At 57.3% G+C, this 57671-nt stretch carries 44 protein-coding genes (2 of these 44 running past the window's edge); 36 read left to right on the top strand and 8 right to left on the bottom strand.

The genetic code is table 11. The features are described 5' to 3' along the window. From GT003_RS16170 to GT003_RS16150, 5 genes are all read left to right on the top strand, one after another. Positions 1–477: the 3' portion of a TetR/AcrR family transcriptional regulator gene (locus tag GT003_RS16170; protein WP_161699571.1), read on the top strand. The gene continues 99 nt to the left of window position 1, outside the view; the window shows 477 of its 576 coding nt (coding positions 100–576); the start codon falls outside the window, past its left edge; it ends in the stop codon at positions 475–477. Between the two features lie 174 nt (positions 478–651). Then, on the top strand, positions 652–1536 hold the full coding sequence (locus GT003_RS16165) for an amino acid ABC transporter substrate-binding protein (RefSeq protein ID WP_420831454.1): 885 nt from the start codon (positions 652–654) through the stop codon (positions 1534–1536). A 19-nt stretch (positions 1537–1555) separates the two neighbouring features. Beyond that, positions 1556–2227 carry an amino acid ABC transporter permease gene (locus tag GT003_RS16160; RefSeq protein ID WP_161699569.1) on the top strand — a complete coding sequence of 224 codons (672 nt, stop codon included), beginning with the start codon at positions 1556–1558 and terminating at the stop codon, positions 2225–2227. A 56-nt stretch (positions 2228–2283) separates the two neighbouring features. Further along, positions 2284–3039: an amino acid ABC transporter ATP-binding protein gene (locus GT003_RS16155; RefSeq protein WP_161699567.1), complete on the top strand. Its 756-nt coding sequence runs from the start codon at positions 2284–2286 to the stop codon at positions 3037–3039. A gap of 140 nt (positions 3040–3179) precedes the next feature. Continuing rightward, positions 3180–4964: a sulfatase family protein gene (locus tag GT003_RS16150; RefSeq protein WP_161699565.1), complete on the top strand. Its 1785-nt coding sequence runs from the start codon at positions 3180–3182 to the stop codon at positions 4962–4964. Positions 4965–5514: 550 nt separating this feature from the next. Here GT003_RS16150 and GT003_RS16145 read toward each other — a convergent pair. Beyond that, on the bottom strand, positions 5515–6186 hold the full coding sequence (locus tag GT003_RS16145; RefSeq protein WP_161699563.1) for a TetR/AcrR family transcriptional regulator: 672 nt from the start codon (positions 6184–6186) through the stop codon (positions 5515–5517). A 174-nt stretch (positions 6187–6360) separates the two neighbouring features. Between GT003_RS16145 and GT003_RS16140 the strand changes: the two genes are divergently transcribed. Both GT003_RS16140 and GT003_RS16135 read left to right on the top strand, forming a co-directional pair. After that, entirely contained in the window at positions 6361–7329 is a 969-nt protein-coding gene (locus tag GT003_RS16140) for an oxidoreductase (RefSeq protein ID WP_161699561.1), read from the top strand. A gap of 115 nt (positions 7330–7444) precedes the next feature. Next, positions 7445–8473: a zinc-dependent alcohol dehydrogenase gene (locus GT003_RS16135; protein WP_161699559.1), complete on the top strand. Its 1029-nt coding sequence runs from the start codon at positions 7445–7447 to the stop codon at positions 8471–8473. 199 nt (positions 8474–8672) lie between these two features. On the opposite strand, the gene GT003_RS16130 is transcribed toward GT003_RS16135, so the two are convergent. Next, positions 8673–9011 (bottom strand): winged helix-turn-helix transcriptional regulator, encoded by a 339-nt coding sequence (locus GT003_RS16130; RefSeq protein ID WP_161699557.1) that lies wholly within the window; start codon positions 9009–9011, stop codon positions 8673–8675. Between the two features lie 178 nt (positions 9012–9189). Here GT003_RS16130 and GT003_RS16125 point away from each other — a divergent pair, with 178 nt between their 5' ends. From GT003_RS16125 to GT003_RS16090, 8 genes are all read left to right on the top strand, one after another. Then, positions 9190–10131 (top strand): aldo/keto reductase family protein, encoded by a 942-nt coding sequence (locus tag GT003_RS16125; RefSeq protein WP_161699555.1) that lies wholly within the window; start codon positions 9190–9192, stop codon positions 10129–10131. A 116-nt stretch (positions 10132–10247) separates the two neighbouring features. Next, positions 10248–11225, top strand: a complete 978-nt coding sequence (locus GT003_RS16120) for an aldo/keto reductase (RefSeq protein ID WP_161699553.1) — start codon at positions 10248–10250, stop codon at positions 11223–11225. Between the two features lie 300 nt (positions 11226–11525). Then, positions 11526–12341, top strand: a complete 816-nt coding sequence (locus GT003_RS16115) for a DeoR/GlpR family DNA-binding transcription regulator (RefSeq protein WP_161699551.1) — start codon at positions 11526–11528, stop codon at positions 12339–12341. 15 nt (positions 12342–12356) lie between these two features. Next, complete coding sequence (locus GT003_RS16110; protein ID WP_161699549.1) at positions 12357–14255, top strand: ABC transporter ATP-binding protein; 1899 nt, start codon at positions 12357–12359, stop codon at positions 14253–14255. Between the two features lie 86 nt (positions 14256–14341). Continuing rightward, positions 14342–14932 (top strand): TetR/AcrR family transcriptional regulator, encoded by a 591-nt coding sequence (locus GT003_RS16105; RefSeq protein WP_161699546.1) that lies wholly within the window; start codon positions 14342–14344, stop codon positions 14930–14932. A 209-nt stretch (positions 14933–15141) separates the two neighbouring features. Further along, positions 15142–15465 (top strand): DUF6220 domain-containing protein, encoded by a 324-nt coding sequence (locus tag GT003_RS16100; RefSeq protein WP_161699544.1) that lies wholly within the window; start codon positions 15142–15144, stop codon positions 15463–15465. Next, positions 15462–16163, top strand: coding sequence for an NAD(P)-dependent oxidoreductase (locus GT003_RS16095; RefSeq protein WP_161699542.1), 702 nt, complete (start codon positions 15462–15464; stop codon positions 16161–16163). Before GT003_RS16100 ends, GT003_RS16095 begins: the two co-directional genes overlap by 4 nt. A gap of 225 nt (positions 16164–16388) precedes the next feature. After that, positions 16389–17312, top strand: a complete 924-nt coding sequence (locus GT003_RS16090) for a M15 family metallopeptidase (protein ID WP_161699540.1) — start codon at positions 16389–16391, stop codon at positions 17310–17312. Between the two features lie 122 nt (positions 17313–17434). On the opposite strand, the gene GT003_RS16085 is transcribed toward GT003_RS16090, so the two are convergent. Then, positions 17435–17605, bottom strand: coding sequence for a hypothetical protein (locus tag GT003_RS16085; protein ID WP_161699538.1), 171 nt, complete (start codon positions 17603–17605; stop codon positions 17435–17437). 506 nt (positions 17606–18111) lie between these two features. On the opposite strand from GT003_RS16085, the gene GT003_RS16080 reads away from it, so the two are divergent. The 8 genes from GT003_RS16080 (at position 18112) to GT003_RS16045 (ending at position 30449) form a co-directional block, all read left to right on the top strand. Further along, entirely contained in the window at positions 18112–19341 is a 1230-nt protein-coding gene (locus tag GT003_RS16080; protein WP_161699762.1) for a serine hydrolase domain-containing protein, read from the top strand. Positions 19342–20018: 677 nt separating this feature from the next. After that, a complete protein-coding gene (locus GT003_RS16075; protein WP_161699536.1) occupies positions 20019–21701 on the top strand; it encodes a type 2 periplasmic-binding domain-containing protein in 1683 nt (560 codons plus the stop codon). A 56-nt stretch (positions 21702–21757) separates the two neighbouring features. Next, complete coding sequence (locus GT003_RS16070) at positions 21758–22681, top strand: ABC transporter permease (RefSeq protein ID WP_161699534.1); 924 nt, start codon at positions 21758–21760, stop codon at positions 22679–22681. 10 nt (positions 22682–22691) lie between these two features. Beyond that, a complete protein-coding gene (locus GT003_RS16065) occupies positions 22692–23573 on the top strand; it encodes a carbohydrate ABC transporter permease (protein WP_161699532.1) in 882 nt (293 codons plus the stop codon). 48 nt (positions 23574–23621) lie between these two features. Then, complete coding sequence (locus tag GT003_RS16060; protein ID WP_161699530.1) at positions 23622–24752, top strand: glycoside hydrolase family 88 protein; 1131 nt, start codon at positions 23622–23624, stop codon at positions 24750–24752. A 250-nt stretch (positions 24753–25002) separates the two neighbouring features. Continuing rightward, positions 25003–27336, top strand: a complete 2334-nt coding sequence (locus tag GT003_RS16055) for a helix-turn-helix domain-containing protein (protein WP_239565890.1) — start codon at positions 25003–25005, stop codon at positions 27334–27336. Between the two features lie 15 nt (positions 27337–27351). Then, on the top strand, positions 27352–29022 hold the full coding sequence (locus GT003_RS16050) for an extracellular solute-binding protein (RefSeq protein WP_239565889.1): 1671 nt from the start codon (positions 27352–27354) through the stop codon (positions 29020–29022). Between the two features lie 596 nt (positions 29023–29618). Further along, a complete protein-coding gene (locus tag GT003_RS16045) occupies positions 29619–30449 on the top strand; it encodes a stalk domain-containing protein (protein ID WP_161699525.1) in 831 nt (276 codons plus the stop codon). A 618-nt stretch (positions 30450–31067) separates the two neighbouring features. Here GT003_RS16045 and GT003_RS16040 read toward each other — a convergent pair. Continuing rightward, entirely contained in the window at positions 31068–31409 is a 342-nt protein-coding gene (locus GT003_RS16040; protein ID WP_161699523.1) for a winged helix-turn-helix transcriptional regulator, read from the bottom strand. Between the two features lie 143 nt (positions 31410–31552). On the opposite strand from GT003_RS16040, the gene GT003_RS16035 reads away from it, so the two are divergent. The 7 genes from GT003_RS16035 to GT003_RS16005 all read left to right on the top strand — a co-directional run bounded on the left by GT003_RS16035 (position 31553) and on the right by GT003_RS16005 (position 37729). Further along, entirely contained in the window at positions 31553–32443 is an 891-nt protein-coding gene (locus GT003_RS16035) for an alpha/beta fold hydrolase (protein WP_161699521.1), read from the top strand. Next, on the top strand, positions 32440–32949 hold the full coding sequence (locus GT003_RS16030) for a dihydrofolate reductase family protein (RefSeq protein ID WP_161699519.1): 510 nt from the start codon (positions 32440–32442) through the stop codon (positions 32947–32949). Before GT003_RS16035 ends, GT003_RS16030 begins: the two co-directional genes overlap by 4 nt. Positions 32950–33183: 234 nt before the next feature. After that, on the top strand, positions 33184–34080 hold the full coding sequence (locus tag GT003_RS16025) for an aldo/keto reductase (RefSeq protein ID WP_161699517.1): 897 nt from the start codon (positions 33184–33186) through the stop codon (positions 34078–34080). Between the two features lie 374 nt (positions 34081–34454). Further along, entirely contained in the window at positions 34455–35135 is a 681-nt protein-coding gene (locus GT003_RS16020; protein ID WP_161699515.1) for a response regulator, read from the top strand. Next, positions 35119–36429 (top strand): sensor histidine kinase, encoded by a 1311-nt coding sequence (locus tag GT003_RS16015; RefSeq protein ID WP_161699513.1) that lies wholly within the window; start codon positions 35119–35121, stop codon positions 36427–36429. Before GT003_RS16020 ends, GT003_RS16015 begins: the two co-directional genes overlap by 17 nt. A 150-nt stretch (positions 36430–36579) precedes the next feature. Then, positions 36580–37056, top strand: coding sequence for a hypothetical protein (locus tag GT003_RS16010; RefSeq protein ID WP_161699511.1), 477 nt, complete (start codon positions 36580–36582; stop codon positions 37054–37056). A 1-nt stretch (position 37057) separates the two neighbouring features. Beyond that, positions 37058–37729 (top strand): PspA/IM30 family protein, encoded by a 672-nt coding sequence (locus tag GT003_RS16005; RefSeq protein WP_161699509.1) that lies wholly within the window; start codon positions 37058–37060, stop codon positions 37727–37729. A gap of 193 nt (positions 37730–37922) precedes the next feature. Here the strand turns inward: GT003_RS16005 and GT003_RS16000 are convergent, their stop codons facing one another. The 4 genes from GT003_RS16000 to GT003_RS15985 form a co-directional block, all read right to left on the bottom strand. Next, positions 37923–38594 (bottom strand): sulfite oxidase-like oxidoreductase, encoded by a 672-nt coding sequence (locus GT003_RS16000; protein ID WP_161699507.1) that lies wholly within the window; start codon positions 38592–38594, stop codon positions 37923–37925. A gap of 106 nt (positions 38595–38700) precedes the next feature. Further along, positions 38701–39795 carry an endospore germination permease gene (locus tag GT003_RS15995; protein WP_161699505.1) on the bottom strand — a complete coding sequence of 365 codons (1095 nt, stop codon included), beginning with the start codon at positions 39793–39795 and terminating at the stop codon, positions 38701–38703. Between the two features lie 249 nt (positions 39796–40044). After that, positions 40045–41205: a Ger(x)C family spore germination protein gene (locus GT003_RS15990; RefSeq protein WP_161699503.1), complete on the bottom strand. Its 1161-nt coding sequence runs from the start codon at positions 41203–41205 to the stop codon at positions 40045–40047. Then, entirely contained in the window at positions 41192–42670 is a 1479-nt protein-coding gene (locus tag GT003_RS15985; protein ID WP_161699501.1) for a spore germination protein, read from the bottom strand. Before GT003_RS15985 ends, GT003_RS15990 begins: the two co-directional genes overlap by 14 nt. 315 nt (positions 42671–42985) lie before the next feature. Here GT003_RS15985 and GT003_RS15980 point away from each other — a divergent pair, with 315 nt between their 5' ends. The 6 genes from GT003_RS15980 to GT003_RS15955 form a co-directional block, all read left to right on the top strand. After that, a complete protein-coding gene (locus GT003_RS15980) occupies positions 42986–45712 on the top strand; it encodes a peptidoglycan-binding protein (RefSeq protein ID WP_161699499.1) in 2727 nt (908 codons plus the stop codon). Further along, positions 45712–47313, top strand: coding sequence for a peptidoglycan recognition protein family protein (locus tag GT003_RS33030; protein ID WP_161699497.1), 1602 nt, complete (start codon positions 45712–45714; stop codon positions 47311–47313). Before GT003_RS15980 ends, GT003_RS33030 begins: the two co-directional genes overlap by 1 nt. A gap of 430 nt (positions 47314–47743) precedes the next feature. Beyond that, positions 47744–48670: an RNA polymerase sigma factor SigJ gene (gene sigJ / locus GT003_RS15970; protein ID WP_161699495.1), complete on the top strand. Its 927-nt coding sequence runs from the start codon at positions 47744–47746 to the stop codon at positions 48668–48670. Positions 48671–48758: 88 nt separating this feature from the next. Further along, positions 48759–49397, top strand: coding sequence for an HD domain-containing protein (locus tag GT003_RS15965; protein ID WP_161699492.1), 639 nt, complete (start codon positions 48759–48761; stop codon positions 49395–49397). Between the two features lie 715 nt (positions 49398–50112). Beyond that, on the top strand, positions 50113–51315 hold the full coding sequence (locus tag GT003_RS15960) for a GAF domain-containing sensor histidine kinase (RefSeq protein WP_338045946.1): 1203 nt from the start codon (positions 50113–50115) through the stop codon (positions 51313–51315). Between the two features lie 221 nt (positions 51316–51536). After that, on the top strand, positions 51537–57671 hold the 5' portion of the coding sequence (locus GT003_RS15955; protein ID WP_161699490.1) for a glycoside hydrolase family 94 protein. The gene runs 2166 nt beyond the window's last position; 6135 of the gene's 8301 nt are visible here — the first part of the coding sequence; its start codon is at positions 51537–51539; the stop codon falls past the right edge of the window.

Here is a 57671-nt window from a genome sequence, read left to right as displayed (position 1 = left end):
ACCTCGATCAAAGACATTACGGATGCCGCGACCGTGAACCGGGCCACGTTTTACGCGCATTTCGCGGATAAATACGAATTGCTGGATGCCGTCCTCACCGACTATCTCGTCAAGAACGTCCGAGACAGCCTGCAATGTCACGCCCAATTGGACGAAGACTCGGTCGCCAAAGTGTTCCTCGCGATCGCCAAGTTTCAGAAAGACTTGAGCGTAACCTGCAAAAGAAGCTACGAGTCCATTCGTCCGATGGCCGAAAACAAGATCAAAGAAGAGCTGAAAACGGTGTTCTACCACCTGATCGTCAAGCAGGACCCGGAATCGGAAAGGGAACAAGCGCCGATCTGGTCGGTTCTTCTCAGCTGGCAAATTTACGGCGCTTGCTTGGACTGGCAATCGAACAGCTCGCTTACGGCGGAGGACTATATCGAGAAAGCGATGCCTTTCCTGTTCAAAGGGATGGGTGCTTTAAAGATCTAAGAGCTTCATAAACGCCGCCGAAGGCAGCATTGAATAAACGATTATCTTTAACCGGATGACCGTGTATTCGATGCTGCTTTTCGGCGTTATCGGCGGGGCCGGCCTGCCAGGACTGGCGGGATAAACCAAGGGAGTAGCAGGCATACTAGCCATGACCAAAAGGAGGGATTTGCCATGCACACTTGGCAGCGAGGCATCGGCGTCACGATGCTGTCCGCGGCGATTCTGCTCGCGGGTACGGCATGCGGCGCGAAGAATAACGACAATGAAGCGAATACCGGCAATAACGCCGGGAGCAATGCGGGCGCAGGCACGGGCAATACGAACGGCGGCGGCAATACGGGCTCCGCTTCCGGCGATGCGCTGGCGGCGATCAAGTCGGCCGGCGAAATCACGATCGGCACGGAAGGCGCCTATGCGCCGTTCAGCTTCCACGACAAGAGCGGCAAGCTCACGGGATTCGACGTGGACGTCGCGCAAGAGGTCGCCAAGCGGCTCGGAGTCAAAGCTGCGTTCATGGAGACCAAATGGGACGGCATGCTCGCCGGCCTGGACGCGAAGCGCTTCGACATGGTCGCCAACGAAGTCACGATCCGGGACGACCGGAAGGCAAAGTACGATTTCTCGGAGCCCTATATTCTCTCGAAGGCCGTGCTGATCGTGAAGGCGAACAATTCGACCATCAAGAGCCTGGCGGATCTGAAAGGCAAGAAGTCCGGTCAATCGCTCACCAGCGATCTCGGCGACATCGCCAAAGCGAACGGCGCGCAGCTCGTCGCGGTCGACGGGTTCAACCAAGCGATCGATCTGCTCACGTCGGGCCGGATCGACGCGACCATCAACGACAAGCTGTCCTATCTGGACTTGAAGAAGGCGCGTCCCGACGTGCCGATCAAAGTGGTGGCGGAGACGGACAACGTGTCGCAGAGCGGCATGTTATTCCGCAAGGGAAGCACGGAGCTCGTCGATGCTGTCAACAAGGCGCTCGCGGATATGAAGGCGGACGGCAGGTACTTGGAAATATCCAACACTTATTTCGGCGAGGATGTCTCGAAGTAAAGAAGGCGGGTAGCACACCATGGGCGAAACCACGAACCTGGATATATTCACCGATTCATTCCTGCCGCTGCTGAAAGCGGGCATTGCGTTTACCGTGCCGCTCACGCTGATATCGTTCGCGCTCGGGCTGGTGCTGGCGATGCTGACGGCCCTCGCGCGGCTGTCGGATCTGCGTCCGCTGGCATGGGCGGCGGGCTTCTATATCTGGATCATCCGCGGAACGCCTCTGCTGGTCCAGCTGTTCATTATTTTCTACGGGCTTCCGAGCCTCGGCATTCTGATCGACGCGTTCCCGGCCGCCGTCATCGGCTTCTCGCTCAGCGTCGGCGCTTACGGCTCGGAGATCATTCGCGCGTCGATCGTGTCGATTCCGAAAGGACAATGGGAAGCGGCTTATTCGCTCGGGGAGACGAGACTCCAGGCGCTGCGACGGATTATCCTGCCCCAGGCAGCGCGCGTCTCCGTGCCGCCGCTGTCCAATTCGTTCATCTCGCTGGTGAAGGACACGTCGCTGGCCGCGACGCTGACGGTCACGGAGCTCTTCCAGAAAGGGCAGCAGATCACGGCGGCCGTATACAAGCCATTGTTGATCTACAGCGAGGTCGCGCTGATCTATCTCATATTCTGCACGGTGCTGGCGCTGCTGCAGCGGCAGCTGGAACGGTATTTCGACCGTTATTCCACGGTATGACGAGGGATCATGGCTTTCATTGTAACCGTTCATGAAAGGGAGGAGGCTGCGTACGTATGATCGAAGTCCGCGAGTTAACCAAATCGTTCGGCGGCACGTCCGTGCTTCGCGGCATCGATCTGACGCTGGAGCAAGGCCAGGTCCTCGTCGTGATCGGGCCGTCGGGCTCGGGTAAATCGACGCTGCTGCGCTGCTTGAACGCGCTGGAGGTTCCGACCTCGGGCACGGTCACGATCGGGAGGGCGCGGGTAGAATTCCGGCCGAACGAGAAGCCGCGGAAGAAGGACGTGCTCGCGCTGCGCCGCCAGTCGGGGATGGTCTTTCAGGCCTATCATTTGTTTCCGCATTTCACGGCGCTTCAGAACGTGATGGAAGGACAAGTCACGGTGCGGCGCCGGCCGAAGAACGAAGCGCGGGCGAAGGCGCTGCAGCTGCTCGCGAAGGTCGGATTGGAAGACAGGGCGGACGCTTACCCGCATCAGCTCTCCGGCGGCCAGCAGCAGCGGGTCGGGATCGCAAGGGCGATGTCGATCGATCCGGAGCTGCTGCTGTTCGACGAGCCGACGTCGGCGCTCGATCCCGAGCTCGTGCGCGAGGTGCTGAAGGTCATCCGCGAGCTGGCGGAAGAGGGGCGGACGATGATGATCGTCACGCACGAGATGAAGTTCGCCCGCGAAGTGGCGGACCGAATCGTGCTGCTCGACGGCGGCGTCATCGTGGAGGAGGGGCCGCCGGATCAGCTATTCGGTCAGCCCCGGGAGGCGCGTACCCGGCAGTTCCTCTCGTTGTTAATGGAACGAAGCCTGGTCTAAGGCAGCGGGCGGCGTTGTGCCGTTCGTAATCCAGGCGGATACGGCGGTATCCGTCTTCAGGGCGGTCCTGCTAATGAGCATGGCATCTTCCTCGCCCGCATACAACTAGCCATAGAGCCGGTTAATGCGGGGGTGTGCCTATGATCAAGAAGCCGAATTTCCTTCTCGTGATCGTCGATGAGGAGCGGTATCCGCCTGTCTACGAGAACGCCGAACTTACGTCGTGGCGGGCTGCGAATCTTCCTGCCCATGAACGATTGCGCGCGAATGGCATTGAACTGCGCCGTCATTATATCGGCAGCGCAGCCTGCTGTCCGAGCCGGGCGACGCTGTTCACCGGCCAGTATCCCTCGCTTCACGGCGTCTCGCAAACGACCGGAATCGCGAAGCAGGCTTTCGATTCCGACATGTACTGGCTGCCGCCAAACACGGTGCCCACGATGGGGAATTATTTTCGCGAGGCAGGGTACCAGACCTACTACAAGGGCAAATGGCATATCTCGCATGAAGATCTTACGGTTCCGGGAACGCACGACAGCACGCCCAGCTATCATCCTTCGACCGGCATGCCGGATCCGCCGGCGGAACGGCGTTATTTGAACGCCAATCCGTTAGATGCATACGGATTCTCGTCCTGGATCGGGCCCGAGCCGCATGGCCGCAACCCGCGCGATTCCGGTTCCTCCGCCGCCAAGGGCTTGAGCGGGAGGGATGTCGCCTACGGCAGCGAGGCCGCGGAGTTGATCGAAGCGTTGGACCGGCAAAAGCAAGCCGCATCGGATGTGCCGCCATGGCTCGTCGTCGCTTCCTTCGTGAATCCGCACGATATTACCTTGTACGGCAATTTGACCGCCCATCTGCCGGGCCTATTTCATTTCCAGGTCGATCCGATGCCGGAAGTGCCTCCCCCGCCTACGTTCGATGAAACGCTTGATTCAAAGCCCAGCTGCCAGTCCAGCTATAGGGATACGTATGCCAAGGCCATACAGCCGATCGGAGACGGGCCGTTTTATCGCAAGCTGTACTTTCAATTGCAAAAAAATGCCGATCGGCAAATCCTGAAGGTATTGGAAACACTCGATCGCTCTTCGTTCGGCGACGATACGATCGTTATTTTCACGTCCGATCACGGCGATCTGCTTGGGGCACACGGCAATCTGCATCAGAAAATGTATTGTGCTTATGAAGAAGTGCTGCACGTGCCCGTCTTCATCAGCAACAAACGGCTCTTTCCACCCGGGCAGAGCGTGTCTGCGTTAACCTCCCACGTGGACCTTCTGCCGACGATGCTTGGATTGGCGGATGCGGACATTCCCGGGATTCAATGCCGGCTGCAAAGCCGCTTCAGCGAAGTGCGCCCATTGGTCGGACGCGATCTGAAGTCCTGCCTGCTCGGCCGAGAAGGGCTGGAGGGAAGCGAGGGAGACGACAGGTCCGGGGAGCCGGTATATTTCATGACCGATGACGATATGACCCGCGGCCAGCATCAGATCAATCCGGTAGGAAAGGCGTATGACGCGGTCGTGCAGCCGAATCATATCGAGACCGTGATCGCCGATCTCCCCGGGCATCATGGAAGCCGCTCTGCAGAGCAATGGAAATACGCCCGTTACTTCGATAACGATCAGTTCTGGAGCGAGCCGGGATTGCGGGACATCACGATCCGGTTATTCGGCGATAGCTGCGCGGTCCCTAACGAAGGCGGGGTTGTCGGCAGCGAAGTTAGATGCAAAACCGTTCCGGTTCCCGAACAATTCGAGTTATACAACCTGACCGAGGATCCGATGGAAACCCGTAATCTCGCTCATCCAGCATGGGCCACGCCGCAATCGGAGCAGGTGCGCCTGCAGATGGTTCGTTTATTAGAGGAGCAGCGAAGCCGGAAGCGGCTGAGACCGGGACGCACCGCGCCGTTACGCCGATAGCCGTCATCCGTGGCATGAACGTGATCACGAACGACATCAACGACATATAGATGGAAAGCAAAGAAGGGCCGCAATTTCTGCGGCCCTTCTTTGAGCTCTATTTGAGGTCTATTTGAGGTCTATTTGAGGTCTATTGAAACCGCTCCTTATAAAGCGTGCAGCAAGCGGCGGGAGCTGCCAACCGTTCTTCGTGAACGCAGGTTGAACGCCTAACGGTTGTCAGCGCTGCTAAGCTTCAAAACTTAGGGCTTTATAAACGCTAACGATTATAACGGTCGATATTTGAGCGGATTGGGGCTGATTTGCGCGGGAAATCTCGCAATAAGCCTCCTGGCAATCATTAGCGATTTGAAATGGGCATTATGAGCCGATTAAGCCTCCGTACAACCGTTAGCCGAAAAGTGATTCGCGTCACTATCGCGAGCGTGACGATACGTTCTTGCTTCGGCAATCAGCCGCCCGAACGCGTTCCGCGATTTTGAATTACCTCGCCTTTCCGGGAAGGGCTGCGATTTCTGCGGTCCTTCTCGTTGTTGATGCCGATCGTTCCTTATAGAATCGCGCGATTGAATTTCTCGGCCAGCTTCTCGATAATCGGTTGGATGTCGGCATCGTTCACAAGCGGCGCTTTATCGGCGCTGAACAGCTGCACCTTTTTGAACCGATAGTAGTCGAGCAGGACGTCTTGAATCGACATGTTGTGGTTGAGCAAGTATTTAACGCTCGTAATTTCGCGCAGCAAGAGCTCGTCCTGCAGCAAAATAAACGATTCGTTGATGTGGTTGAACATGCCCTTGTCTTTCCCGAGCCGATAGAAGCGGAGCGAATGTCGATCGCGCTTCTGAAGCGTGCTTTTGAGCAGGTTATACTGCTCGGGGTAGGCGGATTTCAAATCGTCCATAAACGCGGCGGTAATGTACTGGACGAGCGATACCGATTGTTCGAACAGCTTCTGGAACCAGACGGCGAAGAACGCTTCGTCTTCATCGTCGCCATGCGCTTCCAGCCTCTCTATGAAATCCACGATAATTCGAACGACGCCGGATATTACATCTTCCTTCGAGGAAAAATGCTTGTACATGGTCGCCCGGCTAACGTCCATATGTTTGGCGATATCGTCCATCCGTAATTGCTGAAAGCCGTCTTTGATGACGGACACGATCAATTTTTTTAACAGTTTCGTTTTGGCGTCTTGCTGCGAAGTTGTCGAGGAAACATCCATGTCAAACTCTCCTACGAATCGTATTTCTCCATTATACACGACAAGAAGAGCGGTATAAACAACATTTACAAAATAGACGTTTTAAACGTTTTTTGTATATTTTATATTCGGGGTGTGTTATTCTGAGATCGTCCATTAAATAGGAACAACATTAATTCTGGGAGGAACCTCATCATGACAGCTAACAATGAATACCGCATTACGCCGCAAACGCCGATCTCGTCGGGCTTCGGTGCGAATACGACCGCTCTGGAGGTCGTGAAGGGCAGCGATCTTCAAGGCAAGATCGCCATCGTGACAGGCGGGCATTCCGGTATCGGTCTCGAGACGACCCGCGCGCTCGCGGCGGCAGGCGCCGTTGTCGTGGTAGCGGCTCGTTCTCCCGAGCAAGCCGGTCCCGCGCTCGCCGGTATCGCCGGGACGGAAGTAGAGAAGCTCGATCTGAGCGATCCTGCGTCGATCGACGCCTTCGCGCGGCGTTTCCTTGCAACCGGCAGACCGCTTCACTTCTTGATCGCCAATGCGGGCATCATGGCTCCGCCGCTGGCTCGCGACGCTCGCGGCTATGAATCGCAGTTCGCAACCAATCATTTGGGTCATTTTCAATTGACCTTGCGGTTATGGCCGGCACTGAAGCAAGCCGAGAGCGCCAGGGTCGTATCCCTTTCCTCGGCAGGCGTTCGTTTCGGCGGCGTCGACTTCGAAGATCCTAACTTCGAGAAGCGCGATTATGACAAATGGAAAGCCTACGGACAATCCAAGACGGCCAACGCTTTGTTTGCGGTAGGGCTGGATAAGCGCGGTTATGCGGACGGAATTCGCGCGTTCTCCGTGCATCCGGGCCGAATCGATACGGAACTCGCCCGTTTCTTATCCGAGCAGGAGCGCGGTGTCGGCGGCGTATTCAAAACTACGGCGCAGGGTGCGGCGACAAGCGTATGGTGCGCGACCAGCCCGCAGCTGGATGGCAAAGGCGGCGTATATTGCTTGGACTGCGACATCGCCGAGATCGTTCAAGGCTTCAAGATGGGGGATATGAGCCAGCAGTATCATGGCGTACTGCCTTGGGCCGTCGATGCCGGCATGGCGGAACGCCTGTGGATCCTGAGCGAGAACATGACCGGCGTGAAGCTTGAAGCCTAAGCGGGCGCGCATGCCGCATATGGCGCGATAACGGACTGTCCGTTTCCGCGCGAAGGCTTATAATGGAGGGAGTTGTCGAATAGACAAGAATTCGGTTGGGCAGGAGGACACGAGGATGAATACGAAAGCGAACGCGTGGTACGCCAAGGCGCCGTTTCAGTTCGAGCTGCGCGAAGGCGAGCTGGGGGAGATCGGCGAGGACGAGGTTCTGATTCGCATCAAAGCCTGCGGGATTTGCGGAACGGACATGACGAGCGTAAAATCGGCCGCAGCCGATTGGGAAGCGATCGGGCACGAAGTCGCGGGCATCGTCGTTCGCAAAGGCGCGCGCGTCAGCCATGTTGCGGAAGGTGCCTCGGTAACGCTGGAGACGAGCACGTTTTGCAGGACATGCGAATGGTGCCGGGACGGCCGCTATGATCTATGCAACAAAGGGCCGAGCTTTTGGGGCCGGAATTTCTCCATGGGCTTCGCCGATTATATCGTCGCGCCGAAGGAGGTCGTCGTTCCGTTCGAGGGGCTGTCCTTCGCGGTCGCGTCGCTCGTGGAGCCGCTCGGCGTCGCAGTCGACTTGACGGAGACGGTGGACATTCGCATGGGCGACGACGTGCTGGTACTTGGTCTTGGCCCCATTGGCTTGATGGCGCTTCGTCTCGCGAAGCTACGCGGCGCTCGCAAAATCTACGCCGCGGCCCGTTCCCATTCCGTCAAGCGCATCGAGACGGCGCTCGCATTCGGGGCAGACGAAATCATCTATACGGATAAGACGCCGCTCGAGACGTACGATTTCGACCGCGGCGGCGTGGACCGGGTGCTCGTCTCGGCGCCGCCGTCGACGATTCCGTCGGCGTTCAAGGCGGCGAGGACGGGCGGCGTGATCGGGTTCATCGGCATCGAATACGGTGCCGGCGCCGACATCGCGTTCGACGCCAACGAGTTCCATTTCAAGAAGCTGCAGCTGCGGGCGTCGCACGCCACGCCGGCGCTGTTCTTCCCGAAGTGCATCGAGCTGCTGAAATCGGGAGCGGTCGACGGCGATGCGCTGATCTCGCATACGTTCGCGCTGGACGCATTCCCGGACGCGATGAAGGCCTTGCGCGACGATCGCGGATCCGCGGTCAAGATGGTCATGGTGAACGACTAGAGAATCGATCGGTCGAGTTCAAGAGGCCGGCAGTACCATCCGAACCGGCGTTTAGAATGACCTGAATTGTCTAATGGCTGCAAGGATACAAGTCAATGTAAGGTTAGAGGCAGGATTGAAACAGAAAACCAGCCACCATGAATAGGGATGGCTGGTTTTTGTTTTGCAGACTCGATCATGCTCATGTCATTAATCTGGCTTAGGTCCACCGCGCCGCCCACAGCTTCATCTCTTTGAGTACCTTATGCAAGTCCATGCCTTTCGGCGTAAGCGTGTATTCGACCGTCACCGGCACGGTAGGAAACACATGGCGTTCCAGCGCGCCTTGATTCTCCAGATGGCGCAGCGTGCTTGTCAGCGCGCGCGGACTGACGTTCGGAATGAGGCGCTGCAATTCACCGAATCGCTTGGTGCCGCCGAAGAGCTCGCGGATGATTAAAAAGGCCCATTTTCCGCCTAGCACATCCAACGTCTTCTCGATGTTGCATTCGATCTGGTCCGGTACCTTAGGGATGTAACTGTTCGTTTTGCCTGTCATTTTCGCGCTTCGCTCCCCGCTGTTTACGATTGAACCTTACTTTACAAAAGTATAGCAAGTATATCTTCTATAATATAGTGAATAAAATTTCACTTCTTTAAAACCGATATAAACTATTTTATGATGAAGGGGTCTTCTCGTAAAGAGGATACGAAATCAGCTTAGGAGGGATTTCTTCATGAAATACAGAAAATTAGGCGGGACAGGCCTTAAAGTGAGCGAAATAAGCCTGGGCAGCTGGCTAACATACGGCGGCTACGTCGAACGTGAAAATGCCGTCAATTCCATCAAAGCAGCATACGAGCTCGGCATCAACTTCTTCGACACGGCGAACGTTTACGAACGGGGCGCGGCCGAGGAGCTGGTCGGGGAAGCGCTAAGAGCCTATCCGCGCGAATCGTACGTACTGGCGACCAAGGTTTTCGGGCAGATGGGTGACGGACCGAACGATCGCGGGCTGTCCCGCAAGCATATCTTCGAACAGGCCAATGCCAGCCTCAAACGGCTCGGTCATGATTACGTGGATATCTATTACTGTCACCGCTACGACCAAGAAACGCCGCTCGAAGAGACGCTCCGCGCGTTGGACGATTTGGTCCGGCAGGGTAAGGTGCTGTACGTCGGCGTCAGCGAATGGCAGGCCTCGCAAATGGCGGAAGCGCTTGGCGTCGCGGACCGCTTCCTGCTGGACCGCATCGTCGTGAACCAGCCCATCTACAACATGTTCGAGCGTTATATCGAGAAGGAAGTCATTCCGCTGGGCGAACGTTCCGGCATCGGACAAGTCGTATTTTCGCCGCTTGCGCAAGGGTTGTTGACCGGTAAATACACGTCAACCGCCGACATTCCGGCCGATAGCCGCGCCGCCAAGCTGGACTGGATGCACAAAGCCATCACCGAAGAGAAGATCGGGAAGGTCCGCAAGCTGGAAGGCATCGCGCAGGAGCTGAACGTTTCGGTCGGAAATCTGGCTCTTGCATGGATTCTTCGGCAACCCAATGTCGCAAGCGCGCTTATCGGGGCAAGCCGTCCGGAGCAAGTGACAGAGAACGCCAAAGCATCGGGAATCGAGCTCAACGAAGACATCATTAACCGGATCGAAGAGATATTGGCGAATTAATCCGGCTTTGAGGATCGGGCTCAGGCTTACGAACGGAACGGAAAATGGCCGAATGCGCCGAACAGATCTTTTGGAAACGGGCGGATTCTATTAATCGCGATCGGGAGGAATAAGACATGGACTATGCCTATCTAGGAAAATCCGGACTGAAGGTCAGCCGATTATGTTTGGGCACGATGAATTTCGGACCCGAAACAGACGAGAAGGAATCGTTCAGGATCATGGACGCCGCGTTGGATGCCGGAGTGACTTTTTTCGATACCGCCAACGTTTACGGCGGTCAGGGAAACAAAGGAAGAACCGAGGAAATCATCGGACGCTGGTTCGCGCAGGGCGGCGGCCGTAGGGAAAAGGTGGTTTTGGCGACCAAGGTATACGGCGAAATGGAAAATCCGTTGGACGGTCCCAACCAATCGCGGGGATTGTCCGCTTACAAAATTCGCCGCCACCTGGAAGAATCGCTGCGCCGCTTGAACACCGATCATATCGAACTCTATCAAATGCACCATGTGGATCGCAACGTAAGCTGGGACGAGCTTTGGGAAGCTTTCCAAGTGCATGTGAATCAGGGGAAAATCGGTTATGTGGGATCCAGCAATTTTGCCGGAAGAGACTTGGTGAAAGCCCAATACGAAGCGAAAGCGAGACATAAGCTGGGACTCGTTTCCGAACAGCATAAATACAGCTTACTATGCAGATTGCCCGAGTTGGAAGTGCTTCCTGCCGCCGAAGAACACGGGATCGGAGTCATCGCATGGAGCCCGCTGGACGGGGGCTTGCTCGGAGGAAACGCACTGAAGGCTGCGAGCGGCAGAAGCGCGCGATCCCAAGAACGGGCGGAGGCCAATCGGGACAAGCTTGAACGATTCGGCAAACTTTGCCTGGAGATCGGCGAAAGCGAAGCGAACGTCGCGCTGGCTTGGACGCTGAAGCATCCGGCCATGACGGCGCCGATTATCGGACCGAGAACGTTGGCGCAATTCCAAACTACGCTACGTGCGGTCGATATCAAGCTTGCCGAAGAAACGATGAGACGGTTGGATGAAATTTTTCCGGGTCCGGGCGGGGATGCGCCGCAAGCTTATGCGTGGTAATTGTTTTCCTCGTGGATAAAGCATGCCGACCGAACGATGGAAAAACAGGCGGAAAGGTCGGTTGAGCGACGATATTTAAATCCGCGGTGGAGAAGAATCTCGCGAATGTCAGTCACCGCAACCAGAAGCCGATAACATGAAGAAGGCCGCCGATCGGCGGCCTTCTTCATGTTTATTTTCTAATTTGAAGAATGACATAACGTGAATAAAAATGAATATAACGGCATGTTATTCTATTGTAAAACCGTACATACAGGCATATAATCGCTATATAAACGTGAATTTAAGGAGCGATCATGCATGAACCAGCAGCAGGATACGTCGGGCTTATTCGCCGAAGAGCGCAGGGAACGCATACTTGCGCTGCTGGAGCAGGAGAAGCGCGTGCTGGCCAAGGACCTGGCAGATAAATACCAGATCTCGATCGATACCATCCGCAGGGACTTGTCGATCATGGAGAAGCAGGGCTTGCTGAAGAAAACGCATGGCGGGGCGATATCCTCAAGGAAGGTCAGGCAGGCGCCGCGTCCGCCCGAGATCCGGTATGGGGAAGGGTCCCCGCAGGGCAATGCGATTACGAAGCTTGCCGCTGCCTATTTGCGCGAGAATGACACGGTGTTTATCGGCAGCGGCGCGATCTCGTACTTGCTGGTGAAGTACCTGCCCGACCGCATGCCGCTAACGATCGTGACGAACAGCATTCGCGTAGCCGATATGCTGCGGGAGCGGGAATGGATCGAGACGTACTTGATCGGAGGCCGGGTCAAGTCATCCGGCAATATAACGGACGTCATCGCGAACGAGTTTATCCGGCAGTTCAAGTTCGATATCAGCTTCGTGACCGGCAGCGGCATATCGGAAGAGGGCATCTTCGTCTCGACGCCTGAAGTAGCGGCTTTCGGACGCGCGGTGGCCGCGGCTTCCCGCAGGCGGATCGGGATTACGACGCACCGCTCCCTGGGCAACGACGGGTTTGCGAAGGCCGGCCTGATCGAGGACCTGGATGTGCTGGTGACGGATTGGGATGCCGATCCGGAAGCCATTGAACGGATTCAGGCGCTGGGCGTCAAGGTCGTCGTGGCGCAGGACGAAGAAGAGCATCATGACCATGAATAGAACGGAGCTGACGGCATGCAGGAGTTTCGGGGGCTAGGTTTGGGAGCGGGCAGCGGCGGGGCGCCGGGAGGCGGAGGCAACCGCTGGCGGATGCGGGAGCTTGCCCAGAACGAGCATTTCGACTGGGCGATCTTCCGGCGCGCGCTGCGAGCGTTCGTGCCGTATTGGCCGTATACCATTATCGTCACCGTCGTCATTCTGGCCGCTTCGTTCGGCGGCGTCATTCCGGCTTGGCTGACGCAGCGGATTATCGACGAGGGCATTCAGAAGCATCGGATGTCGATCATCGTTGAATACACGCTGACGCTCATTCTGATCTCGATCGGAACGGGACTTCTAGGCGTTCTGCAGACGTGGCTGAGCAATCTGATCGCACAGAACGTCATGGCCGATTACCGCATTGCGCTGTTCCGTCATCTGCAGCGCCAGACGGTCGGGTTCTTCGCTTCCCGGCAGGCGGGAGATCTCGTGTCGCGGGTGACCAATGACGTCACCGCGATCCAAAGCGTCGTGACGACGACGCTCGTCGGCTTCGTCAGCAATCTGCTGAATATCGCGGCGACGCTCTTCTTGATGTTCAGCATGGATTGGCGGCTGGCCGTTCTGGCGGTTATCGTCGTGCCGGGCTTTGTCATTCCAACGCAGCGCGTCGGCAAATCCAGGCAGAAGCTGCAGGGCCATATTCAGAACTATTTGTCCAAAATGACCGTGCAGCTCAGCGAGTCGCTGGGGGTAAGCGGCGCGCTGCTCATCCGTATATTCAATCGGCAGGGTGCCGAGGAGAAGGAATTCGCCGAGTCGAATCATACGCTGCGCGACCTGCAGGTGAAGCAAGCGCTTATCGGCCGGTGGCTGTTCATGTGGCTGAACATGTTCTCGTCCATCGGACCGGCGCTGCTCTGGATGTACGGCGGCTGGCTGGTGCTGCAGAACGAGATCGGGCTTGGCGTCATCGTGGCCTTCACGGCCCTGCTCTCCCGGCTCTACGGTCCGCTCAGCCAATTGGCTCAGCTTCATGTCAGCATTCTGTCCTCCGTCGCGCTGTTTCGGCGGATCTTCAGCATTATGGACGAAGTACCGGAAGTGCAGGACGGCAAGGAGAGCATTCCGGACAACAGCGTAGAAGGCCGTCTACGGCTGGAGAAGGTCTCGTTCTCCTACCGATCGGGCAGCGAGAAACCATCGGAGCCTCAGGCTATCCGCTGGGCGCTGCAGGATATCGAGCTTACCATCGAGCCGGGCGAGACGGTCGCGCTCGTCGGCCCGAGCGGCGCCGGCAAGACGACGCTGCTGAATCTGATTCCGCGGTTCTCCGATCCGGCGAGCGGTCATCTGTACGTCGATGGCATGGACACGCGATCGTTGACGCTGCATGCGCTGCGCGCGCAGATGGGGCTTGTCCCGCAGGACCCGTTCTTCTTCCACGATACGGTCGCGAGCAATCTGCGGCTGGCGAAGGAATCGGCAACGGCGGAAGAGATGGAGGCTGCGTGCCGCGCGGCGCAAATTCACGACACGATCAACTCGCTGCCGGAAGGCTACGATACGATCGTCGGCGAGCGCGGGTATCGGTTGTCGGGAGGCGAACGCCAGCGGCTCGCCATTGCGCGCGTGCTGCTGCAAGGGCCGAAGATCGTGCTGCTGGACGAAGCGACCAGCGCCTTGGACACCGTCATCGAACGCAAAATCCAAGACGCGCTTGCGGTGCTGCTCGAAGGCCGTACCGCGCTCGTCATCGCGCACCGGCTCTCTACCATACTGAAGGCCGACAAAATCGTCGTCATGGCCAATGGCCGCATCGCCGCGATCGGCACCCATGCGGAGCTGGTCCAGCGCGATCCGCTGTACAAAGAATTGTACGAGACCCAATTCCATATCGAAGGCGAGATGCAGCAGGTGGAGGAGAAGCCCTAGACGCGATCGGATTTGACTTTGGCTGAGTACCCACTCATAATCTGATGTAGTATTAGCGAAGATCATGACTAAAAGAGGTAGATATTATGGAGCTCCGCAATAAAATCATGGATGCGGCAGAGCAAGTCATTCTTACTAGCGGCTTGTCCAAAACGACCACCAAGGAAATCGCGCGAATCGCCGGATGTTCCGAAGGTTCGCTTTATAATCATTTTAAAAGCAAGGAAGACCTGTTTTTGCAAGTCATGAAAAAGCATCTGGAAGGTTTCCTTGCAGTCCTGTTCAAGCTGAACGGAAACCGAGGCAAACGGACCGTAAAGGAGAACCTGCATGAAGTGGCGCGTGCAGCGCTTGATTATTTCCTATTGTCTATTTTCCTGACCTCGTCATTGTTTACGGAACCGAGTTTTCTCGCTCGCCATCGGGAAGGGTTTCAGGAGAGAAATGAAGGCCCTCACCGCGCCAACGAAATCGTATCCGGGTATATTCGCGCCGAACAGAAACTCGGAAGGGTGAATGACGATGCGAATCCGCGCAGTGCCGCGGATTTACTGCTCGGGGCGTGTTTTCAGCATGCCTTTCATGTGCAATTTATTGGTGAGGATGAGGCGGAGGAGGCAAGAAATCTATTCGTGGATCAATTATTATCAACCATGATGAAGGGGTTAGCGTCATAAAAGCAATGCAGCGTCGTGAATCCAGGATTACTTCTTGACAACGGAGGAGTAGTTCCGATACGATGAGTGAGCGCACACTCACTATCTCGTAATGAGTGTGCGCTCACTCAAAAGGAAAGGGTGTATATACCTTGTCGACTCGAAATCAAATGGAGGCGCGCGTTTTATCTCTTCTTAAGTTGACGGCACGAATTTTCGCTTTGGCGATCATGGCGCAAGTATTTATCGCCGGCATGGCGATTTTCGTGGATGCAGCCGACTGGGCTGCCCATACGAATTTCGCGCGCGTATTTATCGTTTTCCCGGTCATCGTTATTGTGTTCTCGTTCATCGCGCGGCTGCCGTTCTCTTACCGATTGAAGGGTTTTCAGCAATTGGCGATGGTCGTTTTAATGTTCGTCACGGCCGGCCTGTCGTCCCGGATCGGATTCCTCTCCGCGCTTCACCCGGTGATCGCGGTAGCTATGTTTTGGAGTGCCATCACGCTTGCCAAACAAGCTGCGACGAGCCGCTCGGAAGGAGAAACCAGATGAAAATCGCCATATTCGGAGCCAACGGGCCGACGGGAAGACTGTTGACGCGCCAAGCGCTTGCGGAAGGGCATTCGGTAACCGCAATTACCCGCCATCCGGACCAATTCCCGCTCGAACATGAGGATCTCCGCGTGATGAGCGGCGATGTGTATCATCGCGAGTCCGTCGAGAACGCGGTTGCCGGGCAAGAGGCCGTCCTATCTACGCTTGGCGTTCCATTCAGCCGCAAGCCCATTACTGTCTATTCGCAGGGCATCGGCCATATCTTGCATGCCATGAACCGCTTTGGCGTTCGCCGCCTGCTATGCGTGAGCTCCAGCGCGACTGAACCGCATGTCGATCCCGAGGGAGGTTTCTTCTTCGAGAGAATCGTGCAGCCGATGATTACCAATACGATCGGAAAGACGTTGTACGAGGATATGAGACGGATGGAGGAGATAGTCAGAAATTCAGATTTGGATTGGACCATTATACGACCTTCCGGTTTATTCGAAACGCCGGAAGTGACGCCTTACCAAACGGCTGAAAACCATATTCGAGGCAGGTTTACGTCCAGGGCGGATTTGGCGAATTGCATGCTCCGGCAGCTAACCAGCGACAGGTATCTGCGCAAGACGGCAGCGGTAGCAACGGTTGAGGTTCAGCCAAGCATGCTGAAGCTGATCATGCGGGAAGCCTTTCAAAGCAAGCATAAGTAATCGAGTTGAAGCAGCAGGTACGGGAGAAGTTTTACCAGAGCCGAGGCAAGGCAAGTAAACATTCATGGCCGCATCACTTGCGGCTATTTTTTGCGTTATTTTCATTCCCGTTTATAATAAGAACTTGGCCCTGTCGTTTTTATGAATCTTTAAGAATTTCAGCCGCTTTATCTTAACTTGGTTTCTTTAACCTAGAGAAAGAGAGCATAAGGAGGAAACGAAGAAATGAGAAAGTGGTTTTTATTGCTTGCGGCGCTGCTGTTGATGGCCGTGTTTTACTATCGGTTCACGGCGCCGCCGGATTTCGAGCCGCCGACGGAACAAGCCGATAGCGGGAACGAGCCGAATACGCCGGTTAAGGAAACCGGCCCGCCGCCGAAAATCGAGCTTGCGATCCCCGTCGATGCGGGGCAGGTGCACGAGGGAGACTTGCTGCTCGTGAACGAGCAAATCGCCGTGCCGCCCAACGATGCGGACGCCGAAGCGGTGAACTTATATCAGCATAAGGAGCTGCTGGACGGTTTCGGCTTGCTGGACAACTCGATCAGGCTGTCGCCCGATTTGACCCATAAGTTCGCAGCGATGATCAAGGACGCCGCCAAGGTCGGCGTCAATCACTTTCTGATCAACAGCGGTTATCGGAACGACAAGGAGCAGCAGGTCCTGTACGATCAATTGGGACCCGAGATCGCGGCGCTTCCGGGACACAGCGAGCACAGCCTGGGACTGGCGCTCGACATCGGTTCGACGAAGGCGCAGATGAAAGACGCCCCGGAAGGGGTATGGCTGCGGGAGAACGCCTGGAAGTACGGGTTTATCGTCCGGTATCCGGAGGATAAAACGGACATTACGGACGTTATCGACGAGCCATGGCATTTCCGTTACGTCGGGCTTCCGCACAGCGCGATCATGCAAGAGAATCATTGGGCATTCGAGGAATACTTGCATGAACTGAAAGTGCGCCAATCGATCACGGCGGTCGTCGGGAACCAAACGTACGTCGTCTATTATTTTCCGGTAACATCGAATACGACGCTGCACGTGCCCACGATCGGCAGTTACGAACTATCGGGCAACAACACGGACGGCGTTATCGTGACCGTACGGAAATCGTCGAGTATGGCTGACGCGGAACTCGTGCCCAATTAAAACAACGCGCATCGATGGGGATCGATACGCGCTGGTTGGCCACGCTTATTCATCTGTCTGCTTGACAAGGGGATGACCGGTTTCCGGCTGTTGCGCCCGGAAGTCCGCTTCGCGCCGACAGGTTACTTAAACAGCTTCTGAAGGAAGGCAACGGGAAAAGAAGGCGGCGTTTGCTCCGAGACGCCATAGAGGTCACTCCAATCCAAGATGACCAAGAACGGCAAAAAACCGATCGCCACGACGGCAAAAACCAGGCCGACTAAAAATAACCGCAACGCTTTTCCGGCATGCATGGAACTCATCTCCTCAAGCTGATTTTTAGAGGCTTTAATTCCTATTGTATGCCGGGAGGGGGGAAATCACGCTATATGGCGTAGAGGGCTTTATCTGGCTGACCGGCAGGACATACGGGCGCAGCTGGAACCAGGTGGACTATTTCTCATGTTCAGGACCTTTGCGCGCAGGCCGTGAAGGGTTCATGCGGTCCGCGATAATTAGTGGAGCAAGCGTTTTGTTTTCATTTGCATCGATCGTAAAGACCCGCAGCCGTTGCTGCGGGTCTTTATTCTTGAGCAGATAGGTGGCATTAGAGTGTCTAGCGATGATCGACAAAACTTGACAACCGATTATTAAGCCTTTATTCGCATTGCCGTATCCGGCATATCCTGCTAGCATCTTGATGGAATGGCAGGGATGGAGCGAACGGTGAAAGTGGTAATGCGAACGGTGAAGTCTCGCCCCCAAGACGGAGATCGCGCCGATAAAACAGCAAAGCGAGGGAAATCGCATGCAAAAGAACATGGAACACGAGAACGCCGGCTTCACCGATACGGGGCTGCGCAGATTGCGCGGCGTACTGGAACGACACGTGGAGTCCGGGAAGATTCCCGGGCTCGTTGCTTTGCTTAGCCGGAACGGCGAGACGCATGTCGAAGCGATCGGCACGATGCGCCATGACGGCGGAGCGGCGGTACGTCGGGACACGATCTTCCGAATGGCCTCAACGTCCAAGCCGGTAACGATCGCGGCGGCGATGATCCTGCTCGATGAATGCAGGCTGCGGCTGGATGACCTGGTCGAGACATGGCTGCCGGAACTCGCCGACCGACAAGTACTGAAGCGGCTCGACGGACCCCTCGACGATACCGTTCCGGCGCGGAGACCCATTACCGTGCGGGATCTGTTGACCTCGACGTTCGGGCTCGGCATGGATATGACGTCGCTCGGCACGCCGATCATGGGCAAGATCTTCGAACAGGGGCTCACGCCCGACCTGCCGGAGCCGATGCCCGAGCCGGACGAGTGGATGCGCCGCCTGGGCACGCTTCCGCTGATGTACCAGCCCGGAGAGCGCTGGCAGTACCATATCAGCAACGATCTGCTCGGCGTGCTGGTCGCCAGGGTCACGGGCCAATCGTTCGAGGCGTTCCTGCGCGAACGCATCTTCGGTCCGCTCGGCATGAAGGACACCGGCTTCCATGTGACTGCCGACAAGGTCGACCGGCTGCCGCCGCTCTATGCTCCCAACCCGCAGACCGGAGAATTCACCGTGTGGGACGAGGCGGAAGGCGGACGCTACAGCAAGCCTCCGGCATTTCAGGGCGGCGGCGGCGGGCTGGTTTCGACCGTCGATGACTATCATGCCTACTTTCGGATGCTGTTGAATCAAGGGATGCACGGAAGCGAACGGATCTTGTCCCGGCCCGCCGTCGAGCTGATGACCACGAATCGGCTCACGCCTGAGCAGCAAGCAGCGAGGCACGCGATGGCCGTCAACAACGTCCACGTGTCGTACGGCCAAGGGCAGCACGGCGGATGGGGCATGGGGATGGCGGTGCGCACCTACCGCGGCGACTATGCGCCGATCGGCCAGTTCGGCTGGGACGGAGGCAGCGGCACCTCGACCTATGCCGACCCGGACAACCAGCTTACCGGAATCCTGCTCACCCAGGTCGGGATGTCCACCCCGGATTCGGCTCGGCTGATCCACGATTTCTGGACGACAGTCTATCAAGCGATCGAAGATTGACGAAGAACCCGTCGATTCGTTCGCGCTTGGCTTCTTCTTCGCATGCGTATAAACAGAGGCCGAGTGTCGGATTCGCCGGCAGGTACGCCGGGATGCGGGCGGTTGTACGAATGGCTGCTCGTTCAACATAGCCATTTCATTGCGCTAACGGTTGTACGAAAGCCTAATCGGCTCAAAATGCCCATTTCATTTCGCGAACGGTTGTACGAAAGCCTAATCGGCTCAAAATGCCCATTTCATTGCGCTAGTGATTGCCAGGAGGCTTATTGCGGAACTTTACCGTGCAAATTGGCTTTTTTACGCCAACTAACGTCTGTGATAAGCGTTAGCGTTTTTGCAGCCGCATTTTTCGAGGAATAGCACCGCTGACAAGCGTTAGACGTCCGGCCGCGTTCACGTTGAACGAAACCGGCTGCTGTCGGAGCCTAATGAATTCCGAAGGATCCGTTTATACATTGCATTTCTTACGTTCAGAGGAGGGACCGCCGGTCCCTCCTTTTTCGCGTTCCGGCGCGAAATCGTCGATTGCATTGGCGAAATCGTCAGCGGCCGCGCATGAAATCGGCATCGCATTGGCGATTTTGCGCATATCCGGTTGATGGCGTGCCCGGTAGTCTGGAGTGGAGAGAGCGCCGGCTGGCCTCTCGCTACGATACGAATCAACGGAGGGTGAAAACATGAAAAGATGGATGGCTTCCGGCTTGAGCGTCGTCCTGCTCGGCTCGCTGCTCGCGGCTTGCTCGTCGAACAACGGCAACAACGAAAGCGCGGGTAACACGGGTAACGCGAACGGCAGCGCGGGAGGCACGGGGAACGGAACGACGGAAGAAGGAACCGCCGGATCGCCGGCAGGGTCAGGCGAAGCGTCGGCTTATCCGATCAAGACCGATAAGACGTTGACGTACTGGGGCGAGATCACGGGCAATCTGATCGGCGTCAAATCGTCGCTCGATGAAGTCCCGTTCTTCCAGGATTGGCAAAAGAATACCGGCGTGAAGCTTGCATTCACTTCGCCGCCCGCGGGCCAGACGAAGGAAGCGCTCAACGTGCTGCTCGCCTCCGGCGATCTGCCGGACATGCTCGAGTACAACTTCCTGGGCTTCCCTGGCGGACCGGAGAAAGCGATCGGAGACGGCTATATTCTGAAGCTGAACGATCTGATCGACAAGAACGCGCCGAACCTGAAGAAATTTTTGCAGGACCATCCCGATATCGACAAAATGGTCAAGACCGACAGCGGCAGCTACTACGCGTTCCCTTTCATTCGCGGCGATGAGTACCTCCGCGTCTTCCAGGGACCGATCATCCGCAAGGACTGGCTCGACGAGCTCGGACTGCCGGTACCCGAGACGATCGACGACTGGACGAACACGCTGCGTGCATTTAAGGAGAAGAAAGGAGCTGCTGCGCCGCTCTCGTTCGTCAGCAAGCCGCGGTTCTTCAACGAGTCGGGCAATGGCGCGTTCATCGGCGCGTTCGGCGTGAATCGCGGCTTCTACCAGGAAGAAGGCCAGATCAAGTTCGGTCCGGCAGAGCCGGGGTTCAAGGAGTACCTGCGGCTGTTCCACGATTGGTACGCGGAGGGACTGATCGACAAGAACGCCGCGACGGCGGACTCCAAGGCGCTCGACAGCAATATCGCTTCCGGCGCGACCGGCGCTACGGTTGGCAACGCGGGCGGCGGCATCGGGAAGTGGCAGCCGCTCGTCCAAGCGAACGATTCGAAGGCCGTGCTGGTCGCCGCGCCGTATCCGGTGCTGAAGAAAGGCGATACGCCGAAGTTCGGCCAGCGCCAGCAGGCGTACTCCTCCGAAGGTACGGTCGCCGTCACTACGTCGGCCAAGGATCCGGAGCTGGCGGTCCGCATGCTGGATTACGGCTACAGCGAGGAAGGCCATATGTTCTTTAACTTCGGCACGAAAGGCGTCAGCTACGACATGGTGAACGACTATCCGACTTACACCGACCTGCTGTTGAAAAATCCGGATAAGCTCGCGCCGGCGCAGGCGATCTCGATGTACGCCCGCGGCAGCTACAACGGCCCGTTCGTCCAGGACAAACGGTACGCCGAGCAGTTTTTCGCGCTTCAGACGCAGCGCGATGCCATCGGCATCTGGGCGAAAACCGACGCGGCCAAGTACAATTTGCCGCCGCTTACCCCAACGCCGGAGGAGAGCTCGGAGTACGCGACGATCATGACCGATATCGACACGCTCGTGGACGAGATGACGCTCAAGATCATTCTCGGCACCGAGCCGGTCGACAAGTATGACGACTACCTCAAGAAGATGAAGTCGCTGAACCTCGACCGGGCGATCGAGATCCAGACGGCCGCCTTGGAACGCTACAACAGCAGGTAAGAGAATGGGGAGGGAAAGGCATTCTCTCCCCCGAATCGAGGTGAACGCATCGCGTTATGGCACAACCGTCAACGGTCAAGAATCGTTTCGTTCGTGATTTCATGCTGAACAAATATTTGTACCTGATGATGCTGCCGGTCCTCGCGTATTACGTCGTGTTTCATTATGCGCCGATGTACGGCGCGCTTATCGCGTTCAAGGACTATTCCCCGATGAAAGGCATTCTGGGAAGCGACTGGGTGGGGCTGAAGCATTTCGAGGATTTCTTCCGCAGCTACTACTTCGTGCGCATCTTGAAAAACACGCTGCTCATCAGCCTGTATTCGCTGCTGTTCGAGTTCCCGGCGCCCATTATTCTGGCGCTGCTCATCAACGAGGTGCGCCACCGGATGTTCAAGCGCGTCGTGCAGACGATCACGTACATGCCGTACTTTATTTCGCTGGTCGTCATCTGCGGCATCATCACCGATTTCTCCAACGCCGATGGCCTGATAAACCGCTTGTTCACCTGGCTCGGCTACGACGGGCAGGCGATGCTCCAGAAGCCGGGGCTGTTCCGCCCGATCTACATCTCGTCGGAGATCTGGCAGCGGATCGGCTGGGAGTCGATCATCTACATCGCGGCGCTGATGAGCATCGACCAGGAGCAGTACGAAGCGGCACGGATGGACGGCGCCGGACGGTTCAAGCAGATCGTCTACATCACGCTGCCGGGCATTATGCCGACCATCGCGATCATGTTGATATTAAGAATGGGGAATCTGCTCAATGTCGGCTTCGAGAAAATCATTTTGCTGTATAACCCGGTCACTTACGAGACGGCCGATGTCATCTCGTCCTTCGTGTACCGGAAAGGCCTGCTCGAGTTCGGCTGGAGCTACAGCTCGGCGGTCGGTCTGTTCAATTCGGCAATCAATCTCATTCTGCTCGTGTCGGCTAACGCTATTAGCCGAAGAGTGAGCAAGAGCAGCCTATGGTGAGGTGGGAAGGATGAAAACGGAAACGGGCTTCTTCGACCGGGCGTTCGATGTCGCGATATACGCCATTTTGCTGCTGCTCGTCGTCGCTACGCTGTACCCGCTGTTGTACGTGCTGTTCGCTTCGTTCAGCGAAGCCGGCCGGTTGATCGTGTACAAAGGCATTCTGTGGAAGCCGCTCGGCTTCAGCCTCGACGCGTATAAGAGCGTTCTCGCGAATCCGGGCATCGCGAACGGTTACCGCAACACGCTCTTCATCGTCATCGCCGGCGTCATCGTGAATCTGTTCATGACGGCGCTGGGAGCTTACGTGCTGTCCCGCAAGAACGTCCTGTGGAACAACGTGTTCATGTTCCTGATCGTGTTCACGATGTTTTTCGGCGGCGGCTTGATCCCGCTGTACCTGATCGTGAAAGGCGTCGGCCTGCTCGACTCGCTCTGGTCGACGATCGTGCCGTTCGCGGTCAGCACCTTCAATCTCATCATCATGCGCACGGCGTTCATGGGCATTCCGGACAGCCTCGAGGAGTCGGCGAAGATCGACGGCGCGAATCATTTCACGATTCTGTTCCGGATCATCATCCCGCTGTCGATGCCGGTTATCGCCGTCATGATCCTGTATTACGCGGTCGACAAGTGGAATGGCTGGTTCTACGCCTCGGTGTTCATCAAGAGCAGGGATCTGTTCCCGCTGCAGCTCATCCTGCGGGAGATTCTGATCTCCAACTCGACCGACAGCATGTCGACGGGCACCTCGGCGGGCGACCGGTTCCAGATCGGCGAGACGATCAAGTACGCCACGATCATGGTCGCGACGGTTCCGATTCTGTGCGTCTACCCGTTCGTGCAGCGGTTCTTCGTGAAAGGCGTCATGGTCGGTTCGCTGAAAGGTTGATCCGCGCGGAGCAAGCTTGCGCGGCATATGCAAAGGAGGCATCGGAAAATGATCCAAACGACAGAATGGAACGAAACCGCGCGCAGCGCGGCTTGGGCGCGAATCGCAGCCAAGGTCGACGGCATACTGGCGGTCATGGGCGATCGTTCGCCGCATGTCGCAGGCGAGAACGGACGATACGACGATCCGCCGCTCGATTGGTGGACGTCCGGTTTCTGGCCGGGCATGCTCTGGCTTGCCTACGACATGAGCGGAGAGGCCAAATACCGCGAAGCCGCCTGGAGCTGGGACGAGCGCCTGGAGCGATTGATGCTGAAGGAGAATCGCTTCGACCACGACGTGGGCTTCCAGTTCCTGCCCACGGCCGTATATAAATTCGCGCTGACCGGCGACGAAGACGCGCGGCGGCGGGGACTGTTCGCCGCGAATTTCCTGGCCGGCCGGTTCAATCCGCGGGGCGGGTTCATCCGCGCCTGGAACGGAGACCGGATCGGCTGGGCGATCGCGGACACGGCCATGAACGTATCGCTGCTGTTCTGGGCGGCCGGGGAGAGCGGCGATCCGCGCTTCGCGCATATCGCGAAGCTGCACGCGGACACGGTGCTGCGGGAGTTTGTCCGGGCGGACGGATCGGCGCATCACATCGTCTGCTTCGATCCGGAGACGGGCGAGCGCACGGAAGCCCTCGGCGGCCAAGGCGCGGCGCCGGATTCCTCCTGGAGCCGGGGCAACGCCTGGGTACTCTACGGTCTGGCCAATACGTTCCGGCACACCGGCGATCCGGCGTACCTGCGAGCGTCGCAGCAGGTGGCGCATTATTTCGTCGCCCACCTGCCGGAGGATGACATCCCGTATTGGGATTTCCGGGCGGAGGGGGAACTCGGCGGCGAACCGCGAGACACGTCCGCCGGCGCGATCGCGGCGTCGGGGCTGATCGAGCTCGCGGACGCGCTTCCCGAGCGGGAAGGCAGGGGGTACCGCCGTGCGGCCGAGCGCATCCTCTCGTCCTTGGACGCGCGATACGCGACATGGGACCTGCCGGATCACGAAGGTATCCTGACGCAAGGAACGGGCCACAAGCCGGCGGGTCAGAACGTGAACGTCTCGTTGATTTACGGCGATTACTTCTTCATGGAGGCGGTCGCGAAGCTGAACGGCTGGAAGCGTCGTATCTTCTGACCGCGGTTCGACGCAGCCGGCAGGTTAGGCCCGCTCAATATCCTCTGCATGGCAGCCCGAAGGGACGTCCGTCGTCCTTTCGGGTTATTCGCGTGCCTGGCCGGAAGCGCCGCTGCGCATCGTTGTCGTTATTGTAAATCGGTTTTAAGATTTTCCCCATTCCTTTCCATCGGCGCGAGTCGGTATAATGGAGGTCTGAACGCGTCCTTCCAGACGACCAATTCAAGCTTGCGGGGAAGGGAGCTTGCCGATGATTCGCGCTTTATGGCAGAAACGCAAAAGCATCGTGTTTACCTGGCTGATCTCTTACAGCGCGGTCCTGTTCGTCCCGATCGCGATCAGCCTGGTCATTTATTCGCAGGCCAGCCATGCGCTGAAAGGCGAGATCCACCGCGCCAACGACGCGCTGCTGAAGCAGATGCGGTATACGATCGACAACCAGGTCGATCTGATGAAGCGGCTGGACATGGAGATCACGTGGAACGACAAGCTGCAGAACTTGATGTATTCGAACAAGCCGGCGAAAGAGGCGCCCTTCAACGCCTACCAGCTGGTGAAGGAATTCCGTCTCTATAAGACCTCCTACGCCTCGATCGACGAATTCTACGTCGTCTGGGATCAGGGAAAAGCCGTCCTGCGGCCGGGCAACATCCGTGACTTGCAGACCGCATTCCGCACGCTCCACGATACGGGGGGCTTGTCCTACGAAGCTTGGTCGGCGGCGGTGCACGGCAAGGAAGCCAACCGGTTCGCGGTGCTGCCGCATCTTGGCGCCGGCACGTCGGATACGTCGATTGCCTATATTACGCGGCTGCCGAACGATCTGAGCGGCCGGCCGACGGGATCGATCGTCGTCATGGCGGACGCCTCGAGATTTCGGCAGGCGATCGAGGGCATCTCGAATTTCAGCGAAGGGCTGCTGCTGATCCTGAACAAGGACAACGAGATCCTGCTGTCGAGCAGGCAGGACACGCCGGAGCTGAAGCCGTTCCTCGACGGCGGACATGTCCGTCTGGGCGATGCGCGGATCGGCGATTCGGAGCTGTTCTACATGCCCTCCGCCGTCTCGGACTTGAAATACGCGATCATCGTCCCGAGTGCCGTCTATTGGAAAAAGGCCGAATACGTTCGCAGCTTCGCGTCGATCAGCATCCTGCTCAGCCTGGTCGGAGCCGGCATGCTGACTTGGTTCTTCACGCGCCGGCATTACACGCCGATTCACGAACTTATGCAATCGCTTACAGACCGAAACGCGCCGCCGGAGAAGGAGGACGGCAACGAGCTCCGATTCATTCAACGCGCGATTCTGAACGCGAGAAGCGAGAAGGAACGGATCGCGATGCAGCTGCAGAAGCACCAGCATACGCTCCGTTCCAATATGATCCATCGGCTGTTGAAGGGCAGGCTCGAGACGCATGTCCCGTACGAGGAGGCGTTCCGCTCCTTCCATATGTCGCTGCCGTCGAACGAATTCGCCGTACTCCTGTTCGTGCTGGAGAACGAAGAGAGCTTGCACGCCAAGCTGCCGGGCATCGATCTGAACGAGCAGGCGAAGCTGGTGCCGTTCATCATTGGCAATGTCGTCGAAGAGCTGGCGCTGCAGCACCAGCATGCGGGCTATGTCGCGGAGGTGGACGATATGCAGGCCTGCCTCGTTTGCCTGAAGCCGGATGCCTCGGACGCCCGCGGCGAGATGCAGGCCATTGCGTCGGATGCGCAAACCTTCCTGCGCCGGTACGACATGGAGCTGACGATCTCCGTCAGCGGGATTCATTCGTCCTGGGCGGGAATCGCGGCGGCCTACCAAGAGGCCGTCGACGCGATGGAATACAAGATGGTGCTCGGAAAGCAGGGCATCATCAACTACGAGGACATCCGCGTCAGCCCGGCGGATTCGGCAGGCAGCGGCTATTATTATCCGCTGCAGGTCGAGCAGCAGCTGATCAATTTCATCAAGACCGGCAATTTCGAGCAGGCTTCGGCCTACATGCGCGAGATAACGGACCGAAATTTCGGAGGAAGGGTCATGCCGCTCAACCTGGCGCGCTGCCTGCTCTTCAACCTCGTCGGCACGATGGTCAAGGCCATCAACGAGCTCGGCGAAGGAGGCTCGTGGGAGAACGAGCCGAGCTGGATGGACGCCGTCATCGACTGCGGCACGATCCAGGAGATGCAGGAAGCGCTGCAGGCGCTGCTTCGGGACGTTTGCGCGTTCGCCGCGGAGAAACGGGCAAGCAACGCTTCGCTGGAACGGGAAGGATCGCTCCGCGAGCTGTCCGCCGAAGTCGCCCGGTACATCGAGGCGCATTATGCGGACGCGAACCTGAACGTCAACGCGATCGGCGAACGCTTCGACCTGAAGGGCAGCTACCTGTCGCGGCTGTTCAAGAATCAGACGGGCGAAGGGCTGCTCGATTGCATCCATAAGACGCGCATTGGACAGGCCAAGGCGATGATCCGCGCGAAGCGCGATTCAATCAACGAGATTTCCCGTCTCGTCGGGTACAACGACCCTGCGACCTTCATTCGGGTGTTCAAGAAATACGAAGGCATCACGCCGGGCAAGTACAAGGAAATCTACTAAGCGGGGGGCCATGCGATGAGACGGAGAAGCATGCGGCTGATGGCTGCAGCAGCGGCGACGGTCGCGATCCTGGCGCTTGTCGGTTGCAGGGAAAGCGCCAGTGTTCGGACTGCAGGCAAGAATCCCGATGCGCCAAAGCAGTCGATCGGTTCTCCGAGCGATGCCGGCGGCAGCAGGGACGGACGCGACGGCAGCGGTACCGGCAGCGGCGATGGAGCGGCGATGACCTATTGGGCGGAGCTGAACGGGAACGCGGCAAGCGCCAGGCAGCGATTCCAAGACGTGCCCTTCTTCCAGGAATGGCAGCGCGAGACGGGCGTGAAGCTGACCTTCATCCAGCCCCCGTCGAACCAGGCGAAGGAAGCGATCAACGTCATGCTGGCATCGGGCAAGCTGCCGGACATGATCGAATACGAATGGGCGAACTTCCCGGGCGGGCCGGAGAAGGCGATCAAGGACGGGTATATCTTGAGGCTTAACGACGTGATCGACCGCTATGCGCCTAATTTGAAAGCCTATTTGCGCGAGCATCCCGACATCGACAAGCAAATCCGGACGGCGGGCGGCAGTTATTATATGTTCCCGTTCGTGCAGAACGACGATCGGCTGCGTACCTATCAGGGGCCGATCCTGCGGAAGGATTGGCTGGACGAGCTCGGCATGGACGTCCCGGAGACGATCGACGATTGGCATTTGGTGCTCAAGGCGTTCAAGCAGCGAAAAGGCATCGAAGCGCCGCTTACGTTCCTTGGCGTGCCTTATCCGCTATTCGGGATCGAAGGCGGCGGCTTCATCGGCGCATTCGGAATCAAGAAGGGCTTCTATCTGGAGGACGGCAAGGTGAAGTACGGAGCGCAGGAACCCGGGTACAAATCGTTCTTGGCCTTGTTCCGCGATTGGTATGCCGAGGGACTGATCGATCCGAACTTCGCGGCGGTCGACTCGGAGACGCAGGACGTCAGCATGCTGACGGGGCGGAGCGGCGCGAGCATCTGGAACGCGGGGGCGGGCATCGGCACCTGGCTCCCCGTGCTGCAGCAGCACGATCCGTCGGCGGAGCTGGTTGCGGCTCCGTATCCCGTGCTGCATCGGGGCGATCGGCCGGCATTCGGGCAGCTCGCTCCGGCGGTGGGGTCAAGCGGCGGAGTGGCGATATCGAGCGCGAGCCCGAACGTCGAGCAGGCGGCTCGCCTGCTTGATTTCGGGTACGGCCCGAAAGGCCATATGCTGTTCAACTTCGGGATCGAAGGCGTGAGCTACGAGATGAAGGACGGCTATCCGCATTATACGGACCTGATCCTGAACAATCCGGAGAAGCTGGCGCCGTCGCAGGCGCTTGCGATGTATACGCGAGCCAGCTATTTCGGGCCGTTCGTCCAGGATGTCCGGTACATGGAGCAGTATTACGAGATGCCCGAGCAGAAGGAGGCGATTCGGCTCTGGGGGGATACGGACGCTACGGAACATACGCTGCCGGCCACGCCTAAGACGGAGAAAGAGAACGCCGAGCTCTCGGCGATCATGCAGGACGCGGAGACGCTGACGGACGAGATGTCGCTGAAATTCATTCTCGGCATCGAGCCGATGGAGGGCTTCGACGCTTATGTCGAAGAGCTTAAGCTGCTCGGCATCGATCGAGCCGTCGAGATCCAGCAGACGGCGTACGACCGGTTCCGGCAGCCGTAGGGCGTGCGTGCGGGGAGTCTATTGGACGAAAAGGTGACGGTAGATCAACGGTGACCAAACGGCAGCATGGCTGTCGTTTTTGGGCGCCGATGCAGCACAATCGTGCTATCGTCTGATCGCGTAATCGTAACCGATTAATACTCGATGCCTAATTATCCGCAGCTATTAGCTCCCAGCATCCATGGAAATGATTTAATCAAATCCAATCTTATTGATCATACGTTGAAATCTTCGGGTTCAATCTCGAACGAGGCCGCGATTCGTAAGCGCTCGGGCTTTCCGTTATCGGCCCATACCAGGATCGTTTCCGCTGCCGATGACTGTTGATGGGCAGTGCTGGATTTAACGCTGAATGCCTTCGTGAGCACAATGCCTTCATTGAATGCAATGTTACCCGTGAGCTTATCTTGAAAATAGGCGCGATTCGCAAACAGGACCGCAACACAACAGTGGCCAAGGCTGCCTAAATGTGTTTCTTGGACGATTGCAGATTAATCCCCTCCAATCTAGCTCCCATGGAACTTGGCGCAACAAATGCATCTGAATCTGAGTATAAGTCATCGTGGGAAAAAATGGATTCTTTTTGGAGGGACGATATGCGCAGCGTACTAAAGAGCGGAGCGATAAGAAAGTTAATTTTTCTATTCATGGCGGTCGCAATTGGTATGAGTGCTCTCCTCGTTCATGCCAGGGTAGCCTCAGCCTGTGATTTTACCGGCGAAATGATCAAACCACGGCCGGAATCGCTCGCGTTTACAGGAAAAGCACTTGAGGTTCGAGACGATGGGCAGCATGGGAACGATGTTTATTTTGAAGTGTATACCCTTGAACAAGGCAACGTAAAAGCGCTAGTACATGTATGGACGCCAAATGCAGCTTATTCTTGCGGCGGTTATGGCTTCAAAGCGGGGGAACTCTATGAAGTGATAACAATAGATTCAAAGCTATACGATTCATCCAACGAGGCGTGGATCAATACGGTCAGGCCATTATCGCCTGAGGAAGTGAGCGAAAAGGAAAAACTGGAGGGGCAGTCTCTCTTGGAAGATTTCCAGAAACGATCAGACGCAGCCGTCTCGATTAACGCAGAGGACTTGATCGTAAGCAGACCCTATGATTACTTCTATACGAACAAAGATAATCGGGTTATGGTTCCTTTGACGGAAGCGAATATGAGCAGATTTGGAATCGAGCCTGCTCTGCCAGATCAGAATGACGACAAGGTAACCTTAACGTATAAGGGACGAGCGTATACCTATCGGGTCGGATTCAACACCGTGCAGATCGGCGAGGAAATAGCCTTGATGGATACCGTATTGGAACGTGTTGACGGAATTCTGTTTATTCCCGCACGTCAGGTTGCTGATATTATCGAGGCATCATTAACATGGGACAACAAGCGCAAGAAATTAAATATTGCGTTCTGAAGAAGCTTAAGAGGTCAAAGAAAAAAGGTAAGCGTAACTCGAAAATCTCTAAACGGCAGCCAGCAATGGCTGCCGTTTTGGATTGTAGAGGAACCTGCGTTTTTGAAACGGCAGGTTTCTCAATTTAGTTTCAGGTCCAATTAAGGGCGATGTATACGACGGTGGGGGGCATATCAGCAAGCAACTGAAGCTGCGGATCGTTCAACGTGAGTTGGGCTGACTTCTAACTTCTAACTTCTAACTTCTAACTTCTAACTCCTATCTTCTAACGATTGTCAGCGGTGCTAATCCCTCAAAAACACGGTTAAATAATCCCTAACGGTTATGACAGACGTTATTTGGCGAATATGAGCTGAATCGTGCGGAAATTCGCCCAATAGCTCTCCTGGTAAGCGTTAACGATATAAAAGGGGGATTTCGAGCCGAATAGGCTTCCGTACAAGCGTTAGCTCTAGTGCTCTAAAGCGCTTAGGATTAGGGTCATTTTCGCAAGTAGGACTATCATGGCTTGCATCGACGATCTGTAAGCAACCCAATAGAGTTATGCGATTTTTGATTTTCTCGACATTCTGAAACGGCAGCCAGCAATGGCTGCCGTTTTTGCATATGCATTCAAAATTAAACCATCTCTTTCGCCCCAGGCTCGGCATGGAAGTTGTTTTCTTGCACCCATGTCCACATGGCCGCAAATATAGGCTGTAAATTCCAGCCGCGCTCGGTCGGCTCGTACTCGACATGCAGAGGAACGCCGGAATACTGTGTGCGGGTAATGATTCCCTTCTCCTCGAGTACCCGCAGTCGATCCGTTAACGTTTTCGGGCTGATCGGGTGCAGCCTTCGACGCAGCTCCCCGAATCGCTTGGTTCCGACAAATAACTCCAAAAGGAGCGGAAGCGTCCACTTTCCATCCAAGATTTCCAGCAATGGATCGATGGCTTCGATACAAGAGCGGTCCAACATGGCGATTCCTCCATGGTTCATTTTATGAAACTACTGCACTTTAATGTAACTACTTTTCAAATGTACCATGATCCAATACCATTGACCATAGAGGGAAGCAAATAAAGGAAGATCGCTAACGATCGAAGGGAGGCAAGACGAAAATGAAACGACCTTTTGAAGTGGATCCGGCGGAGTACCCGTTCCAGGACCGCTGGCTGCCGTACCGCGATGGGAATATTCATTATGTGGACGAAGGCAGCGGACCGACGGTTCTTCTCCTGCACGGAAATCCGACGTGGTCCTATCTGTACAGAAATGTCATCAAGGAGCTGAGCGGGGAATGCCGGCTGGTTGCACCGGATTATCCGGGCTTCGGAATGTCCAAAGCGCCGTCCGGCTACGGCTATACGCCGCAGGAGCATTCGGAAGTCATCTCGGACTTCATCCGTCGTCTGAAGCTGAAAGATTTTATACTCGTGGTTCAAGACTGGGGCGGGCCGATCGGTCTTGATTACGCCGTGCGAAACCGGGAGCAGCTGCGCGGGATCGTCTTGATGAACACCTGGGCGTGGCCAGCGGCGCAGCTTCCGATGAAATTGTTCTCGCTTGTCATGGGAGGTCGGCCTCTCGGGTATTGGCTGCAGACTCGCCGCAACTTCTTCGCCAAGGTCATCGTTCCGCAGGGCATCCATCATGCCGAGAAGGTGACGGACAGCCTCAGGAAAGCCTACACCGATCCTTTCCCGACGCCGGCATCCAGAAAGCCGACCTGGGTATTCCCCCGGCACATCCGCAAGGCAGGGTCTTGGCTGGCGGCGATTGAATCGCGGCTCCCCTCGCTCGCCGATCTGCCCGCCCAGATAATATGGGGGTCAAAAGACAGCGCCGGATTCCCGCTTGAGGCCATGAACAAATGGCAGTACTATCTGCCTAGGAACGAAACCGAAATCCTCGACGATGCTTCTCACTACGTGCAGGAGGATCGGCCGGATCGGGTAGCGGCAGCGATTCGAAATCTATGGACTAGAACGTCAGGAGGAACGAACCGATGAAAACGATAGTATGGGCAACCTTGAGCGCCAACGGGAACTATGCGCAGTCGAGTCCCGAGAACCCGCCGAAGAAGGAAGCGCTGGACGACTTTGCGAAGCATGCCATGGCGGCCGGGAATTTTATTGTCGGACGGCGTACGTTCGAGAGCATGGCGGCCGGAGGAGGAGGAGGTCCATTTGCCGATTTGGATATCGTCGTAGTTTCCAGAAATCTGGAATCCCTTCCGGGGGCAACGATTGCGGGATCGCCGGAGGAGGCCCTGAATTATCTGCGGCATAAAGGTCATCGCACCGCAATCGTAGCGGCAGGAGCGGATTTACACAATGCATTTTTAAGTCAGGGGCTCGCCGACGAACTGATCTTCAATATTGCGCCCGTGCTGGAGGGCAAAGGGCTCCATCTTACAATCGACCCGAATCATTATTCGTTCAAAGATATCGAGCTTCTGAATGCCAATCCGCTTGGCGGCGGCGTCGTCCAGCTTCATTACGCGGTTAACTTCTAGTGTAAGAATGACGAATACGCTCCAATCCGGAGGCTTCGATTCGCATGGCGCTCCCAAGTGTAATAACAAGAGAAGTGTATCCGCAAACAATGGATGCCGATGGGCGGCGAATTGAGATTCCTGCACGCAGATTTGCCTGCTTACAAAATTTTCGTTTTTCAAGGATTAGCGGACGGCCTATACTGCAAGAAGGCAAAACAATCCAATCAAGACGAAAGCGAGGCGGCAAACAAGATGGAGAAGAGGCAGTACGGGAGAACCGACATGAACGTGAGCATTCTCGGGTTCGGCGGCGCGGAGATGGGCTTCGAGGGCATGAGCGCCGAAGCAGCGGACAGACTGCTCGGCAGCGCGCTTGACGCGGGCCTGAACGTCATCGACACGGCGGAATGTTACGGCACGAGCGAGGAACTGATCGGCAAGACGATCGGGCGGCGGCGCGGGGATTATTATTTGTTCACCAAATGCGGCCACGCATCCGGCTTCGATCAACCCGACTGGGATCCGGCCATGCTGGAGGCCAGCATCGACCGAAGCTTGAAACGATTGCAGACGGACTACGTCGATATCGTGCATCTGCACAGCTGCTCCGAAGAACTGCTTCGCCGGGGCGACGTCATCGACGTGCTGAAACGGGCGAAAAAGAAAGGCAAGACGCGCTACATCGGCTACAGCGGTGACCATAAAGCCGCGCTCTACGCCGTGCAATGCGGCGCCTTCGACTCGCTGGAGACATCGGTCAACATTGCCGACCAGGAGGCGATCACGCTGACGATCGCGGAAGCGCAGCGGCGGGGCATCGGCGTCGTGGCAAAACGGCCGATCGCGAACGCGGCATGGAAGACGGGCAAAAAGCCGGAATCCGGGTACCATCATGCGTACTGGGATCGGCTGCAGGCGCTCGGTTACGACTTCCTGCAGGGCGACTTGAACGAATCGATCGGCACGGCGCTCCGCTTCACGCTCTCCGTGCCTGGCGTGAATGCCGCCATCGTCGGCACGACGAAGACGGACCGCTGGACGGAAAATGCCCGTCTGTTGGCGGAGGGCATGCTGCAGGCGGAACGTTACGAGGCGATTCGCGCGCAGTGGAAGGCGAAGGCGCAAGCGGATTGGATCGGCCAAGGCTGAACATGCCGGAGATATCCGCTGATTAAGCAAGCAACTGAAAAGCAAGCAGCTGAATAAGCGAGCAGTCGAATAAGGAGATTGGCCGATGCGCCAGTCTCCTTATTCGTGTGGATGTCGGCAAGCGACCCGCCGCGAATCGCCGAGCGGCCGGTCCGCTGGCTTTTTTCATATGCGAATGCAGGTACACCTATTCGAATGTTCAGGGACTGCCCGCTCATCATCGTCTTGGGATTGAATGTTATGGTTATGGCGAAGCGCATAATCTCCATGCATCTACATGAGCGTAATTAGCAACGGGATATTTTTTACCGTACTTTTACCGTTTGTTTGATATACTAAGCTATTATTTCCATACGGCGGCGGTGAGCGTAAACGTGAATATTTTGTTGGCGGAAGACGATAAGAAGCTCGGCAAGCTCGTTAAATACATGCTGGAGAAGAAAGGCGGCTATCACGTCGATTGGGTGGAGAACGGCGAGGATGCACTCGATTATGCGCGCGGATCGGCTTACGACGTGCTTCTTCTGGACTGGATGATGCCGCTCATGAACGGCGTCGACGTCTGCAAGCGGCTGCGCGGCGACAATTACGGACAAGCCATCGTCCTCTTGACGGCGAAGGATTCGCTGCAGGATAAAATCTTCGGCCTTGATGCAGGAGCCGACGACTATCTGACGAAGCCTTTCGAGATCGATGAGCTGCTCGCTCGGTTGCGGGTGCTGGCACGGCGGAACTTTGCCCCGAGGAAATCGGATAGCGTGACGTTCGGGCCGTTTACGTTCAATCGCACCTCGCGCCAGCTATCGCGGAACGGATCGGAGATTCAGCTTAGTCCAAGGGAGTACCAGCTGCTCGATTTTTTCCTGCAGAACATCGGCAACGTACTGACGAGAGAGTCGATTCTCGATCGCATCTGGGGGCTTGGCAGCGATGTCTCCTACAAGAATGTCGACGTGACGGTGAAGATGCTCCGCGACAAGCTGGACGATCCCGGGGCAGAGCCGGCCATACACAGCATCAGGGGGGTAGGCTACCGGTTTGAAATGGACGCTTAAAAACGGGAAGAAGCGCGACCTCTTCCAATACACGCAGAGAAAGCTCACGGTCACGTATACGTGGCTCATCATTCTGTTTCTGGCATTATTCTCGATCATCGTAACCGTCTTCTTCGTCTTCATGGTCTATCGGGAGCAGAGCGATTCGCTTCGTTCGACCATGAGCGCGACCGAGGACGGCCGAGTCGTCGTTCCGGATTTGGAGAACAGCCGCAGCGATGATCTCTATTTCTTCTATGTGCTAGATAATCGGGGCGAAGTGCTTGCGCAGAGCGATGCAATCCCCCAGCTTAGCGGCAGCAATAGAGCGGAGATCGAGAAGTGGCGGCCGGACGGGGATTCGTTTCGCTTGCGCCGCCAGCCCGAACAAGAGCAGCGGATCGGGGATCTTAGGATCAGAACGGACGACCGTCTGCTCTTCATAGGCGCGCATCCGATCATGACGACGAGCGGTCCGGCTATGATCTATGCGGCCAAGGATGTCACCTTCTATCGGGATATCCTTCGCAACCTGCTCTTCGTGTTCCTCTTCATCCTTACTTTATTCAGTCTGGCAGCGGTCAAGCTCAGCTCCTCGATGTCCAAGAAAGCGATGATCCCGATTCAGCGAACGTTCAAGCATCAGCAGCAATTTCTGGCGGATGCCTCGCACGAACTGAGGACGCCGCTCAGCATCATGAACGCGTCCCTCGACGTGATCGAGCTGGAGAACGAAGATACCATCACGCCGTATTCGAAGGAAGTCGTTACGGACATGAAGGAAGAGATCGGCCGGATGACCCGCATGGTGCAGCATCTCCTGCTGCTTGCCAGGTCCGACGCAGGCTCGGCCGAGTTCGAGATGGGCAGTTTCGACATCGTGCCGAAGCTGCGCCAGTGGGTGCTTGCCTTCGAAGGCGTCGCGCAGAAGAAGTCGATCGCACTGCGGATGATGCTCCCGGGTTCGCTCATCGTGAAGGGCGATCAGGAGCGGCTGAAGCAGCTGGTCTATATCCTGCTTGATAATGCGATCAAGTACACGCCGGAGGAAGGCAAGGTCGACGTCGGTCTTGACCCTAACCCGAAGCAGTGGCGAATCATCGTCCGGGACAGCGGCATCGGCATTGCCGAGGCGGATCAGCCACGTATCTTCGATCGGTTCTACCGGGTCGAGAAGCATCGCAATCGGGAAGAAGGCAGCGCAGGACTGGGACTTGCGATCGCGAAGCAGATCGTGATCGCCCACCGGGGTTCGGTCGTTCTCGAGAGTGCGCCGGGGAAGGGAAGTACGTTTTCGGTGGAATTTCGCGTCTAACGCACTACTTGAAAGATGGAGCTTGATTAGGAGCAGGAGCAGGAGCAGGGAATTTTTTGTCCTTTACCGTACTTTTACTATTGCGCTCTATAGTAAGCCTTGCAGGGACAAGAACATGATTTCCGAAAGGATGATAAGAAGGTGAGACGCATGAGACCTTGGGTAAAAAGAACGCTGCTCGTATCCGTCATCATCGTAGCTGTCGGAGCCGGCATCAGCATGGTGGCCGGGGAGCACGGGCGGGAGGTATCGAAAGTCGTCAGGGTGAGTCAGGAATTCCACGGCAGGCCCGCTGACGGCATGAAGGTCGAGATCAGAGGCGGAAAGGATGCCGCCGTGCCGATGCCGCCGGGCGAAGATGCAATCGAACAGCTTCCGCCGGATGGGCCGAGACTGCGGGAGGGCGGCATGCACATCGATATGGGGCATGAGCGTCATCATTTCGGACATGGTCTGGCGCTGGGCTTAATGATTCTGATCGCCGGCATGGTGTTGTTCTGGGCGAGCAGGCGAGGCAAACGTTCGAGAATCGCGGACGGACCGAACGTGCTTGCGAACATTCCTACGGCTTCGGACTTCCTGGACCAGTGGGAAATGCAGCAAAATCAAACGAAGGAGTCGAAATAACATGGGAATCTTCAAACGCGTCAAGGATGTTTTCCTAGCCGAAACGAACGAGCTGATCGATAAATGCGAGAAGCCGCTCCATATGGTGAATCAATATATGCGGGAATTCGGCGTAGAGCTGGAGAAAGGGCAGCGCGCCCTGGCGCGCCAGCTGTTCATCGAGAAGCGGCAGGCGGCATTGATCGGCGATGCCGAGACGGCCGTCGAGAAGCGGGACCGCCAAGCGAGGCTTGCGGTAGCCCAGGGCGAGGATCAGATCGCGAAGCTGGCGCTGCAGGAGAAGCTGCTGCAGGAGAAGAAGCTGACCGTCTATCGCGAGCAGTATGTCACGATCCAAGAACAAACGAAGGTGCTCGAGGACCGCATTGCCCAGCTGCTGGTGCAATCGGAGGAGTACAATCACCGCCGGCTGCTGCTCGAATCCCGGATTAATGTGGCCAGCTCCCTGAAGGAGCTGAATCAGAGCGTGGTCTCCTTTCAGACGGACGGCATGGTCAGAGGTTTCGCCAGGGCGGAAGAGAGAGTCATGATGATCGAGGCGGAGCTTGCGGCCATGAATCATTTCAACGCGCCGGCGAGACGATCCGCGCCGCAGTATCTCGATCCGACGCTGACGCCGGAGATCGAAGCGTCGCTTGCGGAATTGAAACAGCAGCCGGCAGCAGAACAATAGGTTACCACGCGCGCAGGCATCCGCAGTCGGCATGAGCTCGCGCGAACATAGAGAAGCGATGACATGGAAGAAAGCCGGCAGTATCTGCCGGCTTTCTCGCAACCTCGCAGAGAGGCTCGTGAACGTTCACGAGCCTCTCTGCGATCCTGTTTAATAGCGTAATTGCGGGAGATGGCGAATACGCGTTCCTCGATCAATCAAACTCGAAATTCTTCCACTCGTCCTCCGGCATATGCTGTCCTTGTTCGGAGAAACGCTGTTCTTGGAACGGTTCGGCCACGTTGTGGAAGCCGTTGCGCTCCCAGAAGCCGGGCCGGTCCTTCGTCATGAATTCGAAGCCGCGGACCCATTTGGCGCTCTTCCAGAAATACAAATGCGGCACGACGAGCCGAAGAGGGCCGCCGTGTTTCTGCGTCAGCGGCTGACCGTCGTAGGTATGCGCGAGCAGCGCTTGATCGCCGAGGAGATCCGACAGCGGCAGGTTGGTCTCGTAATCCGGGTCGGCATGGATCATCACGTAGCGGGCATCCGGCTTGATGTTGAGCCGTTCGAGCAGATCCTGAAACAGCACGCCTTTCCAGGTTGTATCCGCCTTGGACCATCGCGTGACGCAGTGGATGTCGCAGCGAATCTCGGTTTGCGGCATGGCCATGAGATCGTCGAAGCTCAGCGTGAGCTCGCCCTCGACTTCGCCGAAAAGACGCAGATTCCACGCCGCCATGTCATAGCGCGGTACGTCTCCCTCGTGCAGGATCGGAAACCGATCCGTCCAGATTTGGCCCGGCGGAAGCCTGTGCGCAAGTTCCGGCGGCGACTCGCCGGTAAGCGGCTTCATCTTCTGCAGCCGCTCCGCTTTGTTATGCATATCCGTTTGCTCCTTTGCGCGTACATTCATCTTGCGTATGACAACATCCTAGAGCACTTGGAACTTCGCGTCAAGACGTTCATCGAGCAACGGAGGCACACTGAGGTTACGTCGTTGTTTTCGTTCCAAGCTTCCTGAACCAGATGATGCAAATCAAGCAGAGCGGGATCAGGATGGAAGGCACGATAATGGCGAAGGGCAGAATCGTCAAATCGTAGGCGACCAGCTTCGCGGGGTTGATGAAGCTGGTAGCCGCGACGGCGAAGAATATCGCGCCGACCGGCAGGTAGAACGAGCTCAGATTCTTCACGGTAAACAGTCTGCCTACGATCTTGACGAACGCGTACTGCACGATGATGATCTCGAACAGCGTTAGGATGGTCCAAATTCCGATAATGATAATTTCGATGCGTTCGATATACTCGCCGAACTTCACCAGCTGAATCGCGGAGAAGAACGGAAACGAGGATGTTTTGAACATGTTTTCGCCCAAGCAGCCGAACGCGAGATAAGTCGATATCAGCAAGTAGGCGCACGAGAAGACGGTGGCGATGTTGCAGCTCTTGCTCAATTTTTTCTGGTTCGTCGTCTCGGAGAATAAGAAGCAGAACACGGCCGTCTTGCCGAACGGAAACCCGAACGATACGAGCGCGCTGTAGGCGATCAACGGAACGGGATGCTGAAATTGCGGCAGAAACGGATTGCGCTCGACATCTTGAAAGATGAACGCGCAAATGACGAGCATGGCAACGGTAAAGAACGGAAGGATCATGAGCGTTGCCCGCGATATCGTGCTCAAACCGAGATAAGCGGCGTAAGTCGTCACCAATATCACGAGCAGCATGATCAGATTCGGCGACGTGTTCGGAAGGATGGCGGTCGTGTAGAAGAGCGAGATGGATCGCAGCGATAAGATGCCAAGTCCGGTCATGCCGATTAAGTAGAAACAAAGAACGGACTTGCCCAGCCACTTCCCGAGCAAGGTTACGATGATATCGCTCAGATTCTTCGTAGGAAACTGGTGTTGGATGTAGACCAGCAGCTTCAAAAGCACGATCGTCGCGAGCATGGCGGTAATGTCGGCGATCCATACATCGTGCAGGATAAGCTTGGCTTCCAATAAATACAGCGTCGAGAAGCCCGACATGAACGCAAAGCAAAGGCAGCCTAACTGGAACGGCGTGATTTTGTCGTTGTTCACGACGGGTGCACCTCCTGCACGATATTCAATTTTCGCAGCACGAATTCGGAGAGCGGTCGATAGAGCCAAGTATTGAAAGCCTCTGTCGTGGGAATCCGTTCGCCTATGACAGGCAAGAGGTAGCAGGCAGCCACCGCCGACAGCAAGCCGAATACGACGGCTTCTCGTCGATGGCGCTGCTTCCACAACCCAACGAAATGCCATATGCCATAGAGCAGCACGGCAGCCAATACGAGCGTTCTGGTCAGATCAGGGTCCTCCTATCACTTCGCTCATGCCGATCGTCGGAATCGCAACATCGACGCGTACGCGAATCGGCATCGTCGGATAGACGTCGGTTACCCATGTTTTCGATATCCGCTTCCACTCGTAGGGATGATGCTGCCTCAAATAGTCGGAGAAGCCGATAATGTCCGACTTCAATTCCCGTTGAAACCGGTTTAAGCTTACTTTCAAACGCTGCTCCATATATCGGCTTGCGGCTTCTTCGACGCCATGGAGCGTGGCCGGATCAGCCAAGTTTAATTTCTTGTCGATACTGGTAATGCTGCCCGACATCTCGATACGAATCGCGATGCCGGGTTTCCCCTCCGCGCGGACGAGGCTCATCGAACGCTTGCCCACCCGCATTCGCAGCGCGACGCGGCGGTCGTTGAATGGCACGTACTCCGCGAATTCGAGCGCTTTCCAATACTTCTTGTTGACCAAGATGTGAATGGAGAGCGTATCGTCGCCCGAGAGCCATTCCTTGAGCCTGCCTTGCTGAATGACGGAACCCCCGCTTAGAAAAAGCACCTCCCGATTACCGCCCATCGGCTTTGCCTTGCTTAGCTTTCCGGTGACGATCCCGCGATAGGGATTCGTATATTCGTTGACGATATCTTTAACGGCAAGCGTCAGGCTTTTGCCCCATAATTGCTCGTTCTTGACTTTGCCGAGCATTTCATTCGAAAGCAGGTCCCCGGTTTCGGCCCTGGTCCTCATTAACTCGCTCGCATTCCCTTGGGCGACGATCAAGAAGCTGGACAGTCGAATATCGCGCGATCGGGTCAGGAAGTCCACGACCTCGTAGAACGAACGGCGCGCGGCGCTCTCGCCGATGAGAAAGAATTTATCGTGCTGCCAGATCAAGACCTTGCCGGCGCGGCTCCGCAGGTTGCGGGCTGCCTCGAAAACGGAGGGGCCGGAAGCGCTCGCGATCCATTCCGGTTTTCTTGCCGTATTGCCCGCGGTGTTCGTGGATGCTTCGAGACAGTTGACGGTGAAAACATACAGCTGCTTCTGCTCGTCGTAATCGATCGCCGTCAGCATCACGAGCGCGATATCGCTGATCTCGCGAATATCAGAGGAACAGCCGGCCAGCATCGCGGACAATAGGAGCAGCAGCACGCCGCGCTTAATCGTCCTCATGCTTAGGCCCTCCAACCGCGGCGGGAGATGCCTGCGTCCGCGACAGCTTCCTGTGTTTGATCGGAAGCAGGATATAATGGCTCACGAAGTCTCGCCACCGCATCGGTTCAAGCGTCGGCAAGTACGACTTGCCGAAGGATTTCAGGGAACAGAGATGCAGAACGAGGGCGAAGAGGCAAAGCGAAATGCCAAGCACCCCGGTCCAAGCCGCGATGAACATGAGGGGGAACCGCAGCATGCGCATCGTAATGGCCGTATTGAAGGACGGAATGGTAAACGAAGCGATGCCGGTCAACGCAACGACGATGACCATCGGCCTGGATACGATGCCGGATTGAACGGCGGCCTCTCCGATGATCAGCGCCCCCACGATGCTGACGGATTGTCCGACCGTCTGCGGCAGCCGCACGCTCGCTTCCCGCAGGATCTCGAACGCGATCTCCATGACGAGCGCCTCGAGAAACGTGGGGAGCGGAATGCCGGCTTTCGCGGTTAGGAAGGTCAGCATGAGCGGAGTCGGAATCATCTCCAGATGGAAGGTCGACAGCGCGATGTAGATCGACGGGAGAAACAATGAAATAAACAGCGTGATCAGACGCAGGCCGCGAAGGAAATTGGCAAAGTAAAACTTCTCGTAGAGATCTTCGCTCGGATGCAGGAAATCGGTAAAGGCGGCGGGCACGAGCAGGACGTTCGGACTGCCGTCCGTCACGATCGCGACCTTTCCTCGGTTCAAAGCCGTCGTAACCCGGTCGGGCCGTTCCGTATTCTGGATTTGAGGGAAAGGAGAATAAGGGCTGTCTTGAATCCATTCTTCGATCTGGGCGCTGTCCGCCACGACATTCAGTCGTACCGCCGTTAATCTGCGCTCGACCTCTTGCAGCACGCCGGTATCCACTTGATTGTCCAAGTAAAGCACCGTCACGTCCGTCTGGCTTTCCTGGCCGATGCGATACGATTTGGATTTCAATCGGTCCGTCTTCAACCGGCGGTAGATCAACCCCAGATTCGTGTCGGCGTCCTCGATGAAACCCGCCCGCGGACCCCGCACGTTCACTTCCGTCATCGGCGCTCCGACCGCGCGTTTTCCATATCCCGGCAGGCGCATGCCCAGCGCTTCGGAACGACCTTCCACGCAGAGGACGAGCCCGGCGTCTGCGATGGTTCGCACCGCCACGTCCAGTTGTCCGAACGACTGCTCGAAGCCCTGCGCGCGCGCTGCTTCTTCCAGCGAATGCGCCGAGCCTCCGGCCGCGTGGAGATGCAGGCTGATTTGCGGAAGAATATGCTGTTGAAGCCGTTCCATGTCGATGAGGACGTTTAAATAGATCATCGCGGCGATAGGGATTCCCGAGCTTGATTCGATCGTATGGAAGACGATCTGTTCGTTGTTCGCAAACAATCGGCGAAGCGATTCCACGTTGCGTGCCACCGAAGGCTCGAGCGGTGTGCTGATTTTATCCATGCCTGCTTGCAAGCCTCCATCCGTCATCGTAGACGCCCATTCCTGCTCCTACGGGTATTCCTCTATTTGAGCAAGATTATACCAAGTGGACAAGCACGGCGCCCGGGTTCCCGACACCGCTCGACAACTCTAGTTCTTCCCGCATCGGCGAAACTTGAGCCCGTCTGCCCATGTAGCGGCGGCGCGGCCAACATACAATAGTAATTGGAAGATATTAGCATATTCTCCGAGGGAGGAGGCTTACGGTAGTATCGACGAAGATCGGCAGCTTCCGAATGCATTCTACATATCCCTAATGAAAAGGTGATCCCCTCCATGCTCAAAAAGTCCACCAATCTCATCGATTTCAAAAACATCCTGCCGTTCGACAGCGAGCTCTTCGGCGTGTATCAGCCGCTGCTCGGCTGGAAGTCGGAGCGCACTCTGAGGCGGTTCCGCAGGGGGCACGAGCTCGACCGGCGCAGGCTGATCTCGCTGCTGCAAAACCGTTACCGCGGCATCTATAAGCTGACCGGTGTCGAGGGACATGTTCGCGAGATCGAATATATCCATCCCGGGGAGCAGCCAGGGGCGGTCAAGGGCTTCGGCAGCTTCCTGCTTCAGGCCATCGCGGCGGAGCTGCCGCCGCTCGAGAAATACAAACCGGACATGTGGCCGGCATTCATCGACCGCGAGAAGCTCGACAAGCTGCTCAACACCGTCGTCCGCGAGGCGTGCATGAGCTGGTACGCCCAGCTGCTGCAGCAGGTCGCGAACGCGCAGCGAGCGGTCCGGCTCTCGGCCGCCGCCGCTTCGGAGGCGCTCGAGAAGAAGGTGAACGAGGAGTCCGTCATCGCGGGCATGCTGCTCTATATGGCCGACAACAAGCTGTACGATCAATTGCAGCAGATGTTCTACAAGACCGACGCCGACTTGGAACCGCTCCTGCAGGCGCTCTATGCCAGCGATCCGTTCGAGACGCTGGATCCCAAGAAGGATCTGGACCGCGTCGGATTGTCCCCGATCGGCATCGTGCACCTGTTCCGGCAATACTTCTTCGAGTTCGATACGTTCCTCGGCGCGCCCGTCGGTCATGTCTGGCTGAGCCCGGGGGCGTCCGCGGAGCTGATCGAGGTCAGCACGCGCAAGACGACGGTGGAGCGTTCGATCGAGCAGTCGACGGAGAGCGTCTCGCGCAGCGAGCTGTCGACGACCGATCAGGACGAATTGTCCGACAGCGTGAAGGAAGACAACCGGACGGACACGAAGTTCGGAGCGAACGCCAACGCGAAGGAGAGCTGGATCTGGGGCAGCGCCGAGCAGTCGGCGAGCTTCGACATGGGCACGACGCAGCAGAAGGCGCGCGAGCAGTCGCATAAGCATATGCGCCAGCAGACGGAGAAGCTGTCGACCGAGATTCGCAAGAACTTCAAGTCCGCGTTCAAGACGGTGACCGAGACGACCGAGACGTCCAGCAAGCGTTACGTTCTCGCGAACGAGACCGATCAGCTCATCAACTACGAATTCCGCCGCAAGATGCGACAGGTCGCCGTGCAGGTGCAGGACATCGGCACGTATCTCTGCTGGCAGACCTATGTGGACGAGCCCGGCAAGCAGCTCGGCGTGGCGGAGCTGATGCATATCGCGGCATCGCCGGACGTCGCCAACATCCCGCATCCCGATGCGGTCGTGCCGCCGGGGATGCTCGTCACGGACTACCCGATCGACATCTCGTTCGTGCAGACGTCCGAGGACGAAGGCGATAAGGACGAGGGTTATACGGACGGCAGGGAAGAGGATACGGATTTCAACGAAGGCGATATCGAGACGATTCAGGCGGATTTCCCGCAGACGGTCTTGGCGCAGCAAGCCGGCTACCGGCTGCAGAAGGTCAGCTTCGACACGTCGGGCGGCGATATCCAGCTGTCGGTCAAGAACCTGACGCAGGCGCCGAACAGCACCGAAGCGAAATTCACCGTGCACGTCAACCACGTGAATTTCCGGGGGAGCTCGCCGATCCGCGTCTTGGCGAAGCTGACCTGGATGCCGGACGAGACGATCGCCAAGCAGATCGAGGACCAGAACAAGGCCAACGTCAGCGCCTTCACGGCGAGGCTGGAGCAGGAGTACCGCAAGGAATTCGTGGAGGCGGCCAAAGAGCGAATCAAGCTGGCGAGCCAGATCCGTTCCCGCACCTTCGAGGATCTCCGCGAGGAAGAGCGGATCGTCGTCTACCGCGTGCTGATCCAAGAGCTGCTGACGAAGGGCATTCCGTTCCCGGACAACCGCACGCGCCACGCCGCGGCCGAGCTGCTCAATTCCATCTTCGACGTGGACAAAATGCTCTACTTCGTCGCGCCGGAGTGGTGGAAGCCGCGCGATCATTCCGGCCAATCGTTCGGGACGCTCGTGCCGAACGGGCAGATCGGCCCCGACGGGCAGCCGGTCATGGTGCCGGACGTCGCGACGAGCATTCCCGCCGACAGCCTGACGGGCTGGGGCGGGATGAACGAGATGCGCGAGGATAACTACTACATCACGGACGAATCGGATCCCGCGAAGCTCGGCAGCTCGCTCGGCTGGCTGCTGCAGCTGGACGGCGATAACCTCCGCAATGCGTTCCTGAACGCGCCATGGGTCAAGGCGGTCATACCGATCCGCCCCGGCAAGGAGAAGGCGGCGATGAACTGGCTGAAGCAGGTGGAAGGCATGAACGGCATCGGGCCGTCCGACATGTATGGCGGGAACGAACCGGACCTGCAGGGCAAGACGATGCTGGAGGTGCTGGATCTGCTGTCCGAGAAGGTCAAGGCGAAGCATGACAAGTCGATCAAGACAACGGATTATCCAGATCCCGATAACCCGGGAGATGCCGGCAGCACGGTCAGCGCGACGCCGGTCGACAAGGTTTACGAGCACGGCTTCTATCCGCTGCAGGGGGGCTTCCATGCGCAGATGGGCGACGACTTTGAAGTGTTCGATCAATGGATCGAGGTGCTGCCGACGGACCAAGTGGTCGCGGTCGAAGTGAAATACGATCCGAAAACGGGGAGACAGCTCTAGTGGGCAAGCCGAATACGCCGCCGAGGCCCAAGACGGCGAAGCCGGCCAAAGCCGCCAAGCCGAAGAAGCCGGTCAAACCGAAGGTCAAGCCGGCCGCGCCCGTCGCCAAGCGGAGCATGGACGACATGCCCGCGGAATCGCTGGAGGCGCTCAAGGAACGGGAGGCGGCGATCGAGGCTTCCGTTCCGGGTATCGTCAATCCCACGAAGGACGCCACGGTCGTGCTGTTATCGCCGTACGGGTATTTTCGCGTCGTGAAGTTCGACAATCAGGGCAATGCGGCGGACCGGCAATATTACCTTTACTTCACGAACAAGAGATCCGGCGGGGTGTTCGAGGTGCACGGCACGATCGCGTGGACGTACATGAACCAACTGCCGAATCGCGATAACGTCCAAGATTTTCCGATTCAGGATACCGTGACCGTCGGAACAAAGGCGCAGGACAGCTTGTCGGCGTTCAGCCGGCACGCACTGCTGTGGACGCAGGCGACGAACGGGGTAACGAAGCGCAATTACGTCGATTATGCCCCTTCCAAGGAGACGGTCTTCATCGCGTGCACGCGGGAAATCGACACCGGATTCCCGGCGACGCTCATCTATAAGAACTGGAAGGGCGAGAAGACCAACCAATACAAGCCCAACCGGTATATCCGGGATGCAGGCATGCCGACGCAGATTCTGCTGCATGAGACGGCGACGTCCGGCAGCATGAATATTTCCGGGGTGCGCATGGAGAAGAACTACTACCCGGTCCCGCATTTCTGCGTCAATAATATCGACAATAGCGGCAACGGCCAAATCTTGCAGTTTGTCGATATCGCCGAGAAGACGTATCACGGGGAGCTGCTGAACGACCGGTCCGTCGGCATCGAGTTCGTCAACGAGCCGCTGCAGGAGAAAGACCACCCCGATCTTGCGAAGAGCAAAGCCGGCGTTTATCTGAAAACCGTGCTGGACAAATATTCGAAGCTGCACATCCCGCTCGAGTTCGACGAATCCAAGGCGGATCAGACGCTGACCGTGAATAAGTCGGACCTCATCAACTGGAGTGCGCTCAAGACGATCGAGGTCGGCGCGGCCAAGACGAAGGCGGCGACGGAGAAGGACGGGGTCGTAACGCTGAAATTCGTCAAATCGGACAAATTCGAGCATTTGGCCAGCTTGATGCGGCTGCTGCAGGACAAGGGCGGTTTTCCCGGCCTCGATATCGACGCCGCTGAGCAGCACAGATCCGTCGTGACGGTCGACAAGAAGCAGGTATTCGTCTTCCAGCACGGGTACGATGGGAAAGAGAAGGAGAAGCTCTACCATTACGCGATCGACATCCGCCAGCGAGGCATCTATACGCACGGATTGATCGGCGGGCACCATGACGGGTATTTGCAAGGACTGTACATGTACCTGAAGCTGATCAAGAAACAGCAGCCGCTCGCCTGCCTGCAGTCGATGCTCGACATGATTGCGAAGAGCAAGCTGCCTAAGGATGCCAAACGGCCGCCGCTCAAGCTGAAGGAATTGCTGACGGTGACGAAAGGCAAGGAGGAAGTGCCGAAGTCGCCGAAGGAGATTACCATCACCAGCTACTTGGAGCTGCCGTAGTATCGGATGGGCAGGATACCAGAGCATACCAGGGCGAAGCCATTCAATTGCAGCAATAATACAAATGCAAAAATCTTGAATTCATGCAATTGAAGAATCCATGGAATTGAAGCAATTAATGAATCCGTGCGGTTAAAGAATCGAAGCAGTTCAAGCATTCATGCAATTCAAGAATCCGTGCAAGGAAAGAAGCCAAGCGGCAAACAGCCGCGCGGCTTCTTTCGTTTGCAATCGGAGCTGCGTCCTCTCAAGTTGGCCGGCATCGGAACCTGCCGGAATTTAGTACGTGTTACGTCAGCCGGTCAACATGATCGGCTGCTTTTTCGTGTTCAATAGATCGGGTACAAGTGGGAATTCGATATGGAATCGTGGTATTCTCAGTCGTAAGAAAGCGAGTGCGGTTCGCTTCGCGCGCAATGGCGTGTAAATCTTGAATGATCGGAACGGAGACGAAATGCTGGATACCCATGCCATATATAACCAATATCGGCCGCTGCTTTTCTCGATCGCCTACAGGATGCTCGGAAAGTCCCAGGACGCCGAAGATATCGTACAGGATGCGTTCGCAGCCGTACAACAACGGAATACGAGCGACGTGCTGCATATCAAAGCGTATCTGTGCAGGCTTGTCGCCAATCGCTGCTTGAACGAACTGAAATCTGCGCGAATGGCCAAGACCGACTATATCGGTCCATGGCTGCCCGAGCCGATCGTAACCGGGCCGGACGGCAATCCCGAGGAGGAGGTCGAGCTTAAGGACGACATTGCCTATGCCTATCTAGTCGTGATGCAGCGGCTGACCCCGACGGAAAGGGCCGTCTTCGTGCTGAGGGAGACGCTCGGCTTAGCTTTCGATGAAATCGGAGAGTGGATCGGCAAATCGGAGGCGAATTGCCGGCAGCTGTTCAGTCGCGGCAAACGCAAGCTGGAGACGAACAAATACGACGCCGGCGTGCCGATGGCGCCTGTTACGCCACGATTCCAAGCACTCAGCGAATCGTTCAGCGCGGCGTTTCGTGCCGGAGATATCAACGCCATCGTGGAATTATTAAGCGAAGACGCCATGCTGCTTACGGACGGCGGAGGCAAGGTCAATGCGGCCATTAACCCGATCGTCGGCCGGGATCGCGTGAAGGCGCTGCTCGCTTTCTCCATGACGAACTATCTTCGGAACGGAACGATGAAGAAGGTGGCCGTCAACGGCCAGGTCGGATTTATGGTGATGTTCGACGGAAAACCGTTCGCCGTGTACGCCTTCGCCATGCATCCTGAAAGCTCGGCCATCGCCCGCGTATACGTCGTTATGAATCCGGAGAAACTTCACGGTGCTGTCCGTTGGCTCGAAAGTCAATACTAGATTCGCAGGGCGCGTTGTCACAGACAGGACCTGTCAGTTGTCTGCTTTAGTGAACGTATCCAATCAACGTTAGAGGAGGAAGTAAACAATGACGAATCGAATCGCCGATATCAAGATTCCCGATAGCAAGCTGGCTCGCGAAGCTGCCGAATTGGTGCGGGAGCATGCCGACGATCTGCTGTGGAACCACTCGAACCGGGTCTATCTGTTTTCGGCCATGAGGGGCAACCGGAATCAAGTGAAATACGATGCCGAGCTGCTGTATATTAGTTCGCTGTTCCACGATCTCGGCCTAACGCCCGCATTCCGAAGCGCGGACAAGCGTTTCGAGGTCGACGGGGCGAATGCTGCCCGGGATTTCCTGCACAGCCGCGGCGTCCCGGAGGACTCCGTTCGGCTTGTATGGGATGCCGTCGCCCTGCATACGTCCATCGGAATCGTCGAATACAAGGAAGCCGAGGCGGCGCTTATGAATTTCGGCGTCGGCTACGACGTGGTGGGGAAGAACTTCGATTTCATCCCGGCGGAAGCACGTCAGCAAGTCGTCGAGGCTTTTCCTCGCAGCCAGTTCAAACAAAACATCCTGCATGCCTTCATGGAAGGCTTCAAGCACAAGCCGGAAACCACGTACGGAACGATCAATGCCGACGTGTGCGAACTGCTGCTTCCGGGATACCAGCGTCCTAACTTTTGCCACCATGTCCTTCATTCCCCATGGAATGAGTAACCGGCAATGGACTTGCATGAACGATAGATGAATACGTTCCGAACAGGCAGCCGGGGATTTCCGGCTGTCTTTGTCTGTAAGCTGCTTAAGGGATGAGCTTGATGAATGAGCTTCTGGAATGATGGATGAGAGGTATGGTCAAATGCCCTTTCTGTATAAAAGCCCAAGAGTTACATGTGCGGGGGCATATACTGCGATGTACCTAAACTTAAGGGGATGAACACATGGGTTATGGAATGGGTAACGTCGGCGGTATCGGTCAAGGCAATTGTGGACCTGGATACGGCGGGCACGTTGGAGGATTCGGCGCAGGCGGAATTCTTGTCCTCTTCATCTTGTTGGTAATCATTTCGCGTTCGGTTCTCTTCTAGTCGGAAACTCTTATATCCATGCTTAGGCCTATGGAACCTGCCTTGCCGGGTTCAATGAATAGCGTATGAGCGGTTCGATACTATAGCGTTTCAAACCATGAACGGGATGAAGTGACATCAGATCACTCATCCCGTTTGCGCTGCGCCGTGCATGGAGACAAGCAATTGAACGAAATACATAGCGGCTCGCCGGCCTCTAAGATAGGGGCGGTTTCAGCGAGGGGCGAGAAATGATGAATATAGGAGCAGCCTGCATATAACCGTCTATCGGCAAGAGATGCTATAATGGCAGAAGAGATAGATGGGAGGACAACGATATCCTGAAAACAGACTATATCGACGTATTGTCGATCGTCTCGAGCAAGCTATACGAATCGGCTGCCAAAGTCATGGAAAGCGCAAGCAGGATGATGCCCGCAAATACGTTCTGCATCGCGAATTTGGACAGCCAATCGACTAAAGTGATCAAAACCTTCAATCGAAGCGGCGTCATTTTGGAAGAAGGCCTTGTCATTAATAACGAAGAATCGTATTGCGCGTTAGTGACCGAGCATGCCAGAGGACCTCTCATTATCGAGGATAATCTTACCCATCCCCTAACCAGAGATATGGATGCAACGCAGTTCGTAGGAGGATGCTCCTTTCTCGGCGTTCCGGTATTCAAGGCGAACGGCGAAGTGTACGGTTCCTTGTGCGCATTCGATCAAGGGTACTACCGGTACGAGGAGAAGGACGTCCAGCTATTGCTCTCCTTGTCGGCGCTCTTTACGTCGTTTTTGGAAGTCGAAGTCGCGTTTCAACGGTTGAAAGAAGCGGAAGAAATAAATCTTCGGATGCTGGAGGAGAAATCCAATTTATTGACGATGCTCAATCATGAAGTCCGCTCGCCGATGGATGGCGTGTTAAGCATGGTCAGCCTGTTGAATACGACCGAACGAACCGAGGAACAAATCGTTTATATCGACTTGATCGAGAAGAGCGGCAATAACCTGCTTGCGATCATGGACCATATCGATCACTACGTTCAAATCGAAGCCGGCGCCGAGTTGGAGACGAGCCCCTTCGATATTCGAGAAGCCGTCGCCCATGTCATAAACATGCATGCCGATGAAGCGGCCGACAAAGGGATACGGCTGCATGCGCAATTTGAAATAAGCGACCAATTGATTCTGATCGGGGACAGCGCGAAACTGCATCTCATTCTGTCGCACCTCGTCCGGAATGCGATAAAATGCACCGAAAGCGGAGAAGTCGCCGTCTGCATCAAATTGATCTCCACGCGTGACGATATGGTCGACATCGCGTTCGAAGTGAGAGATACCGGGGTCGGAATTCCCGCCCTGCATCGGAAGCGATTGTTCAGAACGTTCTCCCAGGTGCACCAAGACGCGCATGCAGGCAAATACGGCGGCGTCGGGCTTGGCTTAACGATCTGCAAGCGGCTTGCGGAGCTGATGGAAGGTACGATTTGGCTGGAGCAATCCAGCGATGAGGGCAGCTTGTTTATTTTCAGGGTCGCTTTGAAACGACTTGTCCTGCAGGCATGATAACGTAACGTTGAACGATGGAACAAACCAACCGAAACCAGGTGTCGTCATCGGCATCTGGTTTTTTTGTCGTTTTGTTCGATTTTTCGTGGAAGTTCAGCAATCGATTTTATAAAATGCCTCCAGGATGGGAATAATTTGGTGGTCCATAGATTTCCAGATACACCGGACGAAATAGTCACATTTGCCGATTCCAGACCGATTTCTCCGGAGGAACCATAATGTCAACCACTAACGAACAACTCAGCCAGCGCGCGCACGAGCTGGCGCTGCAGCAGCATATCAAGGTAACGGCCGGCCATCCCGGCTATATAAAGAAGCAGTTCGACGCGGACATCGCGGGCATTCGGGCTTTCGTCGCCGACTTGCAGGACGACTCGGTCGCCTGCGGACAGCAGGCCGAGGAATGGCTGCTCGACAACGCCGAATTCATCGAAGAGCAGGCGCTGGACGTCAAGCTCCATCTCGGCAAGGCCGCGCTTGTCCATCTGCCGCGTTTGCGCGGGGAAGGACGATTGCGCGTTCACGCGCTCTGTCTAGCCTTTCTCGATCTGGTAGACGGCATTCTGGACGAAGGAACGCTGCGGACGTTCCTGAGCGCTTATCAGGAAATATCCGTCCTGACGCTGGCGGAAACGCGGTCGATTCCGATCATGCTCAAGGTGTCGCTGATCGGGAAGATCGCCGAAGCCATGGTATTGGTGCGGGATAGACGGGAAGTATGCAGCCAGGTACAACGGCTGCTGAAGCGGATCGATCCCGCCAAGATGAGCACCGATGCCATCGGCGCGGCGCTCGATGAAGCCGGGCAGAGCGAGCCGTTGTCCGGTCCTTGGGCCGCGCATCTCATCAGCCATCTGCGGGAATGGACGGGCGATTCAGCCGTCGTACGCGAATGGCTCGCCTGCAAGTACGAGAACGGCTCCGAGGATCTCGACCGCATCGTGACGTACGAGGCCAAACTTCAAGCCGCTTACCAGATGAAGGCAGGCAATCTGATTACGAGCCTGCGCAGCAACGAGCGGAGGGATTGGGCGGAGCTGTTCAAGGAAATCAGCATGCTCGATCGCACCATGCGCGAGGATGCGACGGGCATCTACGCCAGGTTGGACGAGGCCAGCAGGCACGAGATCCTAAACCGGGTCGAGACGCTGGCCAGGCGGATGCGCGTGCCGGAAAGCCTCGTTGCGTCGCAATCGCTCGCGCTGGCCCTTCAAGCTTCCGAAACCGGCACTCTGCATGCGGGAACGACCGACAGCAGGGATACGGGAGAAGCTCATCCGCCAGCAGAGCTTCCGCGGCAAGCCTTTGCGGCGTATTACGTCTTCGAGCCTGCAGGCGTAACCCGCTTGGTTCAGGCGTTGAAGCTGTGCAGCCAGCCGCGCAATATGCCGGCCGAACGTCTGGCCGGACGCGCGCCGATGAATTATTTCATCTCGCTGACGGGACTGTTCGCGCTGCTGTTGATCGCATTGGCGGCTTGGGTCGTCGATTGGAACGTGATTTCCTCCGCCGGCATGGCGGCCGTTCTGCTCGCGCTGCTGTTTCCCGTAAGCGAGTGGGTCATGACGTTCCTGCATTTCGGCATCGACCGCATCTGCCGGACCAAGCCGCTGCTGCGCTATGACTATTCGAGCGGCATCGAGCAAGGCGCCGCGACGATGGTCGTCATACCGGCCATATGGTCGACGGTCCAAGAAGTGGAGGAGCTTGCCGACCGGCTCGAGATTCACTATTTGGGCAATCGGGACCCGAATATCCATTACGCGCTCCTGGGCGATTTCACGGACGCGAAGGAAGAACGCCTCCCCTCGGACGAGCTGCTTATCGCCGCGGGCAAAGCGCGCATCGACCGCTTGAACCGCATGTACGGGGGAGAAAGCGGCACGACCTTCCATTACTACCAACGGACCAGGCAGTGGAATCCCGGCGAAGGCGCCTTCATGGGCTGGGAGCGCAAGCGGGGCAAGCTGGTCGAGTTCGTGGAGCTGCTTCGCGGCAGCGGAGACACCAGCTACGAGGTGATGCACGGCGATCGGGAGGTGCTGCCCGGAATCAAGTATCTGATCACGCTGGACGCCGATACCCAGCTGCCGCTCGGAAGCGCCCAGCGGCTGATCGGCACGCTGCATCTGCCGTACAACCGGCCGCGCTTGAACAAGGAGGGGACGAGGGTCGTGGAAGGCTACGGCGTCCTGCAGCCCCGCATCGGCACCAGCCATGAATCCGCCATGCGTTCCCGGCTGGCTTATTTCTGGTCCGATCCGGGCATCGACCCTTACGCGTTCACGGTCTCCGATCCGTATCAGGACGCGCTCGGCGCGGGCATCTTTACGGGCAAAGGGATTTTCGACGTGAACGTATTCGCCCAGCTGCTCGGAGAGCGAATCCCGGACAACACGGTGCTTAGCCATGATTTGCTCGAAGGCGGATTTATGCGCGCGGCGCTCGTGTCCGACATCGAGCTGATCGAAGAGCATCCGTCCACGTTTCTCTCCTTTCAGAAACGGATGCACCGCTGGGTGCGCGGGGACTGGCAGCTGCTGTGCTGGCTCCGCGCCAAGCTTTGCGACCGGCGGGGCGTGCTGCAACCGATCGACCTGTCGCTGCTCACCCGCTGGCAGATCGTCGACAATCTGCGGAGAAGCCTGCTGCCGATCGCGCTGTTCGTGCTGTTCGCGCTGGCCGTCACCGTACTGCCCGGTTATCCGGCGCGCTGGCTGACGCTTCTGTTCGCTACGCTGCTGCTGCCCTTGATCAGGCAGCTGGTCGGCATGAATCCCGCGGACGCGCAGCCGAAGCGCCTGATATCGACGTTCGTGCTGGCCGTTATCGGATTCTGGACGCTGCCGTTCCAGGCGGCCGTGCTGCTGAACGCCATCGTCAAGACGGTATATAGAGTGGCGTTCAGCAAACGCCGGATGCTGGAATGGACGAGCTTCTCGCAGACCGAACGAAGCCAAAGCATGGCTCGTCGCAGCACGATTCTAGGTGCCGGCGGCGGCTATGCCTTGATCGTGTTGTTCGCGGCTGCGGCCGTCTTGCAGCCGATTGCCGGACTCCTGTGGTTCGGTCTCGCTCTCTGCCTCTTCTGGGCGCTCGCTCCGCTTGCGGTGCGCTGGTTGGATCAGCCCGTATTCGAAGCGGACCGGCCGCTCGAAGCCGCGGATGCGGAGCAGCTGCGCGGGCTGGCGAAGGAGATTTGGCAGTTCTACGAGGACTTTGCCGGGAAAGAGGATCATTTCCTGCCGCCGGACAATGTACAGATCGAACCGTCGAACGGCGTCGCTCACCGGACGTCGCCGACCAATATAGGGTTCCTGCTTACGGCAGCCGTAGCCGCGAGAGAGCTGGATTTCATCACGACGCCGGTGCTCGTGGAACGATTGGAGCGTACGGTAGGCGTCATCGAGCGGATGGAAAAGTGGAATGGGCATTTGTACAACTGGTACGATACCACGACGCTTGGACTGCTCCATCCGGCTTATGTCTCGACGGTGGACTCCGGAAATTTCGTGGCCAGCCTGATGACCGTCAAGCAAGGACTGCTTCGCTGGCTCCAAGAGGACGGCTGGGTCAAAGGCGCGCGGCGGACTCCGGGTTATGCAGCCGCTGCCGGCACGGAGTTTGCCGTCGAGCTGGATCAGATCCGTCCGGAGGACCTCTACGAGACGCGGCAAGAAGCGCTGCATCAGGACATGGCGGACCTGCCATCCGGGATCAACGCTTGGCTCGGCCGCGGCTATGAGCTCGTCGAACGCTTGGAACGGCTGATCGTCTCCACGGACTTCCGGCAGCTATATGACGACAAGGCCAAGCTGTTCGTGCTCGGCTACCATGCAGATTCGGGCCGAAGGGATACGATTCTGTACGATTTGCTGGCGTCGGAGGCGAGGCAAACCAGCTTCGTCGCCATCGCGCTCGGTCAAATCTCGGTCGCCCATTGGTTCGCGATCGGCCGCACGTCCAAGAAGCAGGGCAGCCACACGGCGCTCATCTCTTGGTCCGGCACGATGTTCGAGTACATGATGCCTTGGCTGATCATGCGCACTTACCCGGGAACGGTCTGGGACAGCACATACCGCGGCGTCGTGCAGCGCCAGATCGAATACGCGAAGGAACGCGGCGTACCCTTCGGCATCTCCGAATCGGGCTATTACGCGTTCGATTACCAGCTGAATTACCAATACCGCGCCTTCGGCGTGCCGGGGCTTGGTTTCAAGCGCGGGCTCGAGGAAGACCTTGTCGTGGCGCCCTACGCCGCGATCATGGCGCTCCCGTTCGCGCTGCGAGAAGGCTTGGACAATCTAGCTCGGCTGGATCAGATCGGCGCGCGCGGACAATACGGGTACTACGAGGCGATCGACTTTTCCGCCGGCCGCATGCCGCAGGACGAATCCTGCAAAGTCATCCGAAGCTTCATGGCGCATCACCAAGGCATGAGCCTGCTTACGCTGGCGAACATGCTGGTGCCGTCGTGCATGATCGATTATTTCCACGCGGATAAACGCATCCGGGCTGCCGAGCTGCTGTTGATCGAGCGGATTCCGCCGAAGTCGGCGATCCTGAACCGCGAGCTGCCGGGACGGACGAGAAGGGCCGGCGATCCGAAGCCGGCGCATAACGCGCCGCTGCGCGAATTCGAGACCGTGCCCGCGCCCATGCCCGAAGCGAACGTGCACGGCAACGGCTCGCTGACGACGGTCTTGACGGAAACAGGCAGCGGCTTCATCCGGTACAACGGCCTTGACTTGACGCGCTGGAGGGAGGATCCGGTCACGGACCCTTGGGGCAGCTTCATGTACATTCGGGACGTGGCGAAGAATGCCTGCTGGTCCCCGTCCTATCAGCCCTGCCGCAAGGATGCGGACCGACAGAGCGTGCAGTTCCTGCAGGAGCGGACGACGTTCCAGCGCGCGGACGACGGGCTGCTGACGAAGCTGGAGGTGACGGTATCGGCCGAGCATAACGCGGAGATCCGCCGGTTGACCTTGACCAATACGACGCAGGAGGCGCGCATCGTCGAAGTGACGACGTACATGGAACTTGCCATGGCGGCGCATGACGCGGACAAGGCCCATCCGGCCTTTACCAAGCTGTTCGTACAGACGGAGTTCGATTCGGAGTCGCAGTGCCTGCTCGCGCGCAAGCGCCCTCGCAATGAAGGCGAGCCTTCCCTGTGGGCGTTCCACGCATTCGGAGACGGCGACGGCGCTCGGGACGGAGTGGAGTTCGAGACCGACCGCGCGGCCTTCATCGGCAGAGGAAATACGCTCGCGAAGCCGCGCGGATTGGACGCCCGGCTTGGCGGCGCGGTCGGCTCCGTCGCCGACCCGGCCTTTATCATGCGCAGACGTGTCCACGTGGAGCCCGGCAAGCAGGTCAGCCTGACGGCCGTTACCGGCGCCGCCGACAGCAAAGAGCAGGCGCTGGAGATCGCGGCTCAGCTATCGACGGCCGGACAGGCGGAGCGGTCCTTCCAGCTGGCATGGACGCGAAGCCAGATCGATTTGCAGCATCTGCGCATTGCCGACGCCGACGCGGCCGCCTATCAGCTGCTGGCAGGACGCATTCTGTTCGCATCGCCGCTTCGGCCCGAGCAGGAGGCCAGCATAGCAGCGAACGCGAAAGGCCAGCCGGGACTGTGGGCGCACGGCGTCTCGGGCGACAGGCCGATCGCCCTCGCGCGCATCGAAGATACGTCGAGTCTGCCGTTCATGAACAAGCTGCTGGTCGGCTATGAATATTTGCGCCGGAAAGGGCTGTTCTTCGATCTCGTGATCTGGAACGAGTCGTCCGGCGGCTATCAGCAGGAGCTCCGGGACGAGCTGCAGCGGATGATCGGGCAATACGTGCAAACTCAAGGCAGCGGCGCCGGCGTGCATATCGTCGCGGCATCCGCGCAGCCGGACGAGGACAAGCATCTGCTGTTCGCCGCGGCACGGCTGCTGCTGCATGCGGACGGACCGAGCCTGAGAGCCCAACTGCTGCCTCGCGAGCCCGCTCATGCCGGGCAAGCGGCCGAATTGGCGCCCATTGCGCCGCCCAATCGTTATTCCGAGCAGCCGGCGCGCGACGAGAGCGGCGGACTGTTCTTCAACGGATACGGGGGCTTCTCGCCTGACGGCGGGGAGTACCGGATCGTGCTGCAGGGCGGTCAGCAGCCGCCCGCGCCTTGGATTAACGTGGTCGCGAACGCGAATTTCGGCTTCCTGGCCTCCGAGCTGTACACCGGCCATACCTGGTGGCGCAACAGCCGCGAATGCAAGCTGACGCCATGGTCCAACGATCCGGCCCTAGATCCGCCTGGCGAAGCCGTCTACGTACGGGATGAACTTAGCGGCGAATACTGGGGC

Source organism: Paenibacillus sacheonensis, from assembly GCF_009909195.1.
GTDB classification, from domain to species: Bacteria; Bacillota; Bacilli; order Paenibacillales; family Paenibacillaceae; genus Paenibacillus_Z; species Paenibacillus_Z sacheonensis.
This window is presented reverse-complemented; position numbering and strand designations above follow the sequence as displayed.

Coding starts and splice junctions, on each gene's coding strand:
- GT003_RS16165 (WP_420831454.1), top strand. CDS start 652: ATGCACACTTGGCAGCGAGGCATCGGCGTCACGATGCTGTCCGCGGCG.
- GT003_RS16160 (WP_161699569.1), top strand. CDS start 1,556: ATGGGCGAAACCACGAACCTGGATATATTCACCGATTCATTCCTGCCG.
- GT003_RS16155 (WP_161699567.1), top strand. CDS start 2,284: ATGATCGAAGTCCGCGAGTTAACCAAATCGTTCGGCGGCACGTCCGTG.
- GT003_RS16150 (WP_161699565.1), top strand. CDS start 3,180: ATGATCAAGAAGCCGAATTTCCTTCTCGTGATCGTCGATGAGGAGCGG.
- GT003_RS16145 (WP_161699563.1), bottom strand. CDS start 6,186: ATGGATGTTTCCTCGACAACTTCGCAGCAAGACGCCAAAACGAAACTG.
- GT003_RS16140 (WP_161699561.1), top strand. CDS start 6,361: ATGACAGCTAACAATGAATACCGCATTACGCCGCAAACGCCGATCTCG.
- GT003_RS16135 (WP_161699559.1), top strand. CDS start 7,445: ATGAATACGAAAGCGAACGCGTGGTACGCCAAGGCGCCGTTTCAGTTC.
- GT003_RS16130 (WP_161699557.1), bottom strand. CDS start 9,011: ATGACAGGCAAAACGAACAGTTACATCCCTAAGGTACCGGACCAGATC.
- GT003_RS16125 (WP_161699555.1), top strand. CDS start 9,190: ATGAAATACAGAAAATTAGGCGGGACAGGCCTTAAAGTGAGCGAAATA.
- GT003_RS16120 (WP_161699553.1), top strand. CDS start 10,248: ATGGACTATGCCTATCTAGGAAAATCCGGACTGAAGGTCAGCCGATTA.
- GT003_RS16115 (WP_161699551.1), top strand. CDS start 11,526: ATGAACCAGCAGCAGGATACGTCGGGCTTATTCGCCGAAGAGCGCAGG.
- GT003_RS16110 (WP_161699549.1), top strand. CDS start 12,357: ATGCAGGAGTTTCGGGGGCTAGGTTTGGGAGCGGGCAGCGGCGGGGCG.
- GT003_RS16105 (WP_161699546.1), top strand. CDS start 14,342: ATGGAGCTCCGCAATAAAATCATGGATGCGGCAGAGCAAGTCATTCTT.
- GT003_RS16100 (WP_161699544.1), top strand. CDS start 15,142: ATGGCGCAAGTATTTATCGCCGGCATGGCGATTTTCGTGGATGCAGCC.
- GT003_RS16095 (WP_161699542.1), top strand. CDS start 15,462: ATGAAAATCGCCATATTCGGAGCCAACGGGCCGACGGGAAGACTGTTG.
- GT003_RS16090 (WP_161699540.1), top strand. CDS start 16,389: ATGAGAAAGTGGTTTTTATTGCTTGCGGCGCTGCTGTTGATGGCCGTG.
- GT003_RS16085 (WP_161699538.1), bottom strand. CDS start 17,605: ATGCATGCCGGAAAAGCGTTGCGGTTATTTTTAGTCGGCCTGGTTTTT.
- GT003_RS16080 (WP_161699762.1), top strand. CDS start 18,112: ATGGAACACGAGAACGCCGGCTTCACCGATACGGGGCTGCGCAGATTG.
- GT003_RS16075 (WP_161699536.1), top strand. CDS start 20,019: ATGAAAAGATGGATGGCTTCCGGCTTGAGCGTCGTCCTGCTCGGCTCG.
- GT003_RS16070 (WP_161699534.1), top strand. CDS start 21,758: ATGGCACAACCGTCAACGGTCAAGAATCGTTTCGTTCGTGATTTCATG.
- GT003_RS16065 (WP_161699532.1), top strand. CDS start 22,692: ATGAAAACGGAAACGGGCTTCTTCGACCGGGCGTTCGATGTCGCGATA.
- GT003_RS16060 (WP_161699530.1), top strand. CDS start 23,622: ATGATCCAAACGACAGAATGGAACGAAACCGCGCGCAGCGCGGCTTGG.
- GT003_RS16055 (WP_239565890.1), top strand. CDS start 25,003: ATGATTCGCGCTTTATGGCAGAAACGCAAAAGCATCGTGTTTACCTGG.
- GT003_RS16050 (WP_239565889.1), top strand. CDS start 27,352: ATGAGACGGAGAAGCATGCGGCTGATGGCTGCAGCAGCGGCGACGGTC.
- GT003_RS16045 (WP_161699525.1), top strand. CDS start 29,619: ATGCGCAGCGTACTAAAGAGCGGAGCGATAAGAAAGTTAATTTTTCTA.
- GT003_RS16040 (WP_161699523.1), bottom strand. CDS start 31,409: ATGTTGGACCGCTCTTGTATCGAAGCCATCGATCCATTGCTGGAAATC.
- GT003_RS16035 (WP_161699521.1), top strand. CDS start 31,553: ATGAAACGACCTTTTGAAGTGGATCCGGCGGAGTACCCGTTCCAGGAC.
- GT003_RS16030 (WP_161699519.1), top strand. CDS start 32,440: ATGAAAACGATAGTATGGGCAACCTTGAGCGCCAACGGGAACTATGCG.
- GT003_RS16025 (WP_161699517.1), top strand. CDS start 33,184: ATGGAGAAGAGGCAGTACGGGAGAACCGACATGAACGTGAGCATTCTC.
- GT003_RS16010 (WP_161699511.1), top strand. CDS start 36,580: ATGAGACCTTGGGTAAAAAGAACGCTGCTCGTATCCGTCATCATCGTA.
- GT003_RS16005 (WP_161699509.1), top strand. CDS start 37,058: ATGGGAATCTTCAAACGCGTCAAGGATGTTTTCCTAGCCGAAACGAAC.
- GT003_RS16000 (WP_161699507.1), bottom strand. CDS start 38,594: ATGCATAACAAAGCGGAGCGGCTGCAGAAGATGAAGCCGCTTACCGGC.
- GT003_RS15990 (WP_161699503.1), bottom strand. CDS start 41,205: ATGAGGACGATTAAGCGCGGCGTGCTGCTGCTCCTATTGTCCGCGATG.
- GT003_RS15985 (WP_161699501.1), bottom strand. CDS start 42,670: ATGGATAAAATCAGCACACCGCTCGAGCCTTCGGTGGCACGCAACGTG.
- GT003_RS15980 (WP_161699499.1), top strand. CDS start 42,986: ATGCTCAAAAAGTCCACCAATCTCATCGATTTCAAAAACATCCTGCCG.
- GT003_RS15965 (WP_161699492.1), top strand. CDS start 48,759: ATGACGAATCGAATCGCCGATATCAAGATTCCCGATAGCAAGCTGGCT.